This window comes from Aeromonas sp. R4-1 (assembly GCF_040908325.1).
GTDB classification, from domain to species: Bacteria; Pseudomonadota; Gammaproteobacteria; order Enterobacterales; family Aeromonadaceae; genus Aeromonas; species Aeromonas veronii.
Map to the genome: position 1 here is coordinate 57,137 of NZ_JBFODM010000099.1, position 57,135 is coordinate 114,271.

54 protein-coding genes, 1 other RNA gene and 1 riboswitch (1 of these 56 running past the window's edge) are annotated in these 57,135 nt (G+C 59.0%); of the genes, 25 read left to right on the forward strand and 30 right to left on the reverse strand.

The annotated features are described in order from the left end of the window. The first annotated feature begins 66 nt into the window (after positions 1-66). Together pepT and AB5Y90_RS19685 are read left to right on the forward strand one after the other, a co-directional pair. Positions 67-1,290, forward strand: coding sequence for a peptidase T (pepT, locus tag AB5Y90_RS19680; protein WP_307896439.1), 1,224 nt, complete (start codon positions 67-69; stop codon positions 1,288-1,290). 202 nt (positions 1,291-1,492) lie between these two features. After that, complete coding sequence (locus tag AB5Y90_RS19685; protein WP_307896438.1) at positions 1,493-3,202, forward strand: lysophospholipid acyltransferase family protein; 1,710 nt, start codon at positions 1,493-1,495, stop codon at positions 3,200-3,202. A 114-nt stretch (positions 3,203-3,316) separates the two neighbouring features. Here the strand turns inward: AB5Y90_RS19685 and AB5Y90_RS19690 are convergent, their stop codons facing one another. The 4 genes from AB5Y90_RS19690 to AB5Y90_RS19705 form a co-directional block, all read right to left on the reverse strand. After that, positions 3,317-3,625: a SelT/SelW/SelH family protein gene (locus tag AB5Y90_RS19690; RefSeq protein WP_043821170.1), complete on the reverse strand. Its 309-nt coding sequence runs from the start codon at positions 3,623-3,625 to the stop codon at positions 3,317-3,319. A gap of 76 nt (positions 3,626-3,701) precedes the next feature. Then, complete coding sequence (locus tag AB5Y90_RS19695; protein WP_307896437.1) at positions 3,702-4,826, reverse strand: adenosylhomocysteinase; 1,125 nt, start codon at positions 4,824-4,826, stop codon at positions 3,702-3,704. 182 nt (positions 4,827-5,008) lie between these two features. Beyond that, positions 5,009-5,746: a hypothetical protein gene (locus tag AB5Y90_RS19700; RefSeq protein ID WP_307896436.1), complete on the reverse strand. Its 738-nt coding sequence runs from the start codon at positions 5,744-5,746 to the stop codon at positions 5,009-5,011. Further along, positions 5,746-6,306, reverse strand: a complete 561-nt coding sequence (locus AB5Y90_RS19705) for a YceI family protein (RefSeq protein WP_005334411.1) — start codon at positions 6,304-6,306, stop codon at positions 5,746-5,748. Before AB5Y90_RS19705 ends, AB5Y90_RS19700 begins: the two co-directional genes overlap by 1 nt. Positions 6,307-6,415: 109 nt before the next feature. Here AB5Y90_RS19705 and AB5Y90_RS19710 point away from each other — a divergent pair, with 109 nt between their 5' ends. Next, positions 6,416-7,315, forward strand: coding sequence for a LysR family transcriptional regulator (locus tag AB5Y90_RS19710; RefSeq protein ID WP_064336533.1), 900 nt, complete (start codon positions 6,416-6,418; stop codon positions 7,313-7,315). 58 nt (positions 7,316-7,373) lie between these two features. On the opposite strand, the gene AB5Y90_RS19715 is transcribed toward AB5Y90_RS19710, so the two are convergent. Further along, on the reverse strand, positions 7,374-7,802 hold the full coding sequence (locus AB5Y90_RS19715; RefSeq protein ID WP_307896435.1) for a hypothetical protein: 429 nt from the start codon (positions 7,800-7,802) through the stop codon (positions 7,374-7,376). A gap of 67 nt (positions 7,803-7,869) precedes the next feature. Here AB5Y90_RS19715 and AB5Y90_RS19720 point away from each other — a divergent pair, with 67 nt between their 5' ends. Continuing rightward, positions 7,870-9,600, forward strand: coding sequence for a formate--tetrahydrofolate ligase (locus AB5Y90_RS19720; RefSeq protein WP_307896434.1), 1,731 nt, complete (start codon positions 7,870-7,872; stop codon positions 9,598-9,600). 71 nt (positions 9,601-9,671) lie between these two features. On the opposite strand, the gene AB5Y90_RS19725 is transcribed toward AB5Y90_RS19720, so the two are convergent. Together AB5Y90_RS19725 and folE are read right to left on the reverse strand one after the other, a co-directional pair. Further along, on the reverse strand, positions 9,672-11,327 hold the full coding sequence (locus AB5Y90_RS19725; protein WP_274160337.1) for a methyl-accepting chemotaxis protein: 1,656 nt from the start codon (positions 11,325-11,327) through the stop codon (positions 9,672-9,674). A gap of 411 nt (positions 11,328-11,738) precedes the next feature. Next, positions 11,739-12,395: a GTP cyclohydrolase I FolE gene (gene folE / locus AB5Y90_RS19730; protein WP_307896433.1), complete on the reverse strand. Its 657-nt coding sequence runs from the start codon at positions 12,393-12,395 to the stop codon at positions 11,739-11,741. A 309-nt stretch (positions 12,396-12,704) separates the two neighbouring features. Between folE and moeA the strand changes: the two genes are divergently transcribed. After that, positions 12,705-13,931 carry a molybdopterin molybdotransferase MoeA gene (moeA, locus tag AB5Y90_RS19735; protein ID WP_368167598.1) on the forward strand — a complete coding sequence of 409 codons (1,227 nt, stop codon included), beginning with the start codon at positions 12,705-12,707 and terminating at the stop codon, positions 13,929-13,931. Beyond that, positions 13,928-14,683 carry a molybdopterin-synthase adenylyltransferase MoeB gene (moeB, locus tag AB5Y90_RS19740; protein WP_160881683.1) on the forward strand — a complete coding sequence of 252 codons (756 nt, stop codon included), beginning with the start codon at positions 13,928-13,930 and terminating at the stop codon, positions 14,681-14,683. Before moeA ends, moeB begins: the two co-directional genes overlap by 4 nt. Before the next feature lie 70 nt (positions 14,684-14,753). Here moeB and AB5Y90_RS19745 read toward each other — a convergent pair whose 3' ends face one another. From AB5Y90_RS19745 to moaA, 16 genes are all read right to left on the reverse strand, one after another. Beyond that, entirely contained in the window at positions 14,754-15,530 is a 777-nt protein-coding gene (locus AB5Y90_RS19745) for an alpha/beta fold hydrolase (protein ID WP_162517520.1), read from the reverse strand. A gap of 91 nt (positions 15,531-15,621) precedes the next feature. Beyond that, positions 15,622-16,722, reverse strand: coding sequence for a molybdenum ABC transporter ATP-binding protein (gene modC / locus AB5Y90_RS19750; RefSeq protein WP_335831706.1), 1,101 nt, complete (start codon positions 16,720-16,722; stop codon positions 15,622-15,624). Further along, positions 16,719-17,399 carry a molybdate ABC transporter permease subunit gene (gene modB, locus AB5Y90_RS19755; RefSeq protein WP_005334429.1) on the reverse strand — a complete coding sequence of 227 codons (681 nt, stop codon included), beginning with the start codon at positions 17,397-17,399 and terminating at the stop codon, positions 16,719-16,721. The genes modC and modB overlap by 4 nt, the downstream gene beginning before the upstream one ends. Before the next feature lie 111 nt (positions 17,400-17,510). Beyond that, positions 17,511-18,239 carry a molybdate ABC transporter substrate-binding protein gene (modA, locus tag AB5Y90_RS19760; protein ID WP_307896430.1) on the reverse strand — a complete coding sequence of 243 codons (729 nt, stop codon included), beginning with the start codon at positions 18,237-18,239 and terminating at the stop codon, positions 17,511-17,513. An 87-nt stretch (positions 18,240-18,326) separates the two neighbouring features. Further along, on the reverse strand, positions 18,327-18,800 hold the full coding sequence (gene moaE, locus AB5Y90_RS19765) for a molybdopterin synthase catalytic subunit MoaE (RefSeq protein WP_139407100.1): 474 nt from the start codon (positions 18,798-18,800) through the stop codon (positions 18,327-18,329). A gap of 2 nt (positions 18,801-18,802) precedes the next feature. Next, complete coding sequence (gene moaD / locus AB5Y90_RS19770; protein ID WP_107685090.1) at positions 18,803-19,048, reverse strand: molybdopterin synthase sulfur carrier subunit; 246 nt, start codon at positions 19,046-19,048, stop codon at positions 18,803-18,805. Next, the gene (gene moaC, locus AB5Y90_RS19775; protein ID WP_139460371.1) at positions 19,045-19,569 is read right to left on the reverse strand and encodes a cyclic pyranopterin monophosphate synthase MoaC; all 525 of its coding nucleotides are present in this window, start codon (positions 19,567-19,569) and stop codon (positions 19,045-19,047) included. The genes moaD and moaC overlap by 4 nt, the downstream gene beginning before the upstream one ends. 9 nt (positions 19,570-19,578) lie before the next feature. Next, a complete protein-coding gene (gene moaB / locus AB5Y90_RS19780; protein ID WP_110302480.1) occupies positions 19,579-20,085 on the reverse strand; it encodes a molybdenum cofactor biosynthesis protein B in 507 nt (168 codons plus the stop codon). Positions 20,086-20,335: 250 nt separating this feature from the next. Next, a complete protein-coding gene (locus AB5Y90_RS19785) occupies positions 20,336-20,926 on the reverse strand; it encodes a cytochrome c3 family protein (protein WP_005353459.1) in 591 nt (196 codons plus the stop codon). An 11-nt stretch (positions 20,927-20,937) separates the two neighbouring features. Next, complete coding sequence (locus tag AB5Y90_RS19790; RefSeq protein ID WP_005334452.1) at positions 20,938-21,393, reverse strand: nitrate reductase cytochrome c-type subunit; 456 nt, start codon at positions 21,391-21,393, stop codon at positions 20,938-20,940. Next, on the reverse strand, positions 21,393-22,268 hold the full coding sequence (gene napH / locus AB5Y90_RS19795) for a quinol dehydrogenase ferredoxin subunit NapH (RefSeq protein ID WP_368167581.1): 876 nt from the start codon (positions 22,266-22,268) through the stop codon (positions 21,393-21,395). The genes AB5Y90_RS19790 and napH overlap by 1 nt, the downstream gene beginning before the upstream one ends. After that, positions 22,265-23,002, reverse strand: a complete 738-nt coding sequence (gene napG, locus AB5Y90_RS19800; protein ID WP_100653339.1) for a ferredoxin-type protein NapG — start codon at positions 23,000-23,002, stop codon at positions 22,265-22,267. Before napG ends, napH begins: the two co-directional genes overlap by 4 nt. Positions 23,003-23,018: 16 nt before the next feature. Then, positions 23,019-25,508: a nitrate reductase catalytic subunit NapA gene (gene napA, locus AB5Y90_RS19805; protein ID WP_088869498.1), complete on the reverse strand. Its 2,490-nt coding sequence runs from the start codon at positions 25,506-25,508 to the stop codon at positions 23,019-23,021. Between the two features lie 101 nt (positions 25,509-25,609). Then, positions 25,610-25,864 carry a chaperone NapD gene (locus tag AB5Y90_RS19810; protein WP_031227438.1) on the reverse strand — a complete coding sequence of 85 codons (255 nt, stop codon included), beginning with the start codon at positions 25,862-25,864 and terminating at the stop codon, positions 25,610-25,612. Positions 25,865-25,893: 29 nt separating this feature from the next. Then, complete coding sequence (gene napF, locus AB5Y90_RS19815) at positions 25,894-26,436, reverse strand: ferredoxin-type protein NapF (protein ID WP_219595302.1); 543 nt, start codon at positions 26,434-26,436, stop codon at positions 25,894-25,896. A 238-nt stretch (positions 26,437-26,674) separates the two neighbouring features. Further along, positions 26,675-27,670, reverse strand: coding sequence for a GTP 3',8-cyclase MoaA (gene moaA, locus AB5Y90_RS19820; protein WP_041202199.1), 996 nt, complete (start codon positions 27,668-27,670; stop codon positions 26,675-26,677). Next, positions 27,658-27,798, reverse strand: a riboswitch (molybdenum cofactor riboswitch). (Overlaps the previous gene by 13 nt.) 78 nt (positions 27,799-27,876) lie before the next feature. Between moaA and narQ the strand changes: the two genes are divergently transcribed. The 3 genes from narQ to AB5Y90_RS19835 all read left to right on the forward strand — a co-directional run bounded on the left by narQ (position 27,877) and on the right by AB5Y90_RS19835 (position 30,906). Continuing rightward, positions 27,877-29,589, forward strand: a complete 1,713-nt coding sequence (narQ, locus tag AB5Y90_RS19825) for a nitrate/nitrite two-component system sensor histidine kinase NarQ (RefSeq protein ID WP_201937096.1) — start codon at positions 27,877-27,879, stop codon at positions 29,587-29,589. Then, positions 29,589-30,227 (forward strand): two-component system response regulator NarL, encoded by a 639-nt coding sequence (gene narL, locus AB5Y90_RS19830; protein ID WP_005334471.1) that lies wholly within the window; start codon positions 29,589-29,591, stop codon positions 30,225-30,227. Before narQ ends, narL begins: the two co-directional genes overlap by 1 nt. A 103-nt stretch (positions 30,228-30,330) precedes the next feature. Then, positions 30,331-30,906: an LON peptidase substrate-binding domain-containing protein gene (locus AB5Y90_RS19835; RefSeq protein ID WP_005334473.1), complete on the forward strand. Its 576-nt coding sequence runs from the start codon at positions 30,331-30,333 to the stop codon at positions 30,904-30,906. A gap of 248 nt (positions 30,907-31,154) precedes the next feature. On the opposite strand, the gene AB5Y90_RS19840 is transcribed toward AB5Y90_RS19835, so the two are convergent. Continuing rightward, positions 31,155-33,251 carry an ATP-binding protein gene (locus tag AB5Y90_RS19840; protein ID WP_307896427.1) on the reverse strand — a complete coding sequence of 699 codons (2,097 nt, stop codon included), beginning with the start codon at positions 33,249-33,251 and terminating at the stop codon, positions 31,155-31,157. 31 nt (positions 33,252-33,282) lie between these two features. Continuing rightward, on the reverse strand, positions 33,283-34,467 hold the full coding sequence (locus AB5Y90_RS19845; RefSeq protein ID WP_307896426.1) for an FIST signal transduction protein: 1,185 nt from the start codon (positions 34,465-34,467) through the stop codon (positions 33,283-33,285). Positions 34,468-34,580: 113 nt separating this feature from the next. Between AB5Y90_RS19845 and yvcK the strand changes: the two genes are divergently transcribed. Continuing rightward, positions 34,581-35,495: a uridine diphosphate-N-acetylglucosamine-binding protein YvcK gene (gene yvcK / locus AB5Y90_RS19850; RefSeq protein ID WP_019446542.1), complete on the forward strand. Its 915-nt coding sequence runs from the start codon at positions 34,581-34,583 to the stop codon at positions 35,493-35,495. Positions 35,496-35,534: 39 nt separating this feature from the next. On the opposite strand, the gene AB5Y90_RS19855 is transcribed toward yvcK, so the two are convergent. The 3 genes from AB5Y90_RS19855 to lpcA form a co-directional block, all read right to left on the reverse strand. Then, positions 35,535-35,870, reverse strand: a complete 336-nt coding sequence (locus AB5Y90_RS19855; protein ID WP_005353511.1) for an Hpt domain-containing protein — start codon at positions 35,868-35,870, stop codon at positions 35,535-35,537. A gap of 291 nt (positions 35,871-36,161) precedes the next feature. Further along, entirely contained in the window at positions 36,162-36,971 is an 810-nt protein-coding gene (locus AB5Y90_RS19860; RefSeq protein WP_307896425.1) for a class II glutamine amidotransferase, read from the reverse strand. Positions 36,972-37,135: 164 nt separating this feature from the next. Next, positions 37,136-37,714 (reverse strand): D-sedoheptulose 7-phosphate isomerase, encoded by a 579-nt coding sequence (gene lpcA, locus AB5Y90_RS19865; protein ID WP_307896424.1) that lies wholly within the window; start codon positions 37,712-37,714, stop codon positions 37,136-37,138. Between the two features lie 259 nt (positions 37,715-37,973). Here lpcA and fadE point away from each other — a divergent pair, with 259 nt between their 5' ends. Continuing rightward, complete coding sequence (gene fadE, locus AB5Y90_RS19870; protein ID WP_368167582.1) at positions 37,974-40,430, forward strand: acyl-CoA dehydrogenase FadE; 2,457 nt, start codon at positions 37,974-37,976, stop codon at positions 40,428-40,430. A 179-nt stretch (positions 40,431-40,609) separates the two neighbouring features. Further along, entirely contained in the window at positions 40,610-41,884 is a 1,275-nt protein-coding gene (locus AB5Y90_RS19875; RefSeq protein WP_307896422.1) for an amidohydrolase, read from the forward strand. A gap of 81 nt (positions 41,885-41,965) precedes the next feature. Here AB5Y90_RS19875 and AB5Y90_RS19880 read toward each other — a convergent pair whose 3' ends face one another. Both AB5Y90_RS19880 and AB5Y90_RS19885 read right to left on the reverse strand, forming a co-directional pair. Next, a complete protein-coding gene (locus AB5Y90_RS19880) occupies positions 41,966-42,313 on the reverse strand; it encodes an RnfH family protein (protein WP_005353535.1) in 348 nt (115 codons plus the stop codon). Then, the gene (locus AB5Y90_RS19885) at positions 42,306-42,740 is read right to left on the reverse strand and encodes an SRPBCC family protein (protein ID WP_005334496.1); all 435 of its coding nucleotides are present in this window, start codon (positions 42,738-42,740) and stop codon (positions 42,306-42,308) included. Before AB5Y90_RS19885 ends, AB5Y90_RS19880 begins: the two co-directional genes overlap by 8 nt. Before the next feature lie 169 nt (positions 42,741-42,909). Between AB5Y90_RS19885 and smpB the strand changes: the two genes are divergently transcribed. The 13 genes from smpB to AB5Y90_RS19950 form a co-directional block, all read left to right on the forward strand. Next, positions 42,910-43,398, forward strand: coding sequence for an SsrA-binding protein SmpB (smpB, locus tag AB5Y90_RS19890; RefSeq protein WP_005334498.1), 489 nt, complete (start codon positions 42,910-42,912; stop codon positions 43,396-43,398). Positions 43,399-43,564: 166 nt separating this feature from the next. Next, positions 43,565-43,924: a transfer-messenger RNA gene (gene ssrA / locus AB5Y90_RS19895) on the forward strand. Between the two features lie 207 nt (positions 43,925-44,131). Next, positions 44,132-44,898, forward strand: a protein-coding gene (locus tag AB5Y90_RS19900; protein WP_307895347.1) for an IS5 family transposase whose coding sequence is annotated in 2 segments (ribosomal slippage) — positions 44,132-44,507 and positions 44,507-44,898 — 768 coding nt in all. Because the reading frame shifts where the segments join, the coding sequence is not laid out codon by codon here. A gap of 45 nt (positions 44,899-44,943) precedes the next feature. Further along, a complete protein-coding gene (locus tag AB5Y90_RS19905; RefSeq protein ID WP_323930287.1) occupies positions 44,944-46,242 on the forward strand; it encodes an integrase domain-containing protein in 1,299 nt (432 codons plus the stop codon). A 25-nt stretch (positions 46,243-46,267) separates the two neighbouring features. Next, positions 46,268-47,140 carry a hypothetical protein gene (locus AB5Y90_RS19910; RefSeq protein WP_323930286.1) on the forward strand — a complete coding sequence of 291 codons (873 nt, stop codon included), beginning with the start codon at positions 46,268-46,270 and terminating at the stop codon, positions 47,138-47,140. A gap of 361 nt (positions 47,141-47,501) precedes the next feature. Continuing rightward, complete coding sequence (locus tag AB5Y90_RS19915) at positions 47,502-48,509, forward strand: tyrosine-type recombinase/integrase (RefSeq protein WP_368167583.1); 1,008 nt, start codon at positions 47,502-47,504, stop codon at positions 48,507-48,509. A gap of 96 nt (positions 48,510-48,605) precedes the next feature. Further along, a complete protein-coding gene (locus tag AB5Y90_RS19920; RefSeq protein WP_368167584.1) occupies positions 48,606-49,139 on the forward strand; it encodes a hypothetical protein in 534 nt (177 codons plus the stop codon). A gap of 175 nt (positions 49,140-49,314) precedes the next feature. Continuing rightward, complete coding sequence (locus AB5Y90_RS19925) at positions 49,315-49,527, forward strand: AlpA family transcriptional regulator (protein ID WP_108541430.1); 213 nt, start codon at positions 49,315-49,317, stop codon at positions 49,525-49,527. Positions 49,528-49,536: 9 nt separating this feature from the next. Next, positions 49,537-49,863, forward strand: coding sequence for a hypothetical protein (locus AB5Y90_RS19930; protein ID WP_368167585.1), 327 nt, complete (start codon positions 49,537-49,539; stop codon positions 49,861-49,863). Between the two features lie 183 nt (positions 49,864-50,046). Next, complete coding sequence (locus AB5Y90_RS19935; protein WP_368167586.1) at positions 50,047-52,827, forward strand: DUF927 domain-containing protein; 2,781 nt, start codon at positions 50,047-50,049, stop codon at positions 52,825-52,827. Positions 52,828-53,659: 832 nt separating this feature from the next. Further along, positions 53,660-55,264, forward strand: a complete 1,605-nt coding sequence (locus tag AB5Y90_RS19940) for a type I restriction-modification system subunit M (protein WP_368167587.1) — start codon at positions 53,660-53,662, stop codon at positions 55,262-55,264. Next, entirely contained in the window at positions 55,254-56,606 is a 1,353-nt protein-coding gene (locus AB5Y90_RS19945; protein WP_368167588.1) for a restriction endonuclease subunit S, read from the forward strand. The genes AB5Y90_RS19940 and AB5Y90_RS19945 overlap by 11 nt, the downstream gene beginning before the upstream one ends. A 76-nt stretch (positions 56,607-56,682) precedes the next feature. After that, positions 56,683-57,135 carry the 5' end (the start) of a type I restriction endonuclease subunit R gene (locus AB5Y90_RS19950; protein WP_368167589.1) on the forward strand. The gene runs 2,826 nt beyond the window's last position, so the window shows 453 of its 3,279 coding nt (coding positions 1-453); the start codon lies at positions 56,683-56,685; the stop codon falls past the right edge of the window.

The following is a 57,135-nucleotide window of genomic DNA, read 5'->3' on the forward strand; positions in this document are numbered from 1 at the left end:
TGACGCAATGAGTGCCCCGCACGGATTGGCCACAATGACCGCTCACAATCGGTTAGAGGCTGACTAATGGATACCCTGCTTGAGCGTTTTCTGCGTTACGTAACTTTTCATACCCGCTCCGATGAGACCAATCCAGCCTGCCCCAGCAGCGAAGGCCAGCTGATCTTTGCCCGTGCCCTGCAAGAAGAGATGAAGGCGCTGGGGCTGACCCGGGTCACTCTGGATGAGCACGGCTACCTCACCGGCTGCCTGCCAGGCAACCAGCCGGACGCCCCCTCCATCGGCCTGATTGCCCACATGGACACCGCCGACTACGAGGCGGAGCAGGTAGTACCGCAAATCATCGAAAACTATCAGGGCGGCGACATCTGCCTTGGCAAGGGTGACGAGGTGCTCGCCATTCGTGACTACCGCTTCCTGAAAAACTACCTGGGTCAGGATCTCATCACCACCGACGGCACTACCTTGCTTGGTGCCGACGACAAGGCGGGTATCGCCGAGATCCTCACTGCCATCGACCACCTGCAGGCCCACCCCGAGATCCCCCGCGGCGATATCTGGGTCGGCTTTACCCCGGATGAAGAGATTGGCCGTGGCGCCAACCTGTTCCCGCTGGAGAGATTCCCGGCCAAGTGGGCCTATACCGTGGATGGCGGCGAACTGGGCGAGCTGGAGTATGAAAATTTCAACGCCGCCAGCGCCACAGTTCGTTTTATCGGCAATAACGTCCACCCCGGCACCGCCAAGGGGAGCATGATCAACAGCCAGACCCTGGCCGCCCGCTTCCACGCCGCCATGCCTGCCGAGCAGACCCCGGAGTGCACCGAAGGGTATGAGGGCTTCTTCCATCTGGCCCAGATGAGCGGCACCGTGGAGGAGAGCACCCTGCACTACATCATCCGTGACTTCGACGACGAGCACTTCGCCGCGCGCAAGACCGAGATGCAGAGCCGGGTCGCTACCCTGCAGGCCGAGTATCCCAAGGCCCGCATCGAGCTGACCCTGACCGACAGCTATCGCAACATGCGCAGCCAGATTGAGCCGCACATGCATATCGTCGAGCTGGCCAAGGCCGCCATGGAAGCCGCCGACGTGGTGCCGAAAATCAAGCCCATTCGCGGCGGTACCGATGGCGCCCGCCTCTCCTTTATGGGCCTGCCCTGCCCCAACCTCTTCACCGGTGGCCACAACTTCCACGGCAAGCACGAGTTCATCCCGCTGCAATCCATGGAGAAATCGGTCGCCACCCTGGTGGAGCTGGTGCGCCTCACCGCAGCCTGGCGCGGTTAATCGATTACCATGACAACCAAGGGGGGAGCCGGTTAACCGGCTCCCCCCTTGGTATCTGGCCATCACCCATCAACAAAGGGAAACCGGGGAGAGTCGCTCAGGAGCAACTGGCCGCCGCTGCCATCAAACTGTCATCCCGCTGACATGTCGCGGGAACAGTGTCACATCATGCTGGGAGCAACGGATCGCCGGAGCCCTCCAGATGTTCACTATCGATACCCTGCTGACCCAGAACTTCCCCCGCCTGCTTGGCTACCCCCTGCTCACCCCGTTGTTCAAGCGGCTGCTGGGCTGGCTGCTCAACGAACGTGCCTTTGCCGACTTTGCCGCCCGCTACCCGCACCTGCGCGGCCTCGACTTTGTCGAGCAGGCGCTGACCCAGCTCGATTTCGACTATCGGGTCAGCGAGGCGCAACTGGAGCATATTCCCGCCAGCGGCCGGGTCATTCTTGTTGCCAACCACCCCATCGGCTCGCTGGACGGACTGGCGCTGCTGCAACTGCTCGGTCGCATCCGCCCCGATGTGAAGATCGTCGCCAACCAGCTGCTGGCCCAGCTCGCGCCGCTGCGCCCTCTGCTATTGCCGGTGGACAATATGGAGGGCAAGACCGATCGACAGGCCATCATCGCTATGAATGAACACCTCGCCCATGAAGGGGCACTGGTGATCTTCCCCGCAGGCGAAGTCTCGCGGCTTGGCCTCAAGGGGGTGAAAGATGGCCCCTGGCAGGCAGGCTTTATCAAGCTGGCCCAGCGCACCCGCACCCCGCTGGTGCCCATCCATCTGGGGGGACGCAATAGCCTCTGGTTCTATCTCGCCTCCTGGCTCAACAAGCCCGCCTCCGCCCTGTTGCTGGTACGCCAGCTGTTTCGCCAGCAGGGGCAGACCCTGCCGGTGACCATAGGAGCGCGCATTCCGCTCGGCAGTTTTCAGGATCTACCCGCCAAGACGGCGGCGCGGCTGGTGCGCAACCACCTCTACCGGATTGGCCGTGGCAAGGCGGGACGGCTGCAGACCGAGGCCCCCATCGCCCTGCCGGAGGATCGCCGCCAGCTCAAACAGGCCATCGAAAGCTGCGAACAGCTCGGCACCACCCCGGATGGTCAGGGGATCTACCTCTACCGCCGCCACGAACTGAGTCACTCGGTGATCCTGCGCGAGCTGGGGCGACTGCGGGAGATCGCCTTTCGCGCAGTGGGGGAAGGATCCGGCAAGCGGCGGGATCTCGATGGCTTTGACAACGACTATCACCACCTGATCCTCTGGGATCCGGCCCGGCTCGATATTATCGGTGCCTACCGGTTCGCCCCTGTGGCGGAGCTGCTGGCCAGCAAGGGGAAGGATGGCCTCTACAGCCACACCCTGTTCGGCTTTGAGGATAAGTTGCTGCCCCGGCTGGAGCAGGCCATCGAGCTTGGCCGCAGCTTTATCCAGCCCGCCTACTGGGGCAAGCGGGGGCTCGATTATCTCTGGTTCGGCATCGGTGCCTATCTGGCCCGCTATCCCCGCTACCGCTACCTGTTTGGCCCGGTGTCGCTCTCCGGCAGCCTGCCGCCGGCGGCCAAGGATCTGCTGGTGAGCTTCTACCGCCAGCACTTTGCCCCCGAGCTGGCGCTGGCCCCCTCCCGCCGTCCCTACCCCGAGACGCAGCCTCTGTTCGAAGGGGTGGATTACGGCGCCGATCTCAAAGCACTCAAGGCCCGTCTCGACAATCTGGGCTGCGCCATCCCCACCCTCTACAAGCAGTACTCCGAGCTGTGCGAGCCGGGCGGGGTGCAATTTATGGACTTTGGTATCGACCCCGACTTCAACCACTGCATCGACGGGCTGGTGTGGGTCGATGTGAGCCGCATCAAGCCCCACAAGCGGGCCCGCTATATCGGCAGTCATCTGGCCGAGCCGCGCTCATAGCCCTGCAGGCGCCAGGCAAACAGCCAAAGGCAAAAAAGGAGAGAGAGGCCATCGCCTCCCTCTCCTTTAGCTCTCATGCTCAGCACCTTTTCGAGGCGCTCGGCCCATCTGGCGTTACTCGGCCGCCTTGCGATCCGAGTGGCCGAGATCCCGCTCAGGGGCGATGACGTCACGCACCCGCTGCTTGATCTCCTTGGCCTCGGGGAAGCCGTCATCGACCACCCGATCCCACACCTGCACCCCGCTCACCAGAATGCGGAACTCCCCCTTGCTGGCCGGCACCAGCGCCACCTCCCCCAGATCGCTGTCGAAGGTGGATAGCAGCTCCTGCGCCAGCCAGGCGGCGCGCAGCATCCAGCGACAGAGGGTGCAGTAGCGGATTTCGATGCGGGGTTTGCTGATCAGGGTTTCAGACTCGGTCATGAGTGACTCCATAAAAAAGCGACAATGGCGGGAAGTGGCGTACGGCCGCCCAATGGCCGCTCCCGGTTTGGTCAAATCAGTGCTGATCAACCCCATGAAAATCGGCCAGCCAATGGCGGGCAATGGTACGCATCGCCGATTCTGGCAGCTCGAACAGGCCGGGTGCAAGAGGGCCTGCCGCCAGCATCCGGATCCCTTCCATGATCTCCGCCAGCACCAGATAGACATATTCACCAATCACGGCGCCATGGACGAAGTTGACCGCCTCGCCCCGGTTGAGCAGGTAGATCAGGGTACCATCCGGCCGGTTGAGGGCCAGCACATGGGGGCACACCTCTTCGCTCGGCCACGGCAACTGGGCCAGCGAGAAGGCAAACTCGTCGTCGGCCGAGGTGACCGAGGCGACCATGGTGCCGGGGCGCAGCGCCTGTAGATCCGTCAAGTCCAGCGAGCCGTTGCCGGTAGAGCAGATCACCAGCTCGGCACGGCTCAACGCCTCGGCCTTGGTGATCAGACGAAAACCGTGCGAGAGCGCTTCGACCTGTCGCAGCACATCTGTTTCCACCAGCCCGAGATGAAGGTTGCGACAACGCAGGTCGCGGGCGATGCTGCGCCCCACCTTGCCATAGCCAAACAGCACGGCTTCGCAGACGTTGAAAGTACGGTTGAGATTACGAGCCAGCGACTCCGCGGAGTAGACCACGCTCAAACCAATCTGGATATCCTCAGCCTGCTTGAGGGGGCTGCGTGCCACCGACACCACCGGGGTTGCCAGCACCTCCTGTTCATAGCGTTGATGGCCGTTCTCGGTCATCTCCACCACCCCGAGAAAACGGGGGCCGAAGTATTCACTCAAGATCACCTGGGTTTTGGCAAAGTAACCGCCTATATCGAGGATCAGCAACCGCTCGTGGGGGGCCACCAGCGGCGCAATCTGCTGGATGATGCTGTCGGGTTCATTGGTCCAGCGCCGGTTGAGGGGCAGCACCGGATAGTGCTGGGATACCCACTCCAGGGTCGGACCGTGTACCGATTTCGGTTTGGGCAAAATGGCGCCAATCCGTCCAATCTGACCGAGAGCGTCTATAAAACGGGGGCGATCGGGAAGCAGGTGAGTGACCAGCAGAATGCAGAGACCATCGATACGTCCCTGTCCGGTGAAATGGCGAAAAAACAGATGCTCAGATCCTTGACTGCGCAACTGTGGCCTCCTTATGTGCCGCAAAGCAGGCAAACAGAACCCGGCGCGGCCGGGTTCTGTGTGTGTCCAAATAAAATGAAAATCCTTTTTATCTGAAACACATATGGGGCTCAATCATTATCTACCAAGAGTATGAGCGAGTATGCAAAAATGACTGTAATTGCCTGTTTTTCATGCAAAAATCAGTACAAAGAAGCAGCAGGCCACACCCACCACAGGCTGAGCCCGGTTCCCGCGGCAGCGAGCAAGATCAACCCACCCCAACGCACTGGCCAGGGTTTGTCACGCAACGCCCACTCCAGCAGCGGCAGCAACCAGACCGGCAGCAACACCACCAGCGGCACCTCCACATATTGCCAGGCCAGCATCTGGACGAAGGCGAGGGCCAGCGCCAGACCGGCGGGTGCTACCTTGATGCCAACAAAGGTGGCAAGCAGGGCGCGAAAACCGGCAAAAGCGGCCAGCGCACCGGCCAACTGGGCAATCAGCAGGCTACCATCGATGCCGATCACCAGCGCCAGCCAGATAAAGCCGAGGGCAAACCCGAGCCCCTCGCGGCTATCACAGCGCAAGGTGCTCCAGCCAAACCAGCCGATGGCGGGCAGCAGCGCCAGCCAGATCCGGGATTCGCTCGCCAATACCGAAGCCAATCCCTGCCACCACACCAGCGCACTGAACACAGCAAAGAGCAGCAGCAAGCCGCGCAGATCGTTCACCTGAGCCGCGATGGCGGGCACCAGCAGGGTTAACGGCAGCCACTGCCACGCTTTGGCCGGGATGCCATAGAGGCCGCCGAGCCAGCAGCCCACCAGCCAGAGCGCCAACGCGCCCCACAGATAACCCAGTCGCGGCCAGCGCCACGATAGCAAAGCGGCTCCCAGAGGAGCCGCCAGGGTTTGCAGCAGAAGTTCCGCGCCCATTACTTGCGCACGCCTTCAACAAACAGGTTGATGTTCATCTCGTCCGGGATGCCGGGCAGCATGTAGCTCACGCCAAAGTCACTGCGCTTGATGGTGGTGGAGGCGTTGAAGCCGCTGCGGTAGCCGCCCCAGGGATCCTTGCCCTCACCGATCTTGACCAGATCGAAGGCCACTTCCTTGGAGACGCCGTGCAGAGTCAGGGTCCCTTTCAGCACGCCTTTATCCTTGGTGCCCTCGTAAGCGGAACTGACGAAGGTCATCTTGGGATACTGCTTCACGTCGAGGAAGTCAGGGCTGCGCAGGTGTTTGTCGCGGGCCTCGTGGTTGGAGTCGACGCTGGCGGCATCCACTTCAAAGCTCGCCTTGGCGGCCGCCGGGTTGGCGTCATCCATGCTGAAGGTGCCGCTGAAGGTGTTGAAGCGACCCACCAGCTCGGAGAAGCCCAGGTGACCCACCTTGAACTGCACTGTGGTGTGCGCCGCATCCACATCGTAATCCGCCGCCATCAGAGGGGTAGCCATAAACAGGCAGGAGGCCAGCAGAGCCTTGGTCATTTTCATCCGTTCGTTCCTTCATCTTGGGGTTCACATCAGTGGTTAAAATGCTAACCTCGTTCTGAAGATGAATAATCAGTGATTTATTAAATTCATTATTTACTGAGGATGGAAAATGGACCAGATCGCCGCCATGCGTACCTTTATCAAGGTGGTGGAGTGCCAGAGCTTTACCAAGGCCGCCAACCAGCTCGGCATCTCGGTCGCCATGGCCTCCAAGCTAATGCAGCAGTTGGAGGAGTCCCTCGCCACCCGGCTGCTGTCGCGCACTACACGCCAAGTCAATCCCACCGAAGCGGGGCAGTTCTACTACCAGCGCTCCCTCGCCCTGCTGGCGGAGCTGGAAGAGACCCACAGCCAGCTGACCCACCACAACCAGCAGCCGAACGGCACTCTCAAGCTCTCGGTGCCGATGGATTTTGGCTATCTGCACCTCTCCCCCGCCCTGCCGCTGTTTCGCCAGCGCTTTCCCGATCTCAAGCTCGATATCGAGTACAGTGACCGGCGGGTAGCGCTGGTGGAAGAGGGGTTCGATCTGGCGCTGCGGATCGGCCACCTCAGCGACTCCTCGCTGGTGGCGCGCCAACTTGCCACCATTCGGGTCGAACTCTGCGCCAGCCCCGCCTACCTGGCACGCAAGGGCAGACCGGAAAAACCCGAGGATCTCAAGCAGCACGACTGTCTGATCTACACCCTGACCCAGCCGGAGTGGCACTTCAAACGGGGAAGCGAGCAGCAGAGCATCCGGCCACAGGGGCCGCTGCGGGCCAACAACGGGGTGGCGCTGACCCGCGCCGCTTGTGATGATCAGGGCATCATATTGCAGCCCACCTTTATCGTGGGGGAGGCCCTGCGGTCAGGACAGCTGGTCAGCCTGCTGCCAGAGTGGGACAAGGGAGAGGTAGGACTTTATGCGGTCTATCCGCACCGCCGCTTCGTCTCGGCCAAGGTGCGCTGCTTTATCGAGTTCGTGCAGGAGCGCTATCTCGCCCCGCAACAGTGGGATAAGCCGTGATGATTGCCAGAGCAGAGGATACGGCCTGACTGTCCGGCCTGCTGACCCGGCTTGAAACCTAACGCTGGTCGGGTGCGGTGGTGGATGCAGCAACAGGGGTGAGCTTGGCTAGCAGACGCTCCTGCTCGGGGTGCAACTGCCAGCGTGGCAGTCGGGTGCGGACAACCGACAACTGCTGCTCACTGAGGGCATAGGGGAGCGCCACTTCAATCTCGGGGCAGTCAAACATGGCGGCCAGCTGCAGGATCAGAATGAGGTTTGCCTCGTCGGTCTTGTGCTTGTTGACCCGTTTGCGGATCTCGTGGCGCAGCTGGGTTTCGGGGTCCTGGGTCATCGCCTGCCAGCCGAAACCGAACAACGGCACCAGCGCGCTGACAATCCCCAGCGCCGTCATCGGCTGCTTGGGGGGATGATAGAGTGCGTTGAGATCCAGCCGAATAGGATTCTGACGAACCTCACCATCACCAAATAAAATCGTTTTCGTCATTGGATTACCCGTTATATTCCACTAGACTGCGCCGCATATTTTACCCCGATATGCCAACGAGGTGCTGATGCTAAGCGATATCGAGATCTCCCGCCAGTCCCCCCGTCTCTCAATCCACGCGCTGGCCGAACGCCTCGCCATCCCCCAGCACCTGCTCAACCCTCATGGCCACTACAAAGGCAAGCTCAGCCTCGACCTGCTCACGTCTCAGCCCACACAGAGCGGCAAGCTGGTACTGGTGAGCGCCATCACCCCGACCCCGCTCGGTGAAGGGAAAACGGTGACCACCCTTGGCCTTTCCATGGGGCTCAACCATATCGGCCAGCCCAGCATCGCAACCATCCGCCAACCGAGCCTCGGGCCGGTATTCGGGGTCAAGGGGGGGGCAGCCGGTGGCGGCCACGCCCAGGTGGTGCCGATGGAGGAGATGAACCTCCACCTCACCGGCGATTTTCACGCCCTGACGGCGGCCCACAATCTGGCGGCGGCAGCCCTCGATGCCCGCCTGTTCCATGAGCGCAAACTCGGCGACCAGTTCAGCGCCAAAACCGGCCTGCCGCGGCTCGATATCGATGCCGATAACATCCTCTGGCCGCGTACCCTCGACATGAATGACCGCGCCCTGCGCCACCTCACGATTGGACAGGGGGGCGCTGCCGATGGTATGGAACGCAGCGATCGCTTCGTCATTACCGCCGCCTCCGAGCTGATGGCCATTCTGGCGCTGGCGAGCGATCTGAAAGACCTGCGCCAGCGCATTGGCCGCATCCAGCTGGCTCGCGACCTGCACGGCAATCCCGTGACCGCCGAGCAACTGGAAGTGGCGGGCGCCATGACGGTGCTGCTGAAAGATGCGCTGCAGCCGACCCTGATGCAGACCACAGAGCAGACGCCGGTGCTGGTGCATGCCGGTCCCTTTGCCAATATCGCCCACGGCAACTCCTCGGTGATCGCCGATCGTATCGCCCTTGGCCTGACCGACTATGTGGTGACCGAGGCGGGTTTTGGCTCCGACATGGGGCTGGAGAAGTTCTTCAACATCAAGAGCCGCCAATCCGGTATTACCCCCGCCTGCGTGGTGCTGGTGGCCACGGTGCGCGGCCTCAAGGCCAACAGCGGCCTGCTCGATATCCGCCCGGGCCAGCCGCTGCCAGCCAGCCTGCAAGGGGAAGATCTGCCGACCCTCAAGCAGGGCTGCGCCAACCTCGCCTGGCATATCCGGAACGCCCGCCGCTACGGGGTGCCGGTGGTGGTCGCCATCAACCGTTTCCCCACCGACAGCGAGGCCGAGCTGGCGCTGCTGGCCCATGAAGCGCAGCAAGCCGGTGCCTGTGGCGCGGCCATCTCCAACGCCTTCACCCAGGGTGGCGCCGGTGCCAGCGAGCTGGCCCGCGCCGTGGTCGCCGCCTGCGAGCAACCCAGCAAGGTGAAACTGCTCTACCCCGATGAGATGAGCCTAGACGGCAAACTGGTGACCCTGGTGGAGTGCGGCTACGGTGGCCGCGGAGTGCAGCTCTCCGACAAAGCGCGCCAGCAGCTGGCACAGCTCTCCGCCGAAGGATGGGGTCACTTGCCTATCTGCGTGGCCAAGACGCCGCTCTCCATCAGCCACGACCCAGCCCTCAAAGGGGTGCCGACCGATTTCGAGGTGCCCATCGACGAGGTGAAGCTCTGCGCCGGTGCCGGGTTCGTCTATGCGCTGGCGGGCCCCATCATGACCATGCCGGGGCTGGGCAGTCTGCCTGCCTATCGCCATATCGATATCGATGAGAACGGCGAGATAGTCGGCCTGAGCTGAGCCCTTCCACAACGCCAGAAACAACAAGGCCCCGCCAATTGCGGGGCCTTCTGTTATCCATGCATCAACCCTTAGAGGGTGAAGCGCTGGGTCATATGGTGCAGGGTGTTGGCCAGCTTGCTCAGCTCGACGCAAGCCTGGGCGATCTGATGAGCGCCCTGGGCATTCTCGTCAGCGGCATTGTGAATGTTGACGATGCTGCGGTTGAGCTCTTCGGTCACCGCGTTCTGCTCTTCGGTGGCGGTGGCGATCAGGGTGTTCATGTCGGTGATGCGCACCACGGCACCATTGATGGTCTCGATACTGGTACCGGCATCCCGCGCCAGACCGACGCTCTCCTGCATCTGGTGACGACTCAGCTGCATGGCGTTGCCCGCCTCGGCGGCGCGGCTCTGCAAGAGCTCGATCATCTTGCTGATCTCGGCGGTGGAGTCCTGGGTACGCTGGGCCAATGAACGCACTTCATCCGCAACGACCGCAAAACCACGACCCTGCTCACCGGCACGGGCCGCTTCGATGGCTGCGTTAAGGGCCAGCAGGTTGGTCTGACCGGCGATATCGCGGATCACATCCAGCACCACGCTGATGTTGGCGCTGTCGGCCTCCAGCTGCTGCACCACTGTGCCCGCCTGTTCAATCTTGACCGACACCTCTTCGATGCTGGCAATGGAGCTGCGTACCACTTCGCTGCCGGCAGCGGAGGTGCGGGAGGCATCCTTGGCGGCGCTCATGGCATCCGTGGTGTTGCGGGCCACTTCATTGACGGTGGACTGCATCTCGTTCATGGCGGTCGCCACCTGGGAGACTTCGTTCTGCTGGATGGCCATGCCGCTGGCTGACTGGCTGGAGATGGCGCTCACCTCCTCCACTGCGCTGCTGAGTTGGCTCACGGAGCCGGCGATCTCGCTCACCAGATCGGAGAGGGAGCCCTGCATCCGGTTGATGGCAGAACCCAGCTGACCCAGTTCATCGCGGTTGAAGCGGCTGTCACGGATCCACTGCTGCAGTTCGCCCTGACCCAGATCGCCATTGGCAATACGCTGGGCCTGACGGGCCAGCATGATCAGCGGGTCGCGGATCTGGCGGGTCAGTACCACGGAGAGCACCACCACAAGGATCAAACCGATCACCAGCGCGATGGTGACACTCAGATTGGCGGATTGATAAGAGTCGACAATATCGCTGCGGGATTCAGACGCATAACCATGGTTAATCTGGATAAGGGAGGCCACTGACTTGCTCAGCGCGGTGTAAAGGGGAACCCCCTCCTCAAGGAAGATGCGTTGGGCTTCGGCAAGCTGATCGCTGTCTTGCAGCTGTTTGACTCGCTGGTGCAGGGCGACGTAACGATCCCAGTCAGATTTCACCGTATCGAAGGTACGGCGCTCCGCCACATCCTCAGGCCAGATCGTCTTGTCATGGGCAATCAGCTGCTGCGCGATCGAGTTAAGCTGTTGACTGGCAATACTCCGATATTCAGCCCTTTTCAGCGGCTCGGCAGCCACCACGAAATAACCCAGCTCATAACGACGCAACTCACCGAGAGAATCCCCGATCGCACTTGTGCGATTGACCGCAGGCAGGATGCTGTCGGTAAACCGGATGGCAACATCATTCATGTTGCCAAACTGGACAAGGGAAAAACCGCCGATAAAGGCGACCATCAAACCGAGCACGGCAAAGCCGGCGGTGAGTTTTTTACCTATGGTCATGGTACTGGTATTCATGGGATATCCTGGTGGTCGTTAAATTCGTAGCACTCGTCCGGTTCACGCCCTCCTGACATGAACTATCTGGCCACCTGTTCAGTGGCGCACCATCTAACCTTGATGAATATCTCTGAATTCCATGAGGGGCAGCGAGAGCCGTGAGGGGGCGCTAGAGTAACCGGATTGTGATGGTTCGGAAAGAGTCTGTCCGGTTACTTTTTGTAAGGTGAAAACGAGGGGTTTTTCGTGTTCGATTAAATATACCGCTTAGATGAATAAATCGAAAAAATGCATAACGTTTGCATAAGGCAAGCCGCGCGGGTCAAGCCGTTGCAGGCCGCCACTCTCATCCGGAACCAATGAAAAACGCCAGCAATAGCTGCTGGCGTCTCGTTTATTCAGCAAGGCGGTTACAAAACAACCGCCATCTTATCCGCGCAGGCCGCCCAGAAATTCGGCACGGGTATCGGGCTGGGTCTTGAACACCCCGCCGAGGGAGGTGGTGGTGGTATAAGAGGTTGAATCCATCACTCCGCGCGCCTTGACGCAGTAGTGGGTCGCCTTGATGCTGATGGCCACATCCTTGGTACCGAGCAGGGTCTGCAGCGCCAGCAGGATCTGCTGGGTCAGCCGCTCCTGCACCTGGGGACGACGGGCGAAGAACTGCACGATGCGGTTGATCTTCGACAGGCCAATCACCTTGCCCCGAGGGATATAGGCCACATGAGCCATGCCATCGATGGTGACGAAGTGGTGTTCGCAGGTGCTGGTGAGGCTGATATCCCGCACCATGATCATCTCGTCCACCTGCATCTTGTTCTCGATCACCGTCACCTTGGGGAAGGTGGAATAGTCGAGGCCGGAGAAGATCTCGTTGACGTACATCTTGGCGATGCGGTGCGGTGTCTCGGCCAGACTGTCATCGGCCAGATCCAGCCCCAGCGTCTCCATGATGGAGCGCATATGGCCTTCGATCTTCTCCCGCTTCTGCTGGCTGTTCAGCTCGTTGGTGACCAGGGGGGTTTCCAGTCCCTGGGCTTCGAGGGCAGCCCTGACCAGCAAGGCCTCCTGACTTAAGGTTGTCATTGTCTTTTCTCCCACGCTCAGGGACTGTGAGGGCCGCTCAAGGAGCAACCCCTTATGTTATGGCGGCGTACAAGGCCGACGGTATCGCTGTAATGGTCGCCACACGGGATGTAACGGCCATCTGTTATGGCGGCATAGTAAACGGCCATTGCCGCCAAGATTCAAGTCAACTTGTGCGTCACCTCATACTTTATGCCCATCTCACCCCGTTTCAGCGCCGATTACCCCGAGATTCCCTTGAGATAACCTGCCCATCCCCGGGGATTTTTGTGATAATCCCGCCTTCAATCATAGAAAGAGGTCATGACGATGGGATTTGATACCAGCGGGCTACTCCCCTTAAGCGATGCCCTGCAAGGGATGCTGGAACAACTCGCCTGCTGCTGCGACAGCGAGCAGCAGCCCCTGCCAGAGGCCCTTGGCCGGGTTCTTGCCAGCGACATCGCCTCTCCCCTCGCCGTGCCCCCCTTCGACAACTCCGCCATGGACGGTTACGCCGTGCGCCTTGTGGATCTCGCCAGCGGCACCCCGCTCATCATGGCGGGCAAAGCGTTTGCCGGTCAGCCCTATCAGGGCGAGTGGCCCGCCGGCCACTGCGTGCGGATCATGACCGGCGCCCCGGTTCCCGCAGGCACCGATGCAGTGGTGATGCAGGAAGAAACGCAGGCCGACGGCGATCGGATCACTTTTCTGGCACAACCCGAACCGGGCCAGAATATCCGCCGCGCCGGCAGCGATATCGGCAAGGGCGCCTGCGTGCTGCCAGCCGGTACTCGCCTCACCCCGCGCGAAATGCCACTGCTGGCCTCCCTCGGCGTGGCTACCGTCACGGTGCGTCGCCCGCTGAAAGTGGCCATCTTCAGCACCGGCGATGAGCTCAAACCGGTTGGTACCCCGCTCGCCCACGGCGATATCTATGACTCCAACCGCTATGGCGTACGGGCCATGCTGGCGCGCATGGGCTGCGACTGCCTCGACCTTGGCATCATCCCGGACGATCCCGCCCAGCTACGCGCCGCCTTTATCCGCGCCGACGAAGAGGCCGATGTACTCATCACCACCGGCGGCGTCTCGGTGGGGGAAGCGGACTTCACCAAACAACTGCTGGACGAGCTCGGCGAGATTGGCTTCTGGAAGCTGGCCATCAAGCCGGGAAAACCATTTGCCTTCGGCCGCCTGCCCCGCGCCTGGTTCTTCGGCCTGCCGGGCAACCCGGTCTCCGCCATGGTCACCTTCGATCAGCTGGTGCAACCGGCGCTGGCCAAGCTGGCGGGCCAACGCTTCGAGCGCCCGCTTCAGCTGCAAGCCATTGCGGCCGAACCACTCAAAAAGAGCCCGGGCCGACTCGACTTCCAGCGCGGCGTCATGAGTCAGGGGCCAAACGGCCTCGAGGTGCGCAGCACCGGCTCGCAGGACTCCGCCGTGTTCAGCTCCCTGTCACGAGCCAACTGCTACATCGTTCTTGAGCGCGAGCGGGGCCGCGTCGCAGCGGGCGAGACGGTGACCGTGGAGCCATTCGGGGGATTGCTGCTGTGAGCGAGATCCTGAGCGACGCCGAACTGCTGCGCTACAACCGCCAGATCATCCTCAAATCCTTCGATTTCGAGGGACAGGAGGCGCTCAAGCAGGCCCGTGTGCTGGTGATCGGTGCCGGTGGCCTTGGCTGCGCCGCCAGCCAGTATCTGGCGGTGGCCGGGGTTGGCCAGCTCACTCTGGTCGATTTCGACAAGGTGGAGCTCTCCAACCTGCAGCGTCAGGTGCTGCACAACGATGAGCGCATCGGTCACTACAAGGTGGACTCAGCAGCGCAGTCGCTTCGTGCCCTCAATCCCTGGCTCAAGGTGGAGACCCACGCTGCCGTGGCCGATGAGGCGCTGCTCGATACCCTGTTGCCCCAACACCAGCTGGTATTGGATTGCACTGACAACCTGGCCATTCGCAACCTGCTCAACCAAAAGGCACGCCAGCATGGCGTGCCACTGGTCAGCGGCGCCGCCATCCGGCTGGAGGGACAGCTGTGCAGCTTCACCTGGCAGGAAGATGAGCCCTGCTACGCCTGCCTCAGCGCCCTGTTTGGCGAGCAGGCCCTCACCTGTGTCGAGGCGGGAGTGCTCGCCCCCGTGGTGGGGCTGGTGGGCAGCCTGCAAGCACTGGAAGCTATCAAACTCTTGGCAGGCATGGGCAAAAGCTACAGCGGCCGCCTGCTGATGATCGACGGCCTGAGCGGCACCTTCCGCGAGATGAAGCTGCCCAAGCGCCCCGACTGCCCCGTCTGCTCCCATCCTTGACGCAAACGGGATCAAAAAAGCCGAACCCTGTGGTTCGGCTTTTTGGTACCTGCACCTAACAACCCCTTCCTCAATGGGTAGTGAGGATCCGTTGCAACAGGTGATTAAAGCCCGAGGGGTCTTCCGCAGGCCAGGCGTGGTGGCCGTTGGGGGTGTGGATGGTGGCGTTGGGCAAGGCGGCAAACTGCTCTACCCGTTTGGCCAGCGGCAGGTAGTCGTGACTGGTGGAGATGATGGCCACCGGCTGCCAGATGGCGCCGAGCCGGGCGCGTACCGACCAGCCGGGTAACGCCTCCAGCAGCGCCTTGTAGGTTTTCTTTTTATTGCGCACGAAACGCAGCCGGAAGGTGTGGCGCACCTGTGCCAGATCCGGGCCCGGGAAGAGCTCGCGTCCCAGCCACCAGGCGAGCGGGCGCATACCGAACCAGCGCAGCCACTTGAGGCGCTGGGCGTAACGCTCCTGCTCTTTGGGGCTCTCCAGCAGAAACTCGCTAAAACCGTTGACCAGCACCAGCCCCTGCACCTTGTGGGGCAGTTGCAGCGCCAGCTCCAGCGCTACCATGGCCCCCAGCGACAATCCCACCACCCAGGCGGGTTCTGGCTGTGCATCGAGCCAGTTCACCACATCGGCTGCCAGGGTCGCCACGTCAAACGGCCCCTCCTGCATGCTCTGGCCGTGGCCGCGCAAGTCCAGCGCCACCACCCGGTAGTGTTCGGAAAACCGTTCGATCTGCGCCTGCCAGTCGAGGCTGGAGGAGCCCAGCCCATGCAGCAGCAACAGCAAAGGGCCCTCTCCTGCGCTGCGCAGGGCAAGACCATTGAATTTCATCACCTGATTGCGGCGCATCAGTGTATTGCCTCTCGACTCATCACCTGAACCATCTCTTGTTGTTATGTTGCCCGTGGCCATCCTGCCACGTTATCAGCACGGCGCCCAATCAACCCTCGCTGACCAGACTCACCGCCTTGATATAAGCGTAGATCTGCTGCTCCGGCGCCAGCGCCAGCCGCCTGGCGGAGCGGCTGGTGATCCGGGCCAGCAGTATCTGCTCACCCAGCGCCAACTGCAACAGGGTCTGGCCGGGGCGCACCTCGCGCACCGCCAGCAGACGGGTGACGAGACAGTTGGAGAGACTGGAGTGCTCGATGGGGGCCGTAGCGATCACCACATCGCGCCCCGCCACCTTGATCTGCAAGGGGCCGCTCTCATCCGGCACATGGGTCATGGTGACCCGCAGTTGCTGCTCACCGAGCTGCAGGGTCGCCATCTGCTCCTCTTCATCGTAGTGAGAGAGGGTCGCATCAAGCATCACCCCTGCATCGTCACGGCTGGCGAGTGACAGGTCGGTACGGGCGAAAATCTCGCTCGGCCGTCCCTGCGCCTCCACCCTGCCACTTTCCAGCAGCACCAGCTGATCGCAGAGCAGGCTCACCTCCTCCATGGCGTGGCTGACGAAGATCATCGGGATGCCGCTCTCCTGCTGCAACCCCTTGAGCACATGGGCCTGATGGATGCGGCTGCGCCGATCGAGCGCCGAGAAAGGTTCATCGAGCAGCAGCAGATCAGGCTCGGCCAGCAGCGCCCGCCCCAGCGCTACCCGCTGGCGTTGACCGCCAGAGAGGGCATGGGCAGGCAGCCCCAGCAGATCGGCAAAACCGAGCCGAGCCGCCAGCGCTTCGGGCTGCCAGCGTCCTCGCCCCTTGCGGGCCGCCAGTTGCAGATTGCCGAGCACCGTCAGATGGGGAAAGAGGCGCGCGTCCTGAAACACCAGCCCGATCCGGCGCGCTTCGGGCAGCAGTTGAGCATACTCCCGATCGCGCCACAGCAAGCGATCCCCGTTTTGGCGATCGAGCCCGGCGATGATGCGCAGCAATGTGCTCTTGCCGCAGCCTGAGGGGCCAAACAGGCCGAGGATCCCCCCCAGCTCGAGGGTCAGTGCACAATCGAGGGTAAAGGGGCCAAACTCGCGCCGGGCATGGAGGTTCAAGGCATGGCGGTGCGGCACGTTCACAGGCGGCATAGTAGCGGGCTGGTTCATCCAAACACTCTCCGCTGTCGGCGCTGCAACACCCCGTAGACCAGCACCAGCATCACCAGCGAGAAGGCCATCAGGCCGCCCGCCAGATAGTGGGCTTGTCGGTAATCCATCGCCTCCACATGATCAAACAGGGCGATGGAGAGCACCTGGGTTTCGCCAGGGATATTGCCGCCAATCATCAGCACCACGCCAAACTCCCCCAAGGTGTGGGCAAAGCCCAGCGCCGCCGCCATCACAAAGCTGGGTAGGGTCATCGGCAAGATGATGTGGAAGAAGCGCTCCAGCGGGCCAAGCCCCAGGGTAGCGGCAGCCTCCAGCTCCTTGTTGCCCATGTTGACGAAAGCGGAGGTGAGCGGCTGCACCACGAACGGCAGCGAATAGAGGATGGAGGCAAACAGCAGGCCGAGAAAGCTGAAGGCAAGAGGGGCACCAAAGGTGTCGCGCCACCAGGCGCCGAAGCCATATTCGGGGGAGAAGGCGAGCAGCAGATAAAAACCCAGTACCGTGGGAGGCAGCACCAACGGCAGTGCCACCAGCGCCTCCACCAGCGGCCGCAGGCGGTTCTGACTGCGCGACAGCCACCAGGCCAGCGGCGGTGCCAGCAACAGCAAAATCGCTGTGGTGCAGGCCGCAAGCTTCAGGGTGAGCCAGACCGCCAGCAGATCCCCTTCACTCATTGCCGACCTCCCGATTGATAAATGCCCCCAACAGCATGGTATCTATCCTTATTGCAAAGAGTGGCCGACCCGAAGGCCGACCACTCAGGGTATCACATCAGGCCCATCCCCTTATTGGGGCAGGGCATAACCAGCTGCCTTGATCTGCGCCTGACCCGGCCCCTTGAGCCAGGCGACCAGTGCCTCGACCGCACTCCCTTTCTTCAATACCAGCCCCTGCTGTTCGATGGGGGGATAGAAGTCAGCCGGTACGGCCCAGGCTTCACCGGTCTTGTCCGCTTCCACCAGATTGGCCCAGGCGACAAAGCCCAGTTCGGCATTGCCGGTGTCGACAAATTGCCAGGTCTGGCCGATGTTGGCGCCGGTCAGCAACCGGTACTGCTTGGGATCGATTTTGAGATGGGTGAGGGTCGCCATGGCGGCAGCACCATAGGGAGCTGTGCGGGCATTGGCGATGGCGAGGTTGCCCTTCCAATTGCGCAGGGTCGCCTCGTCAGGGGCTGGCCCCCCCTTCTTCCACACCCCCAGCTGGCCGATGGCGTAGGTGAAGCGATCGCTCCCCTTGCCCTCTTTTTCCAGCTTCTCGGGGGTCGCCGCATCGGCGGAGAGGAAGAGATCGAACGGTGCGCCGTGACTGATCTGGGTGTAGAGCACCCCGGTGGCGGCAGACGAGATAGCCAGGGTGTGGCCGGTCTTGGCGGTGAACTCCTTACCGATACGCTCGATGGTTCCCTTGAAGTTGGCGGCCACGGCCACTTTCACTTCATCAGCCTGCACGACACCGGTATGCAAGGTGGCGGCGCAGACACCGGCGATGACAACAGATAACAACGGTTTCATTCCCTTTCTCCTGATGGGGCCCGCACATCCGCGCCCCTTGGCGGGGCCGTGGTTCCCGTTGAACCTGCGCCCCTCGTGATGAACAGGTCAGGCTTGCCAGCGGGCAGCGGCGGCGTTGTCGCTCTCCTTGGCCTCGACCCAGCGTTGCACACCCTCGGCGGTCAGCTCTTTTTTCCAGAACGGCGCCCGGGTTTTCAAGAAATCCATGATGAAGTGACAGGCGTCAAAGGCGGCGTCGCGGTGGGCACTGCTCACCGCCACCAGCACGATCTGATCGCCAAGCCACAACTCGCCGATACGATGAATGAGGGTACACTCCTGCAGCGGCCAGCGGCGACGGGCCTCCTGCACGATATCGGCCAGCGCCTTCTCGGTCATGCCGGGGTAGTGCTCGAGGGCCAACCCCTTCACCTCCTCCCCCTGATTGAAGTCGCGAACCTTGCCAACGAAGGTGACGATGGCGCCACTGTCGGGGCGGGTGGCGAGACGGGCATATTCGTCCGCCAGCGAGAAATCCTCCCGCTGGACCATAATGCGATCGGTCATGGTTGCCTCGCTCATCCTTAACCTCCGGTCACCGGCGGGAAGAAGGCCACCTCATCGCCATCATTGATGGGGGTATCGAGGGGCACCAAGGTCTGATTGACCGCGACCAAGAGCTTGCCTGCTTCCAGCGCCAGCGCCCACTTGTCGCCGCGCTCACAGAGCGCCGCGCGCAGTTGTTCGGCGGTGGCGTAGTCGCACGGCAGGTTCAGCTCGTCACACGCTACCAGCTCTCTTACTTGCGCAAAAAACAGTACCTTGATCATGCTTGTTCCCCGCTCGTTGAGCCCAACTGAAAATGGCCAGACTTGCCGCCCTTTTTCTCTACCAGCCGCACCTGTTCGATCACCATGTCCTTTTGCACCGCCTTGCACATGTCGTAGATGGTCAACGCCGCAACAGATGCCGCCGTCAGCGCCTCCATCTCCACCCCGGTCTTGCCGGAGAGCTTGCAGAGGGTGCGGATATGCACCCGATTCTGCTCGGCCAGCGGCACTATCTCCACCTCGACTTTGGTCAAGGCCAGCGGATGACAGAGGGGGATGAGATCGGAGGTCTTCTTGGCGGCCATGATGCCGGCGATGCGGGCGGTGGCGAACACGTCCCCCTTGTGGTGCTGGCCGCTCAGGATCAGCGCCAGCGTCTCGGGGGCCATGGCAACAAACGCTTCGGCACGGGCTTCACGCTCGGTCACCTGCTTGTCGGTCACATCCACCATATGGGCTTCGCCGCTCTGGTTCAGATGCGTCAGGTTGGGCTGGGTCTGCTTGGGATCGGTCTGGTTCATCGTTTGCTCTCAGAGGTGGGAGACAAAGTTGCACGGCTTGGTGCGGGCATCGAGCTGATCGCGGATCAGTTGCTCCCAACCCAGCCGACAGGCGCCGGTGGAGCCCGGCAGGCAGCAGATCAGGGTGCGATTGGCGAGTCCCGCCAGTGCACGGCTCTGCATGGCGGAGCCTTTAATCTCGGCAAAAGAGAGCTGACGGAACATCTCGCCAAAACCCTGTACGGTGCGTTCGAACAGCACACCGACCGCTTCCGGTACCCGGTTCTGTTCATTGAAGCCGGTACCGCCGTTAATCAGTACCACCTGCACCCCCTCATCGGCGATCCACTCGCTCACCCGCGCGCGGATGCGAAACAGGTTGTCCGGGCAGAGTGCCCGATCGGCCAGCTGATGGCCCGCGTCGGTAAGGGCCGAGACCAGATAGTCGCCCGAGCTGTCATCGGCGGCAGTGCGGCTGTCGGAGACCGTCAGCACGGCGATCTTGAGGGGAATAAATACGTTGTGTTTCTGTCCCATCGGGCAGCTCCTTGTGGCTATGGGCCGTCAACGAGGCAGGAAGAGAAGGGGTATGAGAGGCCAGCTGTCAGACTGTCAGGGCGCAAAAACTGACGCAGACAGGGGTGACCAACTTGCTCAAGCGTGTGACGGCGGGCTGATTCTATCAAAGGTTTCACGAGATATGGGATTTAAAAGACACACAAATCTGATGCTTGTCCCATATATGAACAAAACGCAGGCCGGGTAAACCCGGCCTGTCGTCGCAGGATCAGAACCCTTTCACCCCGGTCATGTCGGGCAGCTGGTGAGCGATCCCCTTGTGACAGTCGATGCAGGTACTTTCACCACTGGCCAGATTGGTAGAGTGCATCTTGGCGGCACGCTGCCCCTGCAGGGAGAAGTCCATGTACTCGAAGTTGTGGCAGTTGCGGCACTCGCGCGAATCGGTCTCTTTCATTCGTTGCCACTCCCGCTCCGCCATCTCGCGCCGGTGCGACTCGAACTTCTCGCGGGTATCCACCTTGCCGGTGATCATGCCCCACAGCTCCTTGGAAGCCTGCACTTTGCGGATGATCTTGTAGGTCCACTCATGGGGTACGTGACAATCCGGGCAGCTGGCACGCACGCCGGAGCGGTTGGCGTAGTGGATGGTGTCGCGGTACTCCTCGAACACGTTGTCCTTCATCTCGTGACAGCTGGTGCAGAAGGCCTCGGTGTTGGATGCTTCCATGGCGGTGTTGAAGCCACCCCAGAAAATCACGCCACCGAAGAAGCCCATCAGCAGGATGACCCAGAGAGCCGCCTTCGATGGTGACTTGAAGGTGGTCCACAGACGCTGGATAAAGCCGGGTAATTTCATCTATGGATTCCTCAGTTCAGCGCTTCAACCGGTTTAAAGGTATTTTCCACCAGCGGCTTGGCATCCGCTTGCGGTACATGGCACTGCAGGCAGAAGTAGCGACGCGGCGACACTTCACCCAGGGTCAGGCCGTCGCGGGTCTCGAAGTGAGTCGGGCTGATCTTGGGAGCCTTCATGGCGCTGGCATTCTTGAAGCTGTGGCAAGCCAGGCACTTGTTGACCTTGGTGTCCACCTCATAGTTGCGAATGTCGTGGGGGATCAGCGGCGGCTGATGCATGTACTGGCGATCATAGGGCGCGCCATCCTTGCGGAAGTTTTTCAGGGGCGCGGCGGTGGCATCGGTCACCAGATCGGTGGCGCCACGCTCGGACTTGAGGCCACCGGTACTGTTGGTGATCTCGGGGGCCGCTGCCATCAAGGATCCCGCCATCAGGCAGGCCAGCATTGCTCCAATCAGCTTTTTCATTATTTGTTCTCCGACGTTTTTTCTGCCTTGACGGCAAAACCTACAGTGATTTCAAAAACTTGTTCCGCGCAGACATCGATGCAGCGGCCACAGCTGGTACACTCCTGAGCCGCAATCAAGGGCCCGTGACCGCGCTTGGCACCATGAACAGGCCCGCGCAGGATGGGACGCTCCGGGCAGACCGCATAACAATCCATGCAGTTGTTGCACCGCTCGCGCCCCTTGGCAGAAATCTTGATAAATCCGACCCGGTTGACCAGGGCATAGAAGGCCCCCACCGGACAGAGATGACCGCACCAGCCCCGCTCAACCACGAAGAGATCGAACAGGAATAGCGCTGCAAGCAGGGCCCAGCCCGCCCCCATGCCAAACAGCAAGCCGCGCATGGCGAGCGACACCGGATTGACCAACTCCCACGCCATCACCCCGACCACCGCTGGCACCACCAGCACCATGGCCAGCAGCCAGTAGCGGGTCGCACGGCTGAACTGGCCATTGCCCTTGAGGCCAAGGCGCCCCCGGAGCCAGGCCGCCGCATCCGTGATGAGGTTGACCGGACAGACCCAGGAGCAGAACACTCGTCCCCCAACCAGCCAGTAGCCGGCCAGCACAATGGCAGCCCCCAGCCAGAGAGTGGTGATGGGCCAGTGACCCGCCGCCAGCGACTGCAACAGCGTGAGGGGATCGGTCAGCGGCACCGTCTCCAGCAACAGCGAGCTGGAGAGGTTGCCCTTGAGGATCCAGACACCCGCCAGCGGCCCCAGCAGAAACAGCCCGAGCACGCTCAACTGACTCAGCCGACGCAGCAGCAGGAAGCGGTGAGCACGCCACCACCCCAGCTTGATACGAGCCTCTTCCCCCGGATAACGACTCATAACCCCTCCGGTTTGCGGGTGGGCAGGGTGAGCCTGTCGCCGATGAGCGACTTGTTCCCCGCCTTGGCCTTCTCTTCCCAGCCGAGCCGGTAGTGATGACCCAGCTCACCTTTAGCGAGCTGGCGTGGCACCACCTTGATGGCGGCCTCCTCCAGCACGCAGGCATGCTCGCACTTGCCACAGCCGGTGCAGACATCGCTGTGTACCGTGGGCAGGAACATGGCGTGCTTGCCGGTACGCTGGTTATGCTGCAGCTCAAGAGTGATCGCCTTGTCAATCAGCGGACAGACCCGATAGCAGACATCGCAGCGCAGCCCCAGATAGTTGAGGCAGGTCTCGTGATCGATGAGCACTGCCACCCCCATCCGGGCTTGATCGATGTCGGTCATCTGCTGATCCAGCGCCCCGCTCGGACAGGCCACCACACAAGGGATGTCATCACACATCTCGCAGGGCACGGCACGCGCCTTGAAATAGGGGGTGCCAGTGGTCACAGGGTCAAACAGCCGGGCGAGCTTGAGGGTGTCGTAGGGGCACGCCTCGACGCAGAGCCCGCAGCGCACGCAGGCGCTGAGGAACTCTGCTTCATCGAGAGCGGCAGGCGGACGCAGCGCTTGGGCAGGCACAGCTTGTGCTTGCTGGCGGGCCACGCCACCGAGCCCCACGCCAAGCAGGCCCACACCGCAGGCCCCCTTGGCCATGTCGGCCAGAAACTGGCGACGACTACGACTCATCTCGTACTCCCCCGCCTTAAGCCTTCATCACCTTGACGGCGCACTTCTTGTAATCGGTCTCTTTCGAGAGCGGATCGGTGGCGTCCAGGGTCAGCTTGTTGACCAGCTGGCTCGCATCAAAGAAGGGCATGAAGACCAGTCCTTTCGGCGGACGGTTGCGACCACGGGTCTCGACCCGGGTCTTCACCTCGCCACGGCGGGAGGAGACGATCACCTCTTCGCCACGACGCACGCCACGGGCCTTGGCATCGTCCGGGTGCATGAAGAGCACCGCATCCGGGAAGGCGCGATAAAGCTCGGGCACCCGACGGGTCATGGTGCCGGTGTGCCAGTGCTCCAGCACGCGGCCGGTGGAGAGCCACAGGTCGTACTCTTTATCCGGCGACTCGGCGGCGGGCTCGAACGGCAGGGCGAAGATGACCGCCTTGCCATCGGGCTTGCCATAAAAACGCACCCCCTCGCCCGCTTTCACATAGGGGTCGAACCCTTCGCGATAGCGCCACAGGGTCTCTTTGCCATCTACCACAGGCCAACGCAGACCACGGGCTTCGTGGTACTGATCGAACGGAGCCAGATCGTGACCGTGGCCACGACCGAAGGTGGCGTACTCCTCGAACAACCCCTTCTGGACGTAGAACCCGAAGTGCTCGGCTTCGTCGTTCAGCAGACCTTTGCTCTGCTCTTTCGGGAACTGGTTGACCTGACCGTTGGCATAGAGCACATCGAACAGGGTTTTGCCCTTCACTTCCGGCATCTTGGCAATCAGCTCAGCCGGCCACACTTCCTCGACTTTGAAGCGCTTGGAGAACTCCATCAGCTGCCACAAGTCGGACTTGGCCCCTTCCGGCGCTTTCACCTGCTGGTGCCAGAACTGGGTGCGGCGCTCGGCGTTGCCGTAGGCCCCCTCTTTCTCCACCCACATGGCGGTGGGCAGAATGAGGTCAGCGGCCTGGGCAGTGACGGTCGGGTAAGGGTCAGAGACCACGATGAAGTTGCGCGGATCGCGATAGCCAGGCAGGCGATCGGTATTCATGTTGGGGCCGGCCTGCATGTTGTTGTTACACATCACCCAGTAGGCGTTGAGCTTGCCATCTTTGAGCATGCGATCCTGCAGCACGGCGTGGAAACCCACCTTGTCGGGAATGGTCCCCTCCGGCAGTTTCCAGATCTGCTCGGCAATGGCGCGGTGTTTGGGCTCGGTCACCACCATGTCGGCAGGCAGACGGTGGGCAAAGGTGCCCACTTCACGGGCGGTGCCACAGGCAGAGGGCTGACCGGTCAGGGAGAAAGGACCATTACCCGGCTCGGAGATCTTGCCGGTCAGCAGGTGGATGTTGTAGCAGAGGTTGTTGGCCCAGACGCCACGGGTATGCTGGTTGAAACCCATGGTCCAGTAGGAGACCACCTTCTTGCCCGGGTCGGCATAGAGCTTGGCCAGCTTTTCCAGCTTCTCTTTGGAGACGCCGGAGAGCTTGGAGACCGACTCCACATCGTAATCCGCCACGAACTTGGCAAACTCCTCGAAGGTCATCGGAGTGGCATCGCCGCTGTCCGGGTTCTTCGCTTTCTGCTGCAGCGGATCGGTCGGGCGCAGGCCGTAACCGATGTCGGTGACCCCCTTCTTGAACACGGTGTGCTTGTTGACGAAGTCCCAGTTCACCTTGTCGTTCTGGATGATGTAGTTGGCGACATAGTTGAGGATCGCCAGATCGGTCTGCGGGGTGAACACCATGCCGTTGTCCGCCAGCTCGAAGCTGCGGTGCTCGAAGGTCGAGAGCACGTGCACCTGCACATCCGGGTTGGAGAGGCGGCGATCGGACATCCGCGACCAGAGGATGGGGTGCATCTCGGCCATGTTGGAGCCCCACAGCACGAACGCATCGGCCTGCTCGATATCGTCGTAGCAGCCCATCGGTTCGTCCATGCCGAAGGTACGCATGAAGCCGACAACCGCAGAGGCCATGCAGTGACGAGCATTGGGGTCAATGTTGTTGGAGCGGAAACCGGCCTTCATCAGCTTGGCGGCGGCGTAACCTTCCCAGACGGTCCACTGGCCGGAGCCGAACATGCCGACGGCGGTCGGCCCCTTCTCTTTCAGGGTCGCCTTGAACTTCTCGGCCATGATGTCGAACGCCTGATCCCAGCTGATGGGGGCGAAGTCGCCATCCTTGTCAAACTGGCCGTTCTTCATCCGCAGCATCGGCTGGGTGAGACGATCCTGGCCGTACATGATCTTGGAGAGGAAGTAACCCTTGATGCAGTTGAGGCCACGGTTAACCGGCGCATCGGGGTCGCCCTGAGTCGCCACGACCCGACCATCCTGAGAGCCCACCAGCACGGAGCAGCCGGTACCGCAGAAGCGGCAGGGAGCCTTATCCCAATGGATGGCAGTCTTGTCGGTACTGGTGATGAGATTGGCTGCCAGCGTGGGGGCACTGACACCGGCCACGGCAGCGGCAGCTGCCACCGCGTTGGCCTTCATAAAGTCGCGTCGACTCAGCTTCATGGCATATCCTCACATTGCTTATCGCGTAATAGTTGTCGAATCTGTCGAACGGGAGCCAGCCATCAGCGGCAGAGGGCACGCCCGGCATCCCATCACTCTTTTCAGTGACCGCCCAGTTCATCGAACTGGTGGTAAATCAGGGCGGCAGAGAGCACGCCCGGCATCGCCTGTATCGCATCAATGGCCGCCATGATCGGCCGCTGGCTCGGACCTTCCAGGGTCACGACCAGCTTGCCCTCGTCACTGACGGCGTGGATCTCGGCCCCTTCAAGGGCGCCAATCTGCTCGGCGAGCTGATGGCGCAAAGGGGGCTGGGTCAGCACCACCAGACTCGATACATGGAACTCCTGATCCATTGTGGCTTCTGTGTCACACGGCTTCTGACTCATTCTGACTCCTGCTTGAGGGTGGGCTGGCTCGCACCACCGGATGGGGCGGCTCGCCCGTCGACCTTGATGCTGCCAACCGGACAATCCTGCACACAGGCGCCGCAGCCATTACAGCGATCCGGCTCGACCGTCGGGGTGGGCACACGCCCCAGCACCGGAATAAAACGAATGGCATTGGGCTCGCAGCTGTCCTGACAGCGCTGGCAGAACACCTGACCATTGGCCAGACAGTTGGCCTCGATATGGGCCTTGTAGTGCCAGGGGGACTCGCTGGTCGGGCGAAACACAGGCGCCGTGCAGACCGTGGCGCACTCGGTGCAGAAGGTGCATTCGCCACGCTGGAAATCGACCACCGGAAAACCGCCCTCGCCATTCACCAGGATCTGCTCCGGACAGGCCGCCAGACAGTCCCCGCAGCGGGTGCAGTCGGCGACAAATGCCGACCAGTTGACTGACCAGGGCAACTGCACCGGCGGTTCGGCAGTTCTCAGCCGCCCCCGGAACAGGCCGCGGCGGGCAAGATCGATCTCATCCGGCATGTTGACTCCTGTTCTGGTGAAAAAGGGGACAGTGCGAGTCCATGATTGGCATTCTTGATACCAATTATAAGAGTGGGTGTATATTGCGGCCCTGACAAGGTAAGGGATATACCACCAGAGAGATAAACAGGGGGGATTCTTGCGCCAGATCAAAGCCTTGCAGCGCAATAAAAATGGAGGTGTCGGTTAAAATACCTCCATGTGAGGATTGCTATTTAATCGTTGGCGATTTTTGCGGTTATCCGCCGATCGAGGCGAGATGAGGGGTGATGCCGGCATTGCCCTCATGGAGACGATGGGTGGCACTCTTGCCCGCCAGTGCCGCGCGAATGCGCTGTTGCAGCTCATCAGATTGCCCATCTGCACCGAGCAGATCCCGCAGGTCGATACCGTTGTCGCCAAACAGGCACAGATGCAGCTTCCCCAGCGAGGAGACCCGCAGCCGGTTGCAACCGGCACAGAAATCCTTGCTATAGGGCATGATGAGCCCCACCCCACCTTGCGAATCGGGGTGCATAAAGACCTGCGCTGGACCGTCATCCGTGCCCCGCAACTGCTGCACCCAACCGCTCTCCAGCAAGCGCTGTTTGATCTGTTCGCCGCTGACATGGTGGTCACGAAACAGGGTATCCATCTCGCCGGTCTGCATCAGCTCGATAAAGCGCAGCTCGATAGGCTTGTGCCTGATCCAGCCCAGAAAGGCATCGAGCTGGTAGTCGTTGAGCCCCTTGAGCAGCACCGCATTGATCTTCACCGATTTGAAACCGGCGGCCAGTGCTGCTTCGATCCCCTCCATCACTTCGGCCAGCTTGTTCTCGCCGGTGATCTGGTGAAACTGGCGCGGGTCGAGACTGTCGACACTGACATTCAGCGCGTTGAGTCCTGCATCAAACCACTCCTGAGCCCGCTCCTTGAGGCGATAGCCGTTGGTGGTCATGGCGACCTTCTCGATGCCCGGGGTGGTGGCAATCACCTTGACGATCTCGGTGAAATCGCGGCGCAGGGAGGGCTCGCCCCCCGTGATGCGCACCTTGCGGGTACCCATGGCGGCAAAACCGCTGACCACGCGGCGGATCTCGTCAATCGAGAGAAAGGGTTGACGCCCCGCTTTGTGACCTTCTGGGGGGCGATAACCGTCAGGCAAGCAATAGGTGCAACGGAAATTGCACACATCGGTCACTGACAGACGCAAATAGTAAAAACGACGGGAAAAACCATCTTCAAGTGGCAACATAAACACCTTTCCAAATACGGGAGGCCAGGGCATTTCTTTCCTGACCCTTACAGCTCGAACGTCGGCTGACGGCTGGTTTCCCCCTATCGCTAGGACTTAGGCAAAACCGCTCGGAGTTCATCTAGTTTTTCGATGCTAACACAAGTTGGAGTACACTCCCACGCATCTTGCGGGGTCCTTATCACTATTCAGAGGTGCGCATCAGTATGGGAAAACGGTTCAGGGTCCATTCGGTCAGCAGTGCCATTGGCCGCGCCATGGTGTTGATCCTCTTCATGGCCAGCCTGATCGCGCTGGTCGCCATGGTCACCCTCTTCTACTCGGTACCCGATGCCAAGGCGATCAACCTCTCCGGTTCGCTGCGGATGCAAGCCTACCGGATGGCCTACGAAATCGAGCGGGGCGACAGCGTGCTGGGGCGCCTCTCCCAGTTTGAAGAGACCCTGCACGCCGAAGAGCTGCAGGAGACCCAGCGCTGGATCACGCCCGCCTCCCTGCGTCGCACCTATGGCGAGGTGCTCGGCCAGTGGCAGGTGATGCGCCAACACATCGAGGATCGCACTCCCAGACGGTACACCGATAACACCGAGCAGTTTGTGGCAGCCATCGACAATTTCGTCAATCAGATGCAGTACCACGTGGAATTCAAGGTGCGGATGCTGGCCCTGGCGGAGGGGCTCGGGCTGCTGGCCATCATCACCATCGCCTGGTTCACGGTGCGCTTCACTCGCCAGCAGGTGGTCGCCCCCCTCAACCAGCTGGTCTACTGCGCCCGCCAGATCCAGCGGCAGGATTTCGATCTTAAGCTGCCCGCCCACGGCGAAAATGAGCTGGGGGAGCTGTCGCGCGCCTTCGTCACCATGGCCGACGAGCTGGGTAAGCTCTATCGGGAGCTGGAAAACAAGGTGGAAGAGAAAACCGCCAAGCTGCAGCAGGCCAACGACACCCTCTCGTTTCTCTACTCGACCGCCCAGAAGCTGCATGCTGCCCCGCTCAGTACCCGTACCCTCATCAAACTGCTGGACCGCGCTGCCGCCCACCAGCATATCGACCATATCCGGCTGACCCGCTTCGAGCACAACGCCATGCCGGTCTACATCTCTGGGCGCACCGGCTGGCCCGGCGATCTCGATGCGGTGGCCAGCTTTTATCTGCAGATGGATGAGCAGGAGTTCGGCCGCCTCGACATCATCAGCCAACACCCCATCGATGAGCGGTTGATTAAAAACTTCACCATGCTGCTGGCTCAGGTGCTGCACAAAGACCAGACCCTGCTGCAACAGCAGCGACTGCTGCTGATGGAGGAGCGGGCGGTGATCGCCCGCGAGCTGCACGACTCGCTGGCGCAGGCCCTCTCCTATCTCAAGATCCAGTCCACCCTGCTCAAGCGCTCTTACGCCAAGGGGCAGCATGACAAGGCGCAGGAGGCGATGCAGCAGATCGACGAGGGGCTTAGCAATGCCTATACCCAGTTGCGCGAACTGCTCGGCACCTTCCGTCTCACCATTGGCGATGCCAATCTGGGGGAAGCGATCCGCGTCATGCTTGATCAACTGCAACCTCAAACCCAGGCCGAAATCCGGTTCCATTACGGGCTGGCCGACAACGACCTGGAGGCGGGCCAGCATATCCACATTTTGCAGTTGATCCGTGAGGCAGTGCTCAATGCCATCAAACATGCCAACGCGCAAGTGATTGATGTTAGCTGTGAGACCCTCGCCAGTGGTAACATTGAGGTTCAGATTTCAGATGACGGTGTCGGGATCGGACTCGCCAGCTCGGCGATCAACCATTACGGGTTGAGCATCATGAACGAGCGCGCCAGCAAACTGCACGGTCTGCTGACCATCAACGAGCAGCAACCACAAGGCACCTGCGTGCATCTGACCTTTCCCACCAGTCTAACGAGAGACGCCTGATGGACGAGATGAAATACACAGTTCTGGTCGTAGATGACCATCCCCTCATGCGCAAAGGGATTGTGCAGCTGCTGGCTCTGGAAGAGAACATGGAGGTGACCGGTGAAGCCTCCAACGGCACAGATGCCGTGGCGCTGGCCAAAGAGTCAGAGCCGGACCTGATCCTGCTCGACCTCAATATGAAGGGGCTCTCCGGCCTCGATACCCTCAAGGCGCTGCGCGCCGAGGAGATCACCTCCCGGGTAGTGATCCTCACCGTCTCCGATGCCCGTCAGGATGTGGTGGCTTTGCTCAAGGCCGGTGCCGACGGCTACCTGCTCAAGGATACCGAGCCTGATCTGCTGCTGGCCCAGCTGGCCGACGTGATGACCGGCAAGCAGATCCTGAGCGAACCGCTGCGCCCCTATCTCGAAAACATCTACGAGCTGGATCACCTGCAGCAGAAGCTGGAAAGCTTAACGCGTCGCGAAATGCAAATCCTGCGCGAAATTGCAAAAGGCCTCTCCAACAAACAGGTCGCCTCGGTACTCCATATCTCCGAGGGAACGGTCAAGGTTCACGTGAAGAGCCTGCTGAAGAAACTCGAGGCGCAAAGCCGCGTGGAAGCGGCTGTCATGTATCTGGAGCAGCGCAACTAAGCGCCCTCAACCGCCCGAAAAGCCACCCTCCGGTGGCTTTTTTCATTCTCTGGCACAGTCGCTGCATTGTCATATTCAGCAACTACTCAATGGAGGATGGAACATGAAACTACAACCTTTGGCACTGTTCCCCTTGCCTTCCCACATACTGCCGGGCGGCAAGCTTCCTCTGCGTCTGTTCGAGCCACGCCACCTGCAGATGCTCAAGGAGTCATTCATCAACGATCAGGGCTTTGGCATCGTGATGGAAGAGTCGACCACCTCGGGACAATCTGGCCGCATTCTGCCGGTGGGCACCCGTGTCAAGGTGACAGACTTCTACACCCTCAATGATGGCCTGCTGGGTGTGACGGTGCTGGGACTGGAGCGCTTCTGTATCCACGAGATGGAAACAGACGAGATGGGCCTGCGCCGGGCCAAGGTGGAGATGCTGCCCAACTGGCCGAGCACCCACTCAGATTTCAACGACAAGCTGCTGGTCAATCGCCTGCGGGAAGTGTTCGAGCAGTATCCGGAGCTTGATGAGCTCTATCCGGACAAGCGCTTTGAAGATGCCGCCTGGCTCTGCCAACGCTGGCTCGAGATATTGCCGATGCCGATTTACGAAAAGCAGATGCTGATTGCCAAACAAAACAGCGAAGCGGCCCGTAAATTTCTGCATCGCCTGATTTCACAATGACAAAAACAGCGTTGCAAAATGCAATTATTCCAATAATGAAAATGTGAAATTCGCATTTTGCGAGTAAGTAGGAACGCAAAACGCCATAACAAGAGAGAGCCGCTGCGCTAAACGGCCAAAATTGAACACAAAAGAGTCTAAAAAAGTTGGCACAGATTTTTCATATAGATTTGTACAACCCGATTTATCCCGTGCTCTCTTCAGTATTTGCTGAAGAACTGGTCAACCCACAAAGTTGACCATTTTTTTTATCCGCGCGTCGGCAACCGCTGACCAAAGTGACGCTGCAAACACTCTCTCAGCCGTGACAAGGTGATGGGCTTGGCGAGAAAGTCATCCATCCCCTGCACCAGGCAGCAGGCCTTGTCCTCCGCCATCGCATTGGCCGTCAGGGCGACGATAGGCATAGTACATCCCAACTCACGCAAGCGTCGGGTCGCTTCCAGTCCGTCCATCAGGGGCATCCGCATATCCATCAGGATCAGATCCGGGAGCTGCTCATCCACCTGCGCCAGCGCCTCCAGACCATTGGCAGCCAGCCGTACCTTGCCCACCAGTTTTTGCAGCATCAGCGATACCACCAGCTGATTTACCGGGCTGTCCTCCACCACCAGCACATCCAGTGGCAGCAGTGCCGAAGCCCCCTCCTCCCGCTGCGGCTGGCTATGACAAGGCAGCGCCATACCGGGCAGCTCGAACCAGAAACAGCTTCCCTTGCCCGGCTCACTCTTCAGGTGGATCTCTCCCCCCATAAGCGTCACCAGACGCTTGCTGATGGCAAGACCCAGGCCGGTACCAGAAAAACGCCGGGTGGCCGAGTTGTCGACCTGGGAGAAGGGTTCAAACAGCAGCGCCTGATCCGCATCAGCGATCCCGATCCCGGTGTCGGAGACCGAGATCAGCAGCTTCTCATCCTGCCAACCCAGGTGCAGTGTCACCTGCCCCTGCTCGGTAAATTTGAGGGCGTTGTCCAGCAGATTGCCCATCACCTGCGACAGACGCATCGGATCCCCCTGTAACTCCCGGGGCACAGACTCATCGACCCGATAAACCAGCGCGATCCCCTTGGCGGTCGCGCGAGCTTGCAGCGGCTCGACCAGAGATTGGCAAAGCTGGACGGGTTGCAGGGTCTCGCAGTGAAACACCAGGGTTTGCGACTCGATTTTCGAAAAATCGAGCACGTCGTCGATAATGGTTTGCAGCAATCTGGCCGAGTGGGTGGCATGGCGCAGCAGGCTCTGTTGCTCCGGCGCCAGCTCGGCATGCTGCACCAGATCGAGTATCCCCAACACCGCATTCATGGGCGAGCGGATCTCGTGGGTCATCATGGCCAGAAACTGGGACTTGGCACGGTTGGCCGCTTCAGCCTCATCCCGTGCCCGCGCCAGCTCCTCTTCCCTACGGATCTGGTTGCTGATATCCCGGGCAGTGCCGCGATAACCAATAAACAGGCCATCATGGTCAAAGCAGGGCTCGGCGCTCACCTCCATCCAGCAGGGGCCGTGTTGCAGCGCAACCTGCATCCGCACCCCTCGCACCGGCTGGCGCAGCTCCAAAAGCTGCAGGTATTTCTGGGCATCGCAGCTCTGCTTGTTGCAGACGTAGTCATAGAGGGTCGGCCGGGTCGCCTGCGGGGTCATCTCATCCAGATAACCCGGCTCTGAGGCGTAACTAAGGCGATGCTCGGCATCTGTCTCCCAGAACCAGTCTGAAGCCATGGCGGCGAAGCTGCGAAAACGGCGTTCGCTGGCCTGCAGCGCTTCGGTTTTTACCGCGACCTGCTCCTGCAACCGGGCCCGATAGGTGATGTTGACCAGCGCCTGGGCGATAAGCGGGCGGCAACGCTCCATGGCGGCCTTGCTGGTGAGATCGAAGGTGCCCGCCCGAGCGTGGCGGCAGATGAGGGTAGCGGTAAAGCCGGGGGCCTGCAGCCCGGTCAGCATCACGCTGGCCCAGCCCGGCTCGCTCGCCAGCGGCGCAAGCTCAGGCAGCTGGGCGGGATCGTAAATCACCAAGGTTTCACCCGAGATGGCGCGGGCAAATGCCGGGGTCATGCGCCAGCTGCGGGCTGATAGCATTGGCTCGGTACTGAGGTGGGTACTCCCCTGCTCCCCTTCCCAGGCCACTACATCCGCGTGCTCAAAGCCGATAAAGGGTTTAAGCACCTGGATAAGGCTCTCCAGCACCTGCTCCAGCGTCTTGGCATCGGCGAGGGTGGCAACGCCCCCCAGCAGAGTCTGAGACTCGTGGCGATACTTGGCCTCGCGCTCGCGGCAACGCATAAGGTCGACCAGCGTGGTCTGCAATTTGTCGCCGAGGGCTTCCAGTTCACTGTTGCCAATCATCTTGTTGCCTGCTCTGTTATGTTCTGCCGACTCAACGGGTCAGGAAAATCACGCTCGATACCATCAGGTTGCCGTGGGCCAGCTCGCCATTGGGCAGCCGCCCCTGCTCGCCGAAGGTAAAGGGGGTGATAAAGGGGATCTTGCCGAGGCGAGCCTGGCTCTGCTCGACAAATTGGCACAACATATCACCTAGCGCCAAACGGCAACCAGCACAAAAGATGATGAGCGCGCCGATGGGCTGCAATTCCACGTCGACCCCATACCCTGGCTCGATACGCATGGCATTGAGGCTGCGCTGCAGCAACCCTTCCTGACTGCTGTACATCAACAGCAGACGCTCCCCTTGCACCACATCGGTAAAGAGCCGCAGCCCGCCCTGTTCGGTCACCGCTTCAGGATGGGAGAGTTTGTAGTAAGGAATGCCATCCAGTGCTCCCACCTGACGAGCCAGCGGGGTGAGCGTGGTCTCCCGCAAAATCGCCCCTACCGGCCAGGGCTGCTCGCGCCCGCACCAGCGGGCATAGACCTCGGCGGCAGGCTGGTGATCGATGGTGAGTACCTCCCGCCCGCTGCAGGCGGTGATCTCGCCGCTGAATTCGGCAGGCACATAACCGGAGTGAAACTGAAAAGCGAGCTGGCAATCGGGATAGAGCACCGCCAGACCGATGCCATCCTGAGCCACCGCCTCATCCCAGCAGAGCTGCCAGTCACCGCTGACGCTACTATCAGCCGCGGATCCACCGACCACCGGCACCGAGGCACCGAGTTCGGCCTCGATACCGGCCAGCAGCCCCTCTTCCTTGCCGGGACTGGCATGAAACAGGATCAACTGGGGCAGCTCGCCCGGCCGACCACAGTCGCTCATGGCTCGGCGCAGCAACTGCCGCACATCCACCCCGTCACCGCTGGCACCGGCTACCCCGAATGCCCCTTTCTCATCGTACAGAGCAGCAACGGCCAGCCCATATCCGTCTCGGGCGTGGTGTCCCATCTCGGTCATGACACCACCGCAAGAGCTGCACCCAAGCAGGCGGGTCGTCGGGAACTGGCGTTTGAGCGCGTCGCGCAGTATCGCCCCCTCATGGGCTTGGGTAAAATAGAGTAACAGCAGGGAGGGGGCCTGATCGGCATGGTGGCGCAGCTGCGCGCAGATATCTTGGGCCGCCAGCGATGAATCCTGGGCGAGGGAGTGAACGGTCAGAAATTTCAACACCATCTCCTTGTTTTATCGAATGGCAGCCTCAAGCAAAAATCATACCTTTATCAAACAATTATCTCGCTTCGCTTGCTAACATAGCGGTCAACTGAGACCAATGACAGGACGCCCATATGTGGCAAAAAAACATCAATGACTTCGATCGGGTCGTTGCCATCGGTGGTGGCCATGGCATGGGACGAGTGCTTTCGTCCCTCTCGTTTCTCGGTCAACGGCTCACCGGCATCGTCACCACCACAGATGATGGCGGCTCGACTGGACGCCTGCGCAAGAGTCAGGAGTGCATCGCCTGGGGCGATCTGCGCAACTGCCTGAACCAGCTGGTGACCGATCCCAGTATCGGCAGCCTGTTGTTCGAATACCGCTTCGCCGGCAAAGGCGAGCTGGCGGGCCACAACCTTGGCAACCTGATGCTGCTGGCGCTCGATAATCTCTGTGTCCGTCCTCTTGATGCTATCAAGCTGATCAGTGACATGCTCAAAATCGAGTCACAATTGCTACCCATGTCTGAATTTCCCACCGATCTCTGCGCCCATATGGAGTGTGGCACCCAGATCCTGGGAGAGGTATCCATCGATCAACTGGCAACACCGCCCCTCTCCCTCGGCCTGATGCCGGAGGTGCAAGCGACCCGGGAAGCTGTGCTGGCACTGCAACAGGCGGACATGATCATTCTGGGGCCGGGCAGTTTTCTCACCTCCATCATGCCGCCACTGCTGCTGGCCGAGATCGCCCAGGCCATCAACGAGAGCAGCGCCATGCTGGTTTTCGTTTGCAATCTGGTGGCGGAGAACGGCCCTGCCAGTCAGCTGGATCTGATGAGTCAGTGTCGCTGGCTGGAGTCCCGGGTCGGTCAGGGTCGGCTGGATGCCATCCTGGCCCCACAGGGCGCGAGTGATGCGGGGGACTGGCAAGGGCGAGTGATCGAAGCCGAGCTGGGCGAGCTTGAGCTGCCCCATCGGCACGATCGGTTGAAGCTGAAACTGGCGCTGGACCGGATCATCCAGCAACTGCTCAACCAGCGTTAGGCAACGGCCACGGCGCTCCGGCATCCCTGCATGGCGCCGTTACTGATAATCGGCAAGAAACGCGAGCACCTGAGGCAAGGAGGCCTCCAGCAGTTGCAACTGGCGCTCAGCCTCGGCCACATCGGCCTGCTTGCTGGCCATCTCCAGCGCCATCACCTGCTGATAGCTCGGCATGGCGCCGTAGCTGCCACAGGATGATTTCATGCTGTGCGCCACCCGAGCCAGCGCCTCCCACTCCCCCTGCTCATAGAGGGGCCTGAGCTGACTCAGCTGCTCGCCCACCTCTTCAATAAAGACTGCGATGACCACGGGCAGCATATCCGGACCGATATCCTCTGCCAGCTGCTGCAACACCTTGCGATCCACCCACTCCATGCGAGGCTCCTCCAAAACGGTATTCAAACAGACCATACTATAGATAGTTTTCGATGTCGTGGCTCACGACCAGGCAGTGATGAAGCACCCGATTGGATGGCTCAGGGAATAAAGTGGCAAAAAATGTGATCAGTATCGAAATAGCGATGCTGAAACGCCCGTCAAGACAACAACTTGATTGCCACAAATTAACAATCGATCAACACTCAATGCCGTCAGAGTGATGATGCTCAGCAACACCTCTCATCCCTTTTGCCTTTTATGGCTGCTGCGAAGAACCAGGGTAGGTATCTACCCTGGTATTTTTTTATCTTGCTCAAGCGCGACCTGGTTGGTCGCCACCCGCTCCCCCATGCGAAACAGATTGAATTCGCCGGGCGCCATTTTGACCCAATTCTCATTGCCGGTCAGCGGACGGGTGGTGATCAGGGTCACCACATCGTTGGGGGTGGTCTCGCTTTGAAAGTCGATCACCACCTCCTCATCCAGCAGGCTCGCCTCGCCAAACGGCGCACAGCGGGTCAGCCAGTGCAGGTTGTTGCTGCAGTAGCTCATCACATACTCCCCGTCCGAGAGCAGCATGTTGAACACCCCGAACGTTCTCAGCTCGTCACACAAGGTGGCGAGATAGCGAAACATGGCGGGAAAGTTGGCCGGACGCTTGGGATATTTCTGCTCCAGCCGATCGAGCAGCCAGCAGAAGGCGTGCTCGCTGTCGGTATCCCCCACCGGACGGTGGCGGCCGGTTGGCAGCTTCTTGTAGCTGGTCAGCTGACCGTTGTGGGCGAAGGTCCAGTAATGGCCCCACAGCTCACGGGTAAAGGGGTGGGTATTTTCCAGTGACACGCAGCCACGGTTGGCCTGCCGAATGTGGCTGACCACGGCGCAGCTCTTGATGGGCAGCGCCTGTACCAGTCTGGCGATGGGAGATTGGGCGCTGGGCTCGGGATCCTTGAAGGTGCGAAAGCCCTTCCCCTCGTAGAATGTGATCCCCCAGCCATCCTTGTGGGGCCCGGTCTTGCCGCCGCGCAGCATCAACCCGGTAAAGCTGAAGCAGATATCGGTCGGCACATTGGCACTCATGCCGAGCAGTTCGCACATATCCGGCAGACTCCTTTCATGATTTGGCTTGTGTCATGTTCGACCAGCACGCTGGTTCGACAGACAGCAGGGGAAGGCGCAATTCCTTCCCCTGTGACTGGCAACAACCGGCCGATGGCGAACCATGCTACCGGCGTTGCCTTTGTCTGGTGACGATGGCCTGATTACTTGGCCATCTCTTTTTCGACCAGCTGGATCAGGATGTGGATCACCTTGATGTGCACTTCCTGAATACGGTCGGCATAGCCAAAGTGCGGAACCCGGATCTCGACATCCGCCAGACCCGCCATCTTGCCACCATCCTTGCCGGTCAGGGCGATCACTTTCATCCCTTTGGCGCGGGCTGCCTCGATGGCTTTCAGGATATTGCCGGAGTTGCCGCTGGTGGAGATGCCAAGCAGCACGTCGCCACGACGGCCAACCGCTTCTACGTAACGGGAGAAGACATAGTCATAGCCAAAGTCGTTGGAGACGCAGGAGAGGTGGCTCGGATCGGAGATGGCGATACCGGCATAACCCGGGCGGTTCTCGCGGTAACGACCGGTCAGCTCTTCGGCGAAGTGCATGGCGTCACAGTGGGAACCACCGTTGCCACAAGAGAGCACCTTGCCCTCTTCCTTGAAAGAGTCAGCCAGCAGTTTGGCGGCCGCTTCGATGTTTTTCAGGTTCTGCTCATCAGCCTGGAAGGCCTGCAGCACGCTGGCTGCTTCGGTCAGTTCATTGCGGATCAATTCTTGGTACATGATGTCTCTTCCACTGTTTTTAGTGTGCGTGTAGATCGCGGCTATTCTCGCACAAGCGAATCGCACAGTCGCCCCCCCCCTACGAGCCACAGCGCTGGCGGCGCGTGAGCGTTATGGGGATCACAGAGAGAAGGTAATGAAGATGTAAACAGCTTGATAACTTTGTGCGTATGAATTACAACAGGGGCCATATCCAACAGGTCAGACCTCTGGATGAGTTACACCACGTTGGCACATTTATACACGCAAGGAGCAAGCAATGACGACGACCCTCACTCTGCTCGGGGTGATCCTGGTTATCGGAGCCCTGGCCTATCGCCGGGCATCCCTGTTCATCTCCACCCTGGTCACCGGCGCCGCCCTGGTGCTTGGCGCCATCTATGGTCATGTGCCCTTGCTGGTATGGGCGCTGTTCGCAGTGATCGCCATCCCGCTCAATCTGGTGGAATTTCGCCGCAATCAAATAACCAAGCCGCTGTTCAAGATCTACAAATCGATCATGCCGGAGATGTCCCGCACCGAGAAAGAGGCGATTGAAGCGGGCACCACCTGGTGGGAAGCCGATCTGTTCGCGGGCAACCCGGACTGGAAAAAGCTGCACGCCATCCCGGTCAGCACCCTCTCTGCCGAAGAGCAGGCCTTTATGGATGGTCCGGTCGAGGAAGTGTGCCGCATGGTGAGCGACTGGGAAGTGACCCACGAGCGCGCGGATCTCTCCCCCGAGGTGTGGCAATACCTGAAGGACAACAAGTTCTTCGCCATGATCATCAAGAAGAAATATGGCGGTCTGGAGTTCTCGGCCTACGCCCAGTCCTGTGTCCTGCAAAAGCTGTGCGGTGCCAGCGCCGTGCTCGCCTCCACCGTTGGCGTACCCAACTCGCTGGGCCCGGGCGAACTGCTGCAACACTATGGCACTGACGAGCAGAAGGATTACTACCTGCCCCGCCTGGCGGTCGGTAAAGAGATCCCCTGCTTCGCCCTGACCAGCCCGGAAGCGGGTTCTGACGCCGGCTCCATCCCCGACTTCGGTATCGTCTGCAAAGGCGAGTGGGAAGGAAAAGAGGTGCTCGGTATGCGCCTCACTTGGAACAAGCGCTACATCACGCTCGCCCCCATTGCTACCGTGCTGGGTCTGGCCTTCAAACTGCGTGACCCCGAGCACCTGCTGGGTGAAGAGGAAGAGCTCGGCATCACCTGCGCGCTGATCCCCACTCACATCAAGGGGGTCGGCATTGGCCGTCGCCACTTCCCGCTCAACGTGCCGTTCCAGAACGGCCCGACCCAGGGTAAGGATGTATTCGTCCCGCTCGATTTCATCATCGGTGGCCCGGCCATGGCCGGTCAGGGCTGGCGCATGCTGGTCGAGTGTCTGTCGGTCGGTCGCGGCATCACCTTGCCCTCCAACAGCACCGGCGGCGTCAAGATGCTGGCCCTGGCGAGCGGCGCATATAGCCGCATCCGTCGCCAGTTCAAGCTGCCCATCGGCAAGATGGAAGGGATTGAAGAGCCGCTGGCCCGCATCGGTGGCAATGCCTACATCATGGGCGCCGCAGCCAACCTGACCGTGACCGGTATCGACCTTGGCGAGAAGCCCTCGGTCATCTCCGCCATCGTCAAATACCACCTCACCGACCGAGCCCAGAAGTGCATCATCGATGCCATGGACATCCACGGCGGCAAGGCCATCTGCATGGGTCCCAACAACTATCTGGCCCGTGGCTATCAGGGTGCGCCCATCGCCGTTACGGTAGAAGGGGCCAACATCCTGACCCGCAGCATGATCATCTACGGTCAGGGCGCTATCCGCTGCCACCCGTATGTACTGCCGGAGATGCTGGCCGCCAGCCACCCCGACAAGGAGCAGGCGCTGAAGGATTTCGACAAGGCAGTATTCAGCCACGTCGGCTTTGCCATCAGCAACCTGGTACGAAGCTTCTGGCTCGGTATCACCGGCGCCCGCTTTGCCGCGGCCCCTTACAAGGATCAGACCAAGGGCTACTACCAGCAGCTCTCCCGCCTCTCGGCCAACCTGGCGTTCCTGTCAGACATGGCGATGGGCACCCTAGGGGGCGAGCTCAAGCGCAAGGAGCGGGTCTCCGCCCGTCTTGGCGACGTGCTGAGCCAGCTCTATCTCGCCTCCAGCGCCCTCAAGCTCTATCAGGACGAGGGACGCCAGCAGGCCGATCTGCCGCTGCTGCACTGGGCACTGCAAGATGCCATGTTCAAGGCACAAGAGGCGATCGACGAGCTGCTGCGCAACTTCCCGAACCGCTGGATTGGCCTTGCCCTGCGTGCCGTGGTGCTGCCGCTGGGCCGTGACCTGAACCGTCCGTGCGACAAGCTGGACCAACAGGTTGCCCGTCTGCTGCAAACCCCGAGCGAGACCCGCAGCCGCCTGGCCAAGGGCCAATACCTGACTCGCGAAGAGGGCAACCCCTTCGGTCTGCTGGAGCAGGCGCTCGATGACGTACTGGCCGCCGAGCCGCTGTTCGAGAAAGTCTGCAAGAGCGATGGTATCAAGCGTCCCTTCATGGCGCTGGACAAGGTGGCCGACATTGGCCTGGCCGCTGGCGTACTGACCCAGAGCGAAGCGGAGCTGCTGCGCCGCGCCGAGGTAAGTCGCCTGCGCACCATCAACGTCGATGATTTTGACCCCATCGATCTGGTGGCCAACAAGAAGCTGTTTGAAGCCTCCGCTTACCATCACGCGGCCTGATAACCAGCTATCGATAACGCCTCCCTTGTGGAGGCGTTTTTTATGGGCGCTCACCACTATTCACGGCCCGAACAGCCACCACTTGCACTCACAGCTCCCCCGACCAGCTGCGGGCCCCGTGTGGTCAGCCGGGAAAAAAGGCACAATAGCCGACAAATCGAATCACCAAGGAAGCCAAGATGACCATTGAGCACCTGATCCTGTGGCGCCGCGACCTGCACCGCCTGCCGGAAGCCGCCTGGAAAGAGTTTCGCACCACCAGCCTGATTGCCCACCACCTGAGCGAACTCGGTTATCGCATTGTGCTCGGTGACAAACTGCTGGCCAGCAATCTGATGATGGGCCGTGATGTGGATGTGGCGGCCGAGAAGGCTCGCGCCCGTCGTCAGGGAGCCCATCCCGATTGGCTGGAGCGGATCGGCGATGTCACTGGCCTGATGGGTGAGCTGGATACCGGCCGTCCCGGTCCGACCCTGGCCTTTCGCTTCGATATCGACGCGGTGGAGGTGGAAGAGTCCGACGCCGAACAACACCAGCCGCAGCAGGAGGGTTTTGCCTCCCACAACAAGGGGTGGATGCATGCCTGCGCCCACGATGGCCACACCGCCATCGGCATGGGGCTGGCCAGCCAGCTGATGGCGATCAAGGAGCAGCTGTGCGGTCGCATCAAGCTCTTCTTCCAACCCGCCGAAGAGGGGTGCCGTGGTGGCAAGGCGCTGGCTGCCGGTGGCGCACTCGATGACGTGGATGCCCTGCTCTCGCTCCATATCGGCATTCACGCTGGCAGCGGCGAGCTGGTGATCAACCCCACCGAGTTTCTCTGCTCCACCAAGTTCGACGTCCACTTTATGGGCACCGCCGCCCACGCGGGACTCGAACCCAACGCCGGCAGCAATGCGCTGGCAGCCGCCTGCATGGCCACCACCGCCATGCTCGGCATTCCCCGCCACCGCGACGGCATGACCCGCATCAACGTCGGCCAGCTTCACGCTGGCAGCGGCCGCAACGTCATCCCCGATCATGCCGAGCTGCGCGGTGAGACCCGCGGCGCCGACAGCGCGCTCAACGACTACATGTTCAGTCAGGTACAGCGCATCGTCGAAGGTACCGCCCTCGCCCACGGTGTCACCTATCGCATCATCAAGCAGGGTGAGGCCATTGCCCTCGACAACAGCCCGGCGCTGCAAGCCGAGCTGGCGGCGCTGGCCCGCAAGCAGGGGCTCGCCACTATCCAGACTCGCCGCTTTGGCGCCAGCGAAGATGCCGGTTTTCTGATGGAGCGGGTGCAAAAGCAGGGGGGCGAAGCGGCTTACCTCATCCTGGGGGCCGATCTGGCGGCGCCGCACCATCACAACGAATTCGATTTCGATGAGCGGGTGATGCAAAGCGGGGTAGAGCTGCTGGCCGCCTGGGCCCGTGCACGACTGGGTGTGGCAGAAGCAGCCCTCTCTTGATATCCCCTCGGCAAGCTCACCGGCTAACGGGATCAAAAAAAGGCGCCTCGGCGCCTTTTTTCTGCAAGAAAAAACTGAGCGCTACTCGCGGTGCTTGCGATGCACATCGGGGCGACCACCGGTCACGCTATCGGCTCTCCCCTCCTCTTTGGCCTTCTCGGCCCGCTTTTTGCGCATCTCGCGGGGATCGGCGATGAGCGGGCGGTAGATCTCGATACGATCGCCGTCGTGCAGCGGCTCGCTCCCTTTCACCGGGCGGCTGTAGATACCGAACTTGTTGACCGCCAGATCGATCTCGGGGTGTTTTTGTACGATGCCGGACTGCTCGATGGCCGCCAGCACGCAGGTCTCGGGCGCCACCCGCAGGGCAATCACCGTCTGCTGCTGCGGCAAGGCATAGACAACCTCGATGTTGAGCTGGTCAGACACCGTAGACCTCCTTCGCCCGGTTGGAGAAGGCGGAGACCATGGAGCTCACCAGATCGCGGAACACCTGACCAAATGCCACCTCGATAAGCTTGGAGGTAAACTCGAAATCGAGATCAAACTCCACCTTGCAGGCGTCGACATCGAGCGGGGTAAAGGTCCACCAGCCCGCCAGCTTGCGGAACGGGCCATCCACCAGTTCCATCCTGATCTGGCGGTTCACATCCAGCTGATTGCGGGTAGTAAAGGTCTTGGCAATCCCCGCCTTGGCCACATCGACCGACGCCATCATGTAGTCATCGCCAGCCTCGTGGACACGGCTGCCGACACAGCCGGGCAAAAACTGCGGGTAGGCATCCACATCGTTAACCAACTTGAACATCTGTTCTGCACTGAACATCACCAGGGCACTGCGCGTAATTCGGGGCATGGCTTTTCCTCATCCAATCGGCGCGATTTTATCACCATGTTTAGGGTTGTGGAGGTAAAACCTCAGCCAAACCGCTCAGAAAGCCACCACTTGACCTGCTGCGCGTTTTACAGCCGTCCCTGCCTACGTATAATACGAGCCTCCTAGTCATTGCCGGAAATCGCCCGTCATGAGCAAAAAAAACAGTAAAAACAAAGCCGGGTCCAGCACCATTGCACTCAACAGAACCGCGCGCCACGAATACTTCATCGAAGAGAAGATCGAAGCGGGTCTGTCCCTGCAAGGGTGGGAAGTCAAATCCCTGCGGGCGGGCAAGGCCAACATCAGTGAAGCCTATGTCATCTTCCGCGATGGCGAGGCCTATCTGTTCGGCTCCAGCTTCCTGCCACTGCAAGCGGCCTCCAGCCATGTGGTATGTGACCCGACCCGCACCCGCAAACTGCTGCTGAGCCGTCGTGAACTCGACAAGCTCGAAAGCCTGATCGCCCGTCAGGGCTACACCATAGTTCCCCTCGCCCTCTACTGGAAACAGTGCTGGGTCAAGGTCGAGATCGGCCTGGTGAAGGGCAAGAAAGAGCACGACAAGCGCGAAGATACCAAGGCCCGCGAGTGGGATCGGGAGAAAGCTCGCATCATGAAGAACAAGCATCGCGGCTAACCTGCGACTGGCAGGATCAGAACGCCAGTACACCTTCCCCCGGCGCAGCTGGCTCTTCAGGCTCAGCTGCGTACAATAAATCGGCAAACAGACTGGTTGCCAGAGGGAATGGGTATCAACGCCTTGCTATGACAGCATTTTTGCGTACAATCGCAATTAACAACTTGGGGCTGATTCTGGATTCGACAAGATTCACGAAACCCAAGGTGCATGCCGAGGTGCGGTAGGCCTCGTTAATAAACCGCAAAAAAATAGTCGCAAACGACGAAAACTACGCACTAGCAGCTTAATAACCTGCATAGAGCCCTTCTACCCTAGCTTGCCTGTGTCCTAGGGAATCGGAAGGTCATCCTTCACAGGATCGTGTGGAAGTCCTGCTCGGGGCGGAAGCATTAAAACCAATCGAGCTAGTCAATGCGTGGCGTGTCTCTCCGCAGCGGGTTGGCGAATGTAAAGAGTGACTAAGCATGTAGTGCCAAGGATGTAGTAATTTTGGACGGGGGTTCAAATCCCCCCAGCTCCACCAAATACTGTTCCGAGAAGGAACGAAGAAGTACAAAAACCCGCAAGATTCAACGTCTTGCGGGTTTTTTGTTGTCCGATAAAGTCGAAGTGGTCGCCAAAAACCAGCCTCACGAGTACTATAATTAGTACCACAAGGTTAGGGGCTGTCGTCTTAAGCTGATTGATTTTGGTACAATGCCCGCCCCCTTAACATAAAAATCATCAGATCATGTCAACACCAGCTTATCGCCGCCACGATATTTCAGACCGTGTATGGGCCTTACTCGAACCTCATCTATTGGGGCAAAAAGGTCAATGGGGTCGTGCAGCTCGTGATAACCGATTGTTTATCAACGCTGTTTTCTGGATTTTGCGCACAGGGTCTCCTTGGCGTGACTTGCCGTCTGAATACGGAGACTGGAAAAACACCCATCGCCGCTTTTGTCGTTGGCGCGACAAGGGCATTTGGGCTCGTCTTCAAGAACGTCTGATAAAAGAACCTGATTGCGAATGGCTGATGATTGACGCCAGCCATATCAAGGTTCATCCCCATGCCAGTGGTGCTCGAGGTGGTAATCAGGATATGGGAGTCACTAAGGGGGGCTAAACAGCAAGATCCATTTGGCAGTCGACGGACATGGAATGCCAATAAAATGCATCATTACATCGGGTACGACCGCAGATTGTACACAAGCCGCGACCTTGATTGACGGTTTGGAGGCTGCGTATCTTTTGGCGGACAGGGGATATGATACCAATGCGTTGATTGATACCGCCTACGCCCAAGGGATGGAGCCCGTCATCCCTTCAAAACGGAATCGTAAGGAACAACGAGACCACGACAGGGAGCTTTATCGGGCAAGACATTTGGTGGAAAACGCCTTCCTTCATCTGAAGCAATGGCGAGGCATTGCCACAAGATACGCCAAAAATACGAGTTCGTTTGTGGCCGTAGTGCAGATCCGTTGCGCATACCTGTGGGCCTCAATCTTATGACGACAGCCCCTAGTGGTACTCAATTCGATGGTACTAAGGAGCGTTATGGTCACGGTGGAGAAAAAGAGGCGCGAAACAGGTAACTGCAGATTAACCGACCCAAAAATTAAAAACGCCAAGCCATCCGAAGACGCTAAGGCAAAAGGCCAGATGACCACCTTGCGCGATGGTGATGGGTTAGAACTGAGGATCAGTGCTGCGGGTTCAAAGCTCTGGGCCTTCAAATATTCAAAGCCTTCTGACAATAAGCGCACAAACATGAGTTTTGGCACTTACCCAGAGGTGTCCCTTGGCCAAGCCCGTGAACTACTACGAGAGGCTCGCGCCCTGCTGGCCAAAGGTATTGATCCCAAGCTCCACAAAGAAGAACAGGCCGCCATGGTCAAAGCCATGGAAGAAGCCAGTAGCAACACCTTTGAACACATGGCATCTAAGTGGCTGGATCTCAAACGCCATGATGTAACTGAAGCCTATGCCGCAGATTCGTGGCGCTCTCTTGAGATGTATGTGTTGCCCTTCATCGGTTCTATGCCCATCGACCAGATCCGCGCTCCCAAAGTCATTGAGATTCTTCGTCCGATTGAGGCAGATGGCAAGCATGAGACTGTACGCCGCCTTTGTCAGCGGATTAACGAAATCCTAGACTACAGCGTGAACCACGGCCTGCTCGATGCCAATCCCTGTTCCGCGATTCGCAAGGTGTTCAAGAAGCCCTCCAAGAAGCACATGCCCACCCTCAAGCCGGGAGAGTTGCCGCAACTGATGGCCGACATCGCCAATGGCCGCCTGGAGCACAGCACCCGTTGCCAGATTGAATGGAGCCTTCATACCCTTGTACGCCCTGGTGAATCAGCAGGCACTCGCTGGGACGAGATCGACTTTGAGGCCAAAGTCTGGAACATCCCTGAAGATCGCATGAAGATGGATCGCCCCCACCGGGTTCCGCTCACCCCGCAAGCACTCTCTCTGCTGGAGCACATGAAGCCGATCAGCGGCCACCGTCCTTTTGTGTTCCCTGGCCGCCGCGATCCGCTTGGTCACATCAACGACCAAAGTGCCAATGCGGCCTTAAAACGGCTTGGTTATGGCGGGCGACTAGTGGCTCATGGTTTGCGCTCGCTCGGCAGCACCACACTCAACGAGCAGGGCTTCAACCCGGATGCTATCGAGGCGGCACTGTCTCACGCTGATGAGAACGAGATCCGCAGGGCCTACAACCGCTCAGACTACTTCGAGCAGCGGGTAATCATGATGAGTTGGTGGAGCAATCACATTGAGCAGGCTAGCCAGGGAAATCTGTCCCTGGCTAGCGGCACCAAAGCTCTCAAGCTGGTCAATAAGTGAATCCAGTACCAACCGGGTCATCTCTATGACGAGCGACGCGGGAAAGCCTTGCCCGCAGGTCTTTCAAACCAAACAAAGTCCTACACAAAAGACACGCATGATAAATAAAACATCCATCCGCATTAATAAGTTTGTCTCTGCGAATAAAGCTAGTCTGATAGTCGCTGGTATCGACCCGTCTCTGGATAATAGCGAGTTAACTGAGGCCGAAGTACACAATCTCGAATGGGGGCTGGCAGCAATCGTAAGGGATGCACTACTTGAAAACTTAAGGTGGGGGCATCGAGACCCTGAACCTGTTTCAGTCAAGTTCTACAAGGACGAGGAATCTTGTATGAGTGAAGTAATCATCGGTATTGATAATATTAACGCTGCTTTGATGAAGGGAGCGGTGCCTTCTAACGCTACCTTCAAAGCCGATGACTTATGGCCATGGCTTGTTGAAAACATAGGGGGACTGAATGTGTATAATCCAGAGCTGTTTAATGCCCTCACCGAGATTTACCCCCATCCCAAGGCTTACAATACCGCTCACTCCCTCTCATATGACGTCAAATCAAACGAGCAAGACACAACTCTCACCAAACCAGTTGTATCAACGGTAGAACTCCAGCAACAAGCTGAAAGTAAGACCGTAAACCACATGGCAGAAGCCCCCAAATTTCGCTACCTAACACCATCCCTTCAAATGGTGGCAGAACTGCAAGAGTATGCTTGGGGGAACAACTGGGATCCTAACGACAAAGATACAGACCCTCGCAACAAAGACATGTTCGAATGGCTACTGCAAGATCCGCGCTGTGGCTCTTATAAGCGGGCTGAAGCAATAACGATAGTGGCCCGCCCTGAGAAGTCCCCACCTGCCCGTGTTACAAAAAAACGTTCCTGTTCACGTTAAGAATATGAACTTTTGGCTAAGAGACGCTAACAAAACCAGATTAACTCAAGCGGATCTCACCCATATGAACCAGCATGTCACAACAAGTCACAAGTTAAACACTGTGGTAAACCTTACAGCCACTTTTGCCATCCCGTTAGGTGTTGGCACACTTTGAACGATGGTTCAATAGCAATACCCGAGCCCAGAGATTAGAAATCCAAAGTCCCAGCCCCCTGAGGGTATTAAATCCAGTAATGGCGAGGGTTTAGCTATACCCTCCCCCCTGCTGAACACCATACCCTGAGCCCTGAGGCTATTGCCCTGAGGGTGCTTCGACGTGCTCCAATACCGTCGTCAATAACGACCATTGGAGACGAATATGGAACAACCAACGACCAATCCCTACCAGCGCTTTATCCCTAAGTATGAAACAAGCCATCTTGACGGTGGCACCTCAGTGGCTGCTGTTGCAGCAAAGCTTTATGCCTTGCAACACCATTATGTCAGTGAAGCCTATACAGCGGCCTCGTGGCGCTCCCTTGAGATGTACATTTTGCCTCTTATCGGCTCAATGCCCATCAACCAAGTCAGCGCGCACATGGTGATTGAGCTGCTGCGCCCACTCGAGACTAGCGGCAAGCTTGTGACAGTGCAGCGCCTGTGCCAACGAATAAACGCAATTTTCGACTATTCCGTTAGCTTCGGCCTGATCGATGCTAACCCTTGCTCTGCCATTCGCGAGGAATTCCAGAAGCCCACCAAGAAGTCCATGCCCACAATCACACCAGACGAACTCCCTTTGCTGATGACTGACATCGCAGCCGGGCACCTCGATCACACTATTCGCAGCCAAATTGAATGGAACCTTCATACGCTGGTGCGTCCAGGGGAATCTGCCGGTACCCGTTGGGATGAGATTGATCTGGAGAACAAGATTTGGATTATTCCTAGCGACAAGATGAAGAAGAATCGCTCTCACCGGGTTCCGCTCACTCCGCAAACGATTGCACTATTGGAACGTATGAAGCCAATCAGCGGCCATCAGCCCTATGTGTTCTCCAGCTATCGCAACCCACACACCCATATCAGCAACCGAAGCACCAGTACAGCCCTGAAACAGCTGGGGTACGGTGGTCGATTAGTGGCCCAAGGGTTGCGCTCATTGGGCTGCAACATTCTGTTAAATCAAGGCTTTGCCTTTCATGTCATTGAAGCTGCACTGGCACATATCAATGAAAGCAAGATCCGCTTCGCCTTTAACCGCTCCGACTACTTCGAGCAGCGGGTAACCATGATGAGTTGGTGGAGCAATCACATTGTGCAGGCTAGCCAGGGAAACCAGTCCTTGGCTAGCGGCACCAAAGCTCTCAAGCTGGTCAACGAGTAACCCGACTATTTTGCGAGACAATCTTGGCAGGAGAGTGAGAGCCAATTCCCGTTTGACCCCCAAACACAAACAAGACAATACACGGAAGATGACTTAATGTTAGAAGTAGCACGCTCGTTCGAGACCCGATTTCAACGCTATACAACATATGTGGATGATAAACATCATAGCAATTTGCCATTAATTTCTATTATCTCGTTCATGTCTGAGTGCCTGACAAATCATAGAAAGTATCCCTGCAACTCAAACTCCACAGTGAGCATTTCACACAAACAAAGTCAGGAGCTAACCCCTCTTATCCAACAGAACGTCATACTCGCAGAGAGGGTACATCAGTTGGAGCAAAAGGTGGCCGAGCAAGATCGTCAGCTCGCATTTCTGAACCCTGAGCATGACCGCTACGCTCCCAAGCTAGCTGCGGCAGTTTCAGCTTGGCACAACTACATTGAACAACCCGGCAGAACGCCTAAACAGAGCCTAGTGCAATTCCTTACGAAAAATGCTAACAACTTCGGCTTGGTCGATAGTGAAGGCACACCATTAAAGTGTCTGCAAGATCTGGCAGCAATTGCAAATTGGAAACCTAACGGTGGTGCGCCAAAAACGCCCAGTAAAGAATCCCTCCACTAGTTCTCAAGGACGTCGTCTCTCACTTCTCTGCGAATCTGGCGACAACACCTACCCTATGTAGTGATCCCCCGGTACGAAAACCTAGGGGAGGTTTTAATTGCCTCCTCCCCTAGCCTTTAATGACCGTTACACCCTTTAATGACCCCTCTGACACTAATGACGAGTGAGGTCATATATGGATAGCTCTACCACCCAACGCCTGATCCGTATTCGTGAAGTGATCCAGCGCACCGGCCTGAGCAAATCAAGTATTTACGATCTGATGGCACAAGGCTCTTTCCCGAAAACCATCCGCTTGAGCGAACATGGTCGGTCCGTCGCATTTTTAGAGTCTGAAGTGGTTGAATGGATGGCGGCCCGTATTGCTGCTCGCAATTCGACGGCATAGGTGACTGCGATGAACTCTCCCAAAAAGGCAGTACCGAAGAACGGCACGACCCAACCCAAGCCAGTGGGCGGCAGCATTCAACCAACCGGCCATAGCACCAAACTGGAATTGGCTACTCACCACTTGCAGGAAAGTCGTACCAAAGACGCTGGTGCCCTGTCTGCTCTTGTTGGGTTGCGTTATTTGAACTGTCACCACTCTATTATCGAGATACGCCTTCACCACTGGATTTCAAGGAAGGATGTGCTTTACCGCCATATTAATTGCGTGAGCCAGCCGCACCATGCGATTCCCTTTGGCCAGGCATTTATCGCCCGTCACCTGCACGCCACCTAACCGAGGGTTAAACATGATCATTGCAAGCAATGGGCGTATCGCTCAGGGCGAAGCTTTGCCCAAAATCAACAGCTTGGCGACTGAGCCTCTAAGCTCGCGGCACACCGGGAAGGTGCATCCCTATGTCCATGGTCAACGGCATCAACCGAGCTGCGTCGTACAGGTGAACGAGGGGTAGTCATCATGGCTGTAGCCAAAACCTTTGTTTCGGATGTGGCATATGCTGCCGGTGGCCACTGGCCCACACTGCTGGCGGATCTGGGTATCGACACCCCGCACCATGGCAAACACGGCCCTTGTCCTGTCTGTGGCGGCAAGGACCGCTTTCGTTTTGACGACAAGGAGGGGCGCGGGACCTGGATTTGTAGCCAGTGTGGGGCGGGTGATGGGCTGGCTCTGGTTTGCAAGGTAATGAGCAAGACACCCAAGGAGGCAGCCGGGTTGATAGCGCCGCTGATGGGCATGGCTGCCGGTCGGTTGGATCCGGCTGAACGTGAGCGCATTCGTCAGCAGCAACAGGCCAAGGTCCAGCAGGAACGCAAGCGGAGCGAGCAACTGCGCCAGAAGGCCGCTTGCCGTGCCGCTGCCATTATCCACGACTGTGAGCAGGGGAAGATCCCTTACCTTACTAACAAGGGATTTGCCGATCATCTGAGTGCCGTCACTCGTGCCCAGATCAATGTGAGCGGCAAGAACTACCCAGCCGGTAGCCTGGTGATCCCGTTGACCAATGAGGCGGGTGAACTGGTGAATGTACAGCTGATCGGTCATGACGGCTGCAAGCGTTATCTGGCGGGCGGGCAAAAGGCCGGGGCCTTCCACTGTATCGAGGGTGGGGAGTTGATTGCCATTGTCGAGGGTTATGCCACCGGTCTGTCGGTTTACGTGACTACCGGGGCGACGGTCTATTGTGCGATGGATTGCGGCAACTTGGGTGTAGTGGCCGCCATTGCTCGCCGCCAGCATCCTGAGGCCCGGATCCTGCTGTGTGGCGACAATGACACCAACACCAAGGGCAACCTCGGCAAGGCCAAGGCCGAGCAAGCCGCCGCAACCGTAGGCGGGCTGGTAGCCCTGCCACCGGCTGCTGGTGATTGGAACGACTACCACCAAACCCGCGGGCTGAACGCAACCAAGGAGGCCATCATGAGCGCCAGACCGAGTACTACCAGCCCCCAAGCCAAGGACGCTAGCCAGAAGGAACAGGAGCACTGGCAGGCCGAAGTGCTACCGCTTCACCCTGATCGCCATGATAAGTCAGCGCACGGGCCTGATTTACCAAACGGGTTTGTATTCCAGGGCAATCGCCTCTGCGCTAGGGAGACGGTCGGACGGGGAGATGATGCCAGGCAAGAACTGGTCCCGATATCCAGCCCGATCCGGGTTCTCGCTGAAACCAGTGATGAGCATGGCCGTGGCTACGGCCGCCTGCTGGAGTGGCAAGATAGCGCGGGAAGAACACGCCAGTGGGCGATGCCTGTTCGCTCCCTGGTCCCGCGCAACGGTGAAGATGTGTTTACCTCCCTGCTGGATACTGGCTTGCCGTTTATTGATTTGGGCCGCAAACGCAAACTCGCCGAGTACCTGATGGCTTGTCAGCCCGATAAGCGGATCACCTGTGTGGAACGTACCGGCTGGTATGGTAACGCCTATGTGCTGCCACAAGATACGATAGGGACAGAAGGGGTGATCTTGCAGACGGCGGGGTATGCGGCTAACGACTTCACCGAACGTGGTACCCTAGCCGAGTGGCAACAGGAGGTCGCGGCGCTGGCCGTGGGTAACTCCCGCCTCTGCTTTGCGCTGTCGCTCGCCTTTGCGGCCCCACTGCTGACTCTGGTAGGCATGGAGGGCGGTGGGTTCCACCTCAAGGGCGAGAGTACCGACGGCAAGACCACCATCATGAAGGCCGCTGCCAGTGTCTACGGCAACCCTGATCGCTATTGTCAGACGTGGCGGGCAACCGGTAACGCTATCGAAGGTATCGCCAACCGCCGCAATGATGCCCTGCTCTGTCTGGATGAAATTGGGGAGCAGGCCGGGAAGGATGTGGGAAAAACAGCCTACATGCTGGCAAACGGCCAAGGGAGAGGCCGCCTCAAGCAAGATGGGGAGTTGAGGGAGCGCAAGGCATGGCGCTTGCTGTTCCTCTCCACTGGCGAATTGAGCCTTGAAGATCATGCTTCTGAAGATGGTACGCGCACACAAGCAGGAATGGAGGTGCGCACCATCCAGATCCCGAGCGACACCGGGCAGCATGGCGCATTTGAGCAGTTGCATGGTATGGAGGATGGCCGAACCTTCGCCGATACGCTCAAGGCCCACGCCGACAGCCAGCACGGCACCGCCTTTCACGCCTTTGTGAAGGTGCTGACTACCGATATGGAGCCGCACCGCGAGCACCTGCGGGGTGAGATCAAGCGCCTTGCCACTGAGTTAACCCCGCATTGCGCAGGAAACCAAGTAGGCCGTGCCATCAACCGGTTCGCACTGGTGGCCGCAGCCGGTGAGTTGGCTACCAAGCTGGGCGTGACAGGCTGGCCAGAGGGGGAAGCCATCAGGGCTGTGAGAGTCTGCCTTAAGGCTTGGTTGGCAGAGCGGGGACATCTGGGTAACCAGGAGGACGCCGCTACCCTGATGCAGATCCGCGCCTTTATGCGGGCTCACCAGTACACCCGCTTTGTTGATTTGAGCGACCCAAACCACCGACCGGCAAATGTGGTGGGCTATCGGCGTAATCCCAAGCAGGGCACCAATGAAGCGCTGGAGTTCTGGGTTGACCCATCAGGCTGGATTGAGATCACCAGCGGACGTGATGCCAAGAAGGCTGCAAAGCTATCAGCCAAAGCGGGATACCTGCTTAGTGGTGAAGGGCGCTATCAGTTGTTGAGGCCGCTCCCGACCGGAAAACGGGCGCGGGTCTATGTGCTGACCGATCTGGTGTTGGCTGATGAGACAGAATAGGCCAGCCAGAAGGAATCAAGGGGCTGCCAAGTGCGGCCCCTTCTTTAAGGCTCGCGCACGTGAAAGGGAAAAACTGTGGTTCTACTGGTTCACTGGTTTCTAGATAGCTCAATCCTCTGCTACATAATGCTTAGAGCCGGAACCACTTAATAAAATATGACTGGTTCCGCACTGGTTCCAGTGGTTCTAAACTCGAAGGCATGTTGAGGCTTGAACCGCTCACTGGTTCGCGGAACCAGTGGATCCCGGCAGACTGGTTCCCCCACAAACCCAGTCTTGGCGAGAGCTGGCGGGGTGTTAGAACCACTGAACCACCAGAACCATCATTTTTATACCTATAAATAAGACGCTGGTAGACCCAACACCTGATGGCTCATCTGGCTGGCAGCCATGTTGTCACAGCACAATAAGCGCAACCTGCTCACCGGCATACAGAATAAGGGGCACATCGTGCGGCTCCCCGCCCCCTCCCATCAGCCAAACATCCATCGCCCCCTCATTGACCTGCTGACCAAATAGTCCGTCACCTCTCATTTGCCACAAGAACATCGTTCCAAAAGCATCCATAGCGGTTTATGCCATCCGGGCAAAACGGTAGAATGACCACCAACTCAATTAATTAGCTGCAGTTGCCTGCCTGGTGCTGGCTGTTTCAGTGTGTATGACCGGGCAGTATTGATGTCTGAACAAACCGTCATGAAACTACATGACGTCCGGTCATCATAGAATGCGCGATAACCTGAAACACAACATGGCTGTTGCACCGCCCGGCCTTCACTATCAAGGCGCTGGACTCCGATTATTTTTCAGAAGAATAAGAGAACACAGATACATGGCTAAATCGCCCGCCAAGAAAGCCAACAAAGGCTTTGAAGAGACCCTCTGGGATACCGCTAACCAGCTGCGTGGCAGCGTGGAATCTTCCGAATACAAGCACGTGGTGCTGAGCCTGGTGTTCCTGAAGTTCATTAGCGACAAGTTCGAGGCCAAGCGCCAGCAACTGATCGCGAGTGGCCAAGAAGCCTTTGCAGATATGGATGTCTTCTACCAGCAAGACAACGTCTTCTTCCTGCCGGAGGAGGCTCGTTGGTCTTATGTGAAAGCCCGCGCCAAGCAGGATGATATCGCTGTCATCATCGACACGGCGCTCTCTACCATTGAGAAGCGCAACAAGGCGCTGACCGGCGCTCTGCCGGATAACTACTTCTCCCGACTGCAGCTCGATACGACAAGGCTTGCTTCGCTGATCGACAGCATCGAAAACATCGATACCCTCGCCAATGAGTGCGACCTGACCGAAGAGGACCTGGTGGGCCGGGTCTACGAATACTTCCTCGGCAAGTTTGCCGCCAGTGAAGGCAAGGGTGGCGGCGAGTTCTATACCCCCAAGGCCGTGGTCACCCTGCTGGCCGAGATGCTCGAACCCTATCAGGGCAAGATCTACGACCCCTGCTGTGGCTCGGGTGGCATGTTCGTCCAGTCCCTCAAGTTTGTTGAAAGCCATCAGGGCAAGAGCAAGGATATCGCCATTTATGGGCAGGAGCTGACTAGCACCACCTACAAGCTGGCCAAGATGAACCTGGCGGTGCGCGGCCTCACCGGCAATCTGGGGGAACGCCCGGCTGATACCTTCTTTGCCGATCAGCACCCGGATCTCAAGGCCGACTACATCATGGCAAACCCCCCCTTCAATCTGAAGGAGTGGCGAAACGAGGCGGAGCTCACCAACGACCCACGCTTTGCTGGCTTCCGTACTCCGCCCACCGGTAACGCCAACTACGCCTGGATCCTGCATATGCTCTCCAAGCTCTCCGAGGATGGTATTGCGGGCTTTGTGCTGGCCAACGGCTCCATGAGTTCCAATACCAGCGGTGAAGGGGAGATCCGCCAAAAGCTCATCGAAGATGACCGTATCGAATGCATGATCGCCCTGCCAGGGCAGTTGTTCTTTACTACCCAGATCCCCGTCTGTCTCTGGTTTATCAGCAAGAGCAAGCAAGCCAGTGTCAAGCATGGCTACCGGGATCGCCGTGGCGAGACTTTGTTTGTCGATGCCCGTAATCTGGGCACCATGGTTAGCCGCACCCAGAAAGAGCTGACCACTGCGGATATCGCCACCATCAGCGACACCTACCACGCCTGGCGCAGCGACGAGGGCGAACTGAAACGCCGTGTCGAGGCGAAGGAGATCGGCATCGTGCAGTATCAAGATCAGGCCGGCTTCTGCAAGGTCGCGACCCTGGACGAGATCAAGGCCAACGACTTTGTGCTGACCCCGGGCCGCTATGTGGGTGCTGCCGATGTTGAAGATGACGGCATCGCCTTTGAGACCAAGATGCAGGAACTCACCCAAACCCTCTATCGCCAATTGGACAAAGCTGCCGAGCTGGATCAGGCGATCCGCACCAATATGGAGGTGCTGGGTTATGGGAAGTAATTGGCCTTTAAAAAGTCTGAAGGAATTAGGTGTCAGTCTGATCGACTGCGTACATAAAACGCCAATAGCTGTAGAAAATGGAATTCCATACATTGGTATTCCTCAGATGAAGAACGGCATAATCGACTTTTCGGCAAATCCCAGGCTTATCTCCGAAGAGGATTATCAACTTTGGACCGTCAAAGCCAAACCTATACATGGGGATATTGTTCTCTCTAGACGATGTAATCCTGGCGAGACAGCTTATGTTCCTAAGGGGAGTAAGTTCGCTTTAGGACAAAACCTGGTCTTGTTACGCCCGGATCCGAAGAAGATTCACCCTGGATATTTACGTTGGGTTGTGAACAGCCCAATCTGGTGGGATGAAGTTAGCAAGTACAAAAATCCTGGCGCAGTATTTGACAGTTTGAAGTGTGTCGATATACCTAATTTTGAAGTGCCAGAGCCAACTTATCAGGCGCAAATTTTAATCGACAAATGCCTTTTAGACATAAGCGATAAAATTGAACTAAACCATCAAATCAACCAGACCCTGGAGCAGATGGCGCAGGCGCTGTTCAAGTCGTGGTTTGTGGACTTTGATCCGGTGGTCGATAACGCGCTGGATGCGGGCTTCTTTGAGCAGGGTTTGGAACTACCAGACGAGTTGCTGCGCCGTGCTGAGACTCGCAAAGCAGTACGTAAAAACGGCGATTTCAAGCCGTTGCCGGGCGCTATCCGCCAACTATTTCCGGTAGCCTTTGAGGAGTGCGCCGAGCCGTCCCTTGGCCTCGGTGGCTGGGTTCCGCAGGCGTGGACAGCTGCGCCACTAACAAAAATTGCCAACATTGTATATGGAAAAAATCTCCCAAAAACCCAAATAACCAATAATGGATATCCTGTCTATGGTGGGAATGGAGTCATTGGCGCTTACAACAAATATCTTTACAAAGAGCCGCAAGTATTAATTTCATGTCGAGGTGCGGCTTCAGGAAAGGTACATTGGACAAAACCATTTTGTTTTGTCACAAACAATTCACTTGTCATTGAAGAGAAAAGCATTAGTTCATTGTATATATATTACTGTTTGTTACAGCAAGATCTTACCAACCTAACTTCAGGTTCCGCGCAGCCACAGATGACAATTGCAAATTTAAACCCTGTAAATGTACTACTGCCAAAAAATGAGCTTATCTCCACATTCGTTCGGCATGCTCAAGACCTGCAGACTAATTGTGAGGCCAAGAAAGTTGAATGTGAGGTGCTTTCTAATCTCCGCGACACCCTGCTGCCCAAGCTGATTTCCGGTGAGCTATGCCTTAATGAAATTGAGACCGAACTCGCCGAGGAAAACTTGAACTAAGCCTTACTGACCGTCGTCCTCGAGCCACTGGGGCTAATTGCCACCCCCGAATAAACATGAACAAGAAGCCACCGCCATGAGCCATATTTTCACGGAAGCCAAACTGGAACAGGCCATTATCTCTCTGCTAGGGGAGCACCTTGATGCAGCGGGCCAGCCTTGCTACCCCCACTTTGTCGGTAGCGATGTGCCACGCAAGGACAAGAGCGAGGTGCTGATTATTGATGATCTTCGCCAGTACCTTGCTCACCAGTACCAGGCCGAGGGGATCACCGAGGGGGAAATCGCCTCCATTCTGCAGCAGTTGCAGACCCTGCCGGCCAGTGACCTGTACCAGAGCAACAAAACCTTCTGCCACTGGCTCAGCAACGGCTTCTTGCTTAAGCGCGAAGACCGTAATCAGAAAGACCTCTATATCGAGCTGATGGATACCCGTGCCTTGCCAAGCCAGTTGGCCAGGTTGTTTGCGGGAAAAGAGGTTGAGGTCGAGGCGGATAACAATATCTACCGGTTGGTCAACCAGCTGGAG

Bases quoted from the DNA above. Each gene is read 5' to 3' on its own strand.
- narL (WP_005334471.1), top strand. From the start codon at position 29,589: ATGGACGAGATGAAATACACAGTTCTGGTCGTAGATGACCATCCCCTC.
- AB5Y90_RS19745 (WP_162517520.1), bottom strand. From the start codon at position 15,530: ATGCGCCGCAATCAGGTGATGAAATTCAATGGTCTTGCCCTGCGCAGC.
- narQ (WP_201937096.1), top strand. From the start codon at position 27,877: ATGGGAAAACGGTTCAGGGTCCATTCGGTCAGCAGTGCCATTGGCCGC.
- AB5Y90_RS19855 (WP_005353511.1), bottom strand. From the start codon at position 35,870: ATGGAGTGGGTGGATCGCAAGGTGTTGCAGCAGCTGGCAGAGGATATC.
- AB5Y90_RS19700 (WP_307896436.1), bottom strand. From the start codon at position 5,746: ATGGGCGCGGAACTTCTGCTGCAAACCCTGGCGGCTCCTCTGGGAGCC.
- moaD (WP_107685090.1), bottom strand. From the start codon at position 19,048: ATGATCAAGGTACTGTTTTTTGCGCAAGTAAGAGAGCTGGTAGCGTGT.
- AB5Y90_RS19785 (WP_005353459.1), bottom strand. From the start codon at position 20,926: ATGAAATTACCCGGCTTTATCCAGCGTCTGTGGACCACCTTCAAGTCA.
- moaA (WP_041202199.1), bottom strand. From the start codon at position 27,670: ATGTTGCCACTTGAAGATGGTTTTTCCCGTCGTTTTTACTATTTGCGT.
- napF (WP_219595302.1), bottom strand. From the start codon at position 26,436: ATGCCGGATGAGATCGATCTTGCCCGCCGCGGCCTGTTCCGGGGGCGG.
- AB5Y90_RS19940 (WP_368167587.1), top strand. From the start codon at position 53,660: ATGGCTAAATCGCCCGCCAAGAAAGCCAACAAAGGCTTTGAAGAGACC.
- pepT (WP_307896439.1), top strand. From the start codon at position 67: ATGGATACCCTGCTTGAGCGTTTTCTGCGTTACGTAACTTTTCATACC.
- AB5Y90_RS19835 (WP_005334473.1), top strand. From the start codon at position 30,331: ATGAAACTACAACCTTTGGCACTGTTCCCCTTGCCTTCCCACATACTG.
- AB5Y90_RS19685 (WP_307896438.1), top strand. From the start codon at position 1,493: ATGTTCACTATCGATACCCTGCTGACCCAGAACTTCCCCCGCCTGCTT.
- AB5Y90_RS19905 (WP_323930287.1), top strand. From the start codon at position 44,944: ATGGTCACGGTGGAGAAAAAGAGGCGCGAAACAGGTAACTGCAGATTA.
- AB5Y90_RS19725 (WP_274160337.1), bottom strand. From the start codon at position 11,327: ATGAATACCAGTACCATGACCATAGGTAAAAAACTCACCGCCGGCTTT.
- modB (WP_005334429.1), bottom strand. From the start codon at position 17,399: ATGAGTGAAGGGGATCTGCTGGCGGTCTGGCTCACCCTGAAGCTTGCG.
- smpB (WP_005334498.1), top strand. From the start codon at position 42,910: ATGAGCAAAAAAAACAGTAAAAACAAAGCCGGGTCCAGCACCATTGCA.
- napG (WP_100653339.1), bottom strand. From the start codon at position 23,002: ATGAGTCGTAGTCGTCGCCAGTTTCTGGCCGACATGGCCAAGGGGGCC.
- folE (WP_307896433.1), bottom strand. From the start codon at position 12,395: ATGACAACCTTAAGTCAGGAGGCCTTGCTGGTCAGGGCTGCCCTCGAA.
- AB5Y90_RS19935 (WP_368167586.1), top strand. From the start codon at position 50,047: ATGGCTGTAGCCAAAACCTTTGTTTCGGATGTGGCATATGCTGCCGGT.
- AB5Y90_RS19860 (WP_307896425.1), bottom strand. From the start codon at position 36,971: ATGTGCGAACTGCTCGGCATGAGTGCCAATGTGCCGACCGATATCTGC.
- AB5Y90_RS19885 (WP_005334496.1), bottom strand. From the start codon at position 42,740: ATGCCCCGAATTACGCGCAGTGCCCTGGTGATGTTCAGTGCAGAACAG.
- modA (WP_307896430.1), bottom strand. From the start codon at position 18,239: ATGAAACCGTTGTTATCTGTTGTCATCGCCGGTGTCTGCGCCGCCACC.
- moaB (WP_110302480.1), bottom strand. From the start codon at position 20,085: ATGGGACAGAAACACAACGTATTTATTCCCCTCAAGATCGCCGTGCTG.
- moeA (WP_368167598.1), top strand. From the start codon at position 12,705: ATGGGATTTGATACCAGCGGGCTACTCCCCTTAAGCGATGCCCTGCAA.
- AB5Y90_RS19720 (WP_307896434.1), top strand. From the start codon at position 7,870: ATGCTAAGCGATATCGAGATCTCCCGCCAGTCCCCCCGTCTCTCAATC.
- AB5Y90_RS19790 (WP_005334452.1), bottom strand. From the start codon at position 21,393: ATGAAAAAGCTGATTGGAGCAATGCTGGCCTGCCTGATGGCGGGATCC.
- napH (WP_368167581.1), bottom strand. From the start codon at position 22,268: ATGAGTCGTTATCCGGGGGAAGAGGCTCGTATCAAGCTGGGGTGGTGG.
- fadE (WP_368167582.1), top strand. From the start codon at position 37,974: ATGACGACGACCCTCACTCTGCTCGGGGTGATCCTGGTTATCGGAGCC.
- AB5Y90_RS19840 (WP_307896427.1), bottom strand. From the start codon at position 33,251: ATGATTGGCAACAGTGAACTGGAAGCCCTCGGCGACAAATTGCAGACC.
- moaC (WP_139460371.1), bottom strand. From the start codon at position 19,569: ATGAACCAGACCGATCCCAAGCAGACCCAGCCCAACCTGACGCATCTG.
- modC (WP_335831706.1), bottom strand. From the start codon at position 16,722: ATGAACCAGCCCGCTACTATGCCGCCTGTGAACGTGCCGCACCGCCAT.
- AB5Y90_RS19705 (WP_005334411.1), bottom strand. From the start codon at position 6,306: ATGAAAATGACCAAGGCTCTGCTGGCCTCCTGCCTGTTTATGGCTACC.
- moaE (WP_139407100.1), bottom strand. From the start codon at position 18,800: ATGAGCGAGGCAACCATGACCGATCGCATTATGGTCCAGCGGGAGGAT.
- AB5Y90_RS19930 (WP_368167585.1), top strand. From the start codon at position 49,537: ATGAACTCTCCCAAAAAGGCAGTACCGAAGAACGGCACGACCCAACCC.
- AB5Y90_RS19875 (WP_307896422.1), top strand. From the start codon at position 40,610: ATGACCATTGAGCACCTGATCCTGTGGCGCCGCGACCTGCACCGCCTG.
- AB5Y90_RS19915 (WP_368167583.1), top strand. From the start codon at position 47,502: ATGGAACAACCAACGACCAATCCCTACCAGCGCTTTATCCCTAAGTAT.
- AB5Y90_RS19910 (WP_323930286.1), top strand. From the start codon at position 46,268: ATGACGAGCGACGCGGGAAAGCCTTGCCCGCAGGTCTTTCAAACCAAA.
- AB5Y90_RS19710 (WP_064336533.1), top strand. From the start codon at position 6,416: ATGGACCAGATCGCCGCCATGCGTACCTTTATCAAGGTGGTGGAGTGC.
- AB5Y90_RS19690 (WP_043821170.1), bottom strand. From the start codon at position 3,625: ATGACCGAGTCTGAAACCCTGATCAGCAAACCCCGCATCGAAATCCGC.
- AB5Y90_RS19920 (WP_368167584.1), top strand. From the start codon at position 48,606: ATGTTAGAAGTAGCACGCTCGTTCGAGACCCGATTTCAACGCTATACA.
- AB5Y90_RS19925 (WP_108541430.1), top strand. From the start codon at position 49,315: ATGGATAGCTCTACCACCCAACGCCTGATCCGTATTCGTGAAGTGATC.
- napA (WP_088869498.1), bottom strand. From the start codon at position 25,508: ATGAAGCTGAGTCGACGCGACTTTATGAAGGCCAACGCGGTGGCAGCT.
- AB5Y90_RS19715 (WP_307896435.1), bottom strand. From the start codon at position 7,802: ATGACGAAAACGATTTTATTTGGTGATGGTGAGGTTCGTCAGAATCCT.
- yvcK (WP_019446542.1), top strand. From the start codon at position 34,581: ATGTGGCAAAAAAACATCAATGACTTCGATCGGGTCGTTGCCATCGGT.
- AB5Y90_RS19945 (WP_368167588.1), top strand. From the start codon at position 55,254: ATGGGAAGTAATTGGCCTTTAAAAAGTCTGAAGGAATTAGGTGTCAGT.
- AB5Y90_RS19810 (WP_031227438.1), bottom strand. From the start codon at position 25,864: ATGGATCAGGAGTTCCATGTATCGAGTCTGGTGGTGCTGACCCAGCCC.
- lpcA (WP_307896424.1), bottom strand. From the start codon at position 37,714: ATGTACCAAGAATTGATCCGCAATGAACTGACCGAAGCAGCCAGCGTG.
- AB5Y90_RS19845 (WP_307896426.1), bottom strand. From the start codon at position 34,467: ATGGTGTTGAAATTTCTGACCGTTCACTCCCTCGCCCAGGATTCATCG.